This window comes from Syntrophorhabdaceae bacterium (assembly GCA_035541755.1).
Taxonomy (GTDB): Bacteria; Desulfobacterota; Syntrophorhabdia; order Syntrophorhabdales; family Syntrophorhabdaceae; genus PNOF01.
In genome coordinates this window covers 1-42684 of sequence record DATKMQ010000069.1, presented here as the reverse complement: position 1 = coordinate 42684, position 42684 = coordinate 1, and the positions used below count along the sequence as shown (strand labels likewise).

At 52.6% G+C, this 42684-nt stretch carries 39 protein-coding genes; 19 read left to right on the top strand and 20 right to left on the bottom strand.

The features are described 5' to 3' along the window. The 7 genes from VMT62_06685 to VMT62_06655 form a co-directional block, all read right to left on the bottom strand. Nucleotides 1-595 (bottom strand): CaiB/BaiF CoA-transferase family protein (locus VMT62_06685; GenBank protein ID HVN96098.1); only part of this gene is annotated, 595 nt, incomplete at its 3' end. A gap of 150 nt (nt 596-745) precedes the next feature. Then, a complete protein-coding gene (locus VMT62_06680; GenBank protein HVN96097.1) occupies nt 746-1963 on the bottom strand; it encodes a CoA transferase in 1218 nt (405 codons plus the stop codon). Nucleotides 1964-1981: 18 nt separating this feature from the next. Then, nucleotides 1982-3205, bottom strand: a complete 1224-nt coding sequence (locus tag VMT62_06675) for a CoA transferase (GenBank protein HVN96096.1) — start codon at nt 3203-3205, stop codon at nt 1982-1984. Between the two features lie 62 nt (nt 3206-3267). Further along, entirely contained in the window at nt 3268-4569 is a 1302-nt protein-coding gene (locus VMT62_06670; GenBank protein HVN96095.1) for a 2-hydroxyacyl-CoA dehydratase family protein, read from the bottom strand. After that, entirely contained in the window at nt 4566-5723 is a 1158-nt protein-coding gene (locus VMT62_06665) for a 2-hydroxyacyl-CoA dehydratase family protein (protein HVN96094.1), read from the bottom strand. Before VMT62_06665 ends, VMT62_06670 begins: the two co-directional genes overlap by 4 nt. Before the next feature lie 123 nt (nt 5724-5846). Next, nucleotides 5847-7067 carry a CoA transferase gene (locus VMT62_06660; protein ID HVN96093.1) on the bottom strand — a complete coding sequence of 407 codons (1221 nt, stop codon included), beginning with the start codon at nt 7065-7067 and terminating at the stop codon, nt 5847-5849. A 22-nt stretch (nt 7068-7089) separates the two neighbouring features. Then, nucleotides 7090-8316, bottom strand: coding sequence for a CoA transferase (locus tag VMT62_06655; GenBank protein ID HVN96092.1), 1227 nt, complete (start codon nt 8314-8316; stop codon nt 7090-7092). Nucleotides 8317-8590: 274 nt separating this feature from the next. On the opposite strand from VMT62_06655, the gene VMT62_06650 reads away from it, so the two are divergent. The 7 genes from VMT62_06650 to VMT62_06620 all read left to right on the top strand — a co-directional run bounded on the left by VMT62_06650 (nt 8591) and on the right by VMT62_06620 (nt 20103). After that, a complete protein-coding gene (locus VMT62_06650; GenBank protein ID HVN96091.1) occupies nt 8591-9553 on the top strand; it encodes a glycyl-radical enzyme activating protein in 963 nt (320 codons plus the stop codon). 114 nt (nt 9554-9667) lie between these two features. After that, nucleotides 9668-10165 (top strand): TRAP transporter small permease subunit, encoded by a 498-nt coding sequence (locus VMT62_06645; protein HVN96090.1) that lies wholly within the window; start codon nt 9668-9670, stop codon nt 10163-10165. After that, the gene (locus tag VMT62_06640) at nt 10162-11469 is read left to right on the top strand and encodes a TRAP transporter large permease (GenBank protein HVN96089.1); all 1308 of its coding nucleotides are present in this window, start codon (nt 10162-10164) and stop codon (nt 11467-11469) included. Before VMT62_06645 ends, VMT62_06640 begins: the two co-directional genes overlap by 4 nt. Before the next feature lie 424 nt (nt 11470-11893). Then, entirely contained in the window at nt 11894-13141 is a 1248-nt protein-coding gene (locus VMT62_06635; GenBank protein HVN96088.1) for a uroporphyrinogen decarboxylase family protein, read from the top strand. A 459-nt stretch (nt 13142-13600) separates the two neighbouring features. Further along, on the top strand, nt 13601-15046 hold the full coding sequence (locus VMT62_06630; protein ID HVN96087.1) for an MFS transporter: 1446 nt from the start codon (nt 13601-13603) through the stop codon (nt 15044-15046). A 289-nt stretch (nt 15047-15335) separates the two neighbouring features. Then, nucleotides 15336-17738, top strand: a complete 2403-nt coding sequence (locus tag VMT62_06625; GenBank protein HVN96086.1) for a pyruvate formate lyase family protein — start codon at nt 15336-15338, stop codon at nt 17736-17738. 349 nt (nt 17739-18087) lie between these two features. Next, entirely contained in the window at nt 18088-20103 is a 2016-nt protein-coding gene (locus VMT62_06620) for a methyl-accepting chemotaxis protein (protein ID HVN96085.1), read from the top strand. A gap of 138 nt (nt 20104-20241) precedes the next feature. Here VMT62_06620 and VMT62_06615 read toward each other — a convergent pair whose 3' ends face one another. The 8 genes from VMT62_06615 to htpX all read right to left on the bottom strand — a co-directional run bounded on the left by VMT62_06615 (nt 20242) and on the right by htpX (nt 26189). Beyond that, nucleotides 20242-20490, bottom strand: a complete 249-nt coding sequence (locus VMT62_06615) for a hypothetical protein (protein HVN96084.1) — start codon at nt 20488-20490, stop codon at nt 20242-20244. Nucleotides 20491-20699: 209 nt separating this feature from the next. Beyond that, a complete protein-coding gene (locus VMT62_06610; protein ID HVN96083.1) occupies nt 20700-21431 on the bottom strand; it encodes a class I SAM-dependent methyltransferase in 732 nt (243 codons plus the stop codon). A 36-nt stretch (nt 21432-21467) separates the two neighbouring features. Next, nucleotides 21468-22019 carry a flavodoxin family protein gene (locus VMT62_06605; protein HVN96082.1) on the bottom strand — a complete coding sequence of 184 codons (552 nt, stop codon included), beginning with the start codon at nt 22017-22019 and terminating at the stop codon, nt 21468-21470. A gap of 27 nt (nt 22020-22046) precedes the next feature. Continuing rightward, complete coding sequence (locus tag VMT62_06600) at nt 22047-22700, bottom strand: DUF3786 domain-containing protein (GenBank protein HVN96081.1); 654 nt, start codon at nt 22698-22700, stop codon at nt 22047-22049. A 10-nt stretch (nt 22701-22710) separates the two neighbouring features. Then, on the bottom strand, nt 22711-23373 hold the full coding sequence (gene rpe, locus VMT62_06595; protein HVN96080.1) for a ribulose-phosphate 3-epimerase: 663 nt from the start codon (nt 23371-23373) through the stop codon (nt 22711-22713). A gap of 11 nt (nt 23374-23384) precedes the next feature. After that, the gene (locus VMT62_06590; GenBank protein ID HVN96079.1) at nt 23385-24086 is read right to left on the bottom strand and encodes a PASTA domain-containing protein; all 702 of its coding nucleotides are present in this window, start codon (nt 24084-24086) and stop codon (nt 23385-23387) included. Next, complete coding sequence (locus VMT62_06585; protein ID HVN96078.1) at nt 24083-25348, bottom strand: transcription antitermination factor NusB; 1266 nt, start codon at nt 25346-25348, stop codon at nt 24083-24085. The genes VMT62_06590 and VMT62_06585 overlap by 4 nt, the downstream gene beginning before the upstream one ends. Beyond that, a complete protein-coding gene (gene htpX / locus VMT62_06580) occupies nt 25338-26189 on the bottom strand; it encodes a zinc metalloprotease HtpX (GenBank protein ID HVN96077.1) in 852 nt (283 codons plus the stop codon). The genes VMT62_06585 and htpX overlap by 11 nt, the downstream gene beginning before the upstream one ends. A gap of 185 nt (nt 26190-26374) precedes the next feature. On the opposite strand from htpX, the gene VMT62_06575 reads away from it, so the two are divergent. Beyond that, nucleotides 26375-26890 carry a peptidylprolyl isomerase gene (locus tag VMT62_06575; protein HVN96076.1) on the top strand — a complete coding sequence of 172 codons (516 nt, stop codon included), beginning with the start codon at nt 26375-26377 and terminating at the stop codon, nt 26888-26890. A gap of 9 nt (nt 26891-26899) precedes the next feature. Here VMT62_06575 and VMT62_06570 read toward each other — a convergent pair whose 3' ends face one another. Then, complete coding sequence (locus VMT62_06570; GenBank protein ID HVN96075.1) at nt 26900-28414, bottom strand: 4Fe-4S binding protein; 1515 nt, start codon at nt 28412-28414, stop codon at nt 26900-26902. A 357-nt stretch (nt 28415-28771) separates the two neighbouring features. Here VMT62_06570 and VMT62_06565 point away from each other — a divergent pair, with 357 nt between their 5' ends. Then, nucleotides 28772-29233, top strand: coding sequence for a cache domain-containing protein (locus VMT62_06565; protein HVN96074.1), 462 nt, complete (start codon nt 28772-28774; stop codon nt 29231-29233). A 153-nt stretch (nt 29234-29386) separates the two neighbouring features. Here the strand turns inward: VMT62_06565 and VMT62_06560 are convergent, their stop codons facing one another. After that, complete coding sequence (locus VMT62_06560; protein HVN96073.1) at nt 29387-30265, bottom strand: DUF362 domain-containing protein; 879 nt, start codon at nt 30263-30265, stop codon at nt 29387-29389. Nucleotides 30266-30396: 131 nt separating this feature from the next. Between VMT62_06560 and VMT62_06555 the strand changes: the two genes are divergently transcribed. Both VMT62_06555 and VMT62_06550 read left to right on the top strand, forming a co-directional pair. Continuing rightward, nucleotides 30397-31095, top strand: coding sequence for a molybdopterin-dependent oxidoreductase (locus tag VMT62_06555; GenBank protein ID HVN96072.1), 699 nt, complete (start codon nt 30397-30399; stop codon nt 31093-31095). Between the two features lie 57 nt (nt 31096-31152). Beyond that, nucleotides 31153-31806, top strand: coding sequence for a class I SAM-dependent methyltransferase (locus VMT62_06550; protein ID HVN96071.1), 654 nt, complete (start codon nt 31153-31155; stop codon nt 31804-31806). A 6-nt stretch (nt 31807-31812) separates the two neighbouring features. Here the strand turns inward: VMT62_06550 and VMT62_06545 are convergent, their stop codons facing one another. Together VMT62_06545 and kdsB are read right to left on the bottom strand one after the other, a co-directional pair. Continuing rightward, complete coding sequence (locus VMT62_06545; GenBank protein HVN96070.1) at nt 31813-32313, bottom strand: TIGR00725 family protein; 501 nt, start codon at nt 32311-32313, stop codon at nt 31813-31815. 22 nt (nt 32314-32335) lie between these two features. Then, nucleotides 32336-33061: a 3-deoxy-manno-octulosonate cytidylyltransferase gene (kdsB, locus tag VMT62_06540; protein HVN96069.1), complete on the bottom strand. Its 726-nt coding sequence runs from the start codon at nt 33059-33061 to the stop codon at nt 32336-32338. 248 nt (nt 33062-33309) lie between these two features. Between kdsB and VMT62_06535 the strand changes: the two genes are divergently transcribed. The 8 genes from VMT62_06535 (at nt 33310) to VMT62_06500 (ending at nt 40699) form a co-directional block, all read left to right on the top strand. Beyond that, the gene (locus VMT62_06535; protein ID HVN96068.1) at nt 33310-33639 is read left to right on the top strand and encodes a hypothetical protein; all 330 of its coding nucleotides are present in this window, start codon (nt 33310-33312) and stop codon (nt 33637-33639) included. Between the two features lie 68 nt (nt 33640-33707). Continuing rightward, entirely contained in the window at nt 33708-34049 is a 342-nt protein-coding gene (locus tag VMT62_06530; GenBank protein ID HVN96067.1) for a flagellar basal body rod C-terminal domain-containing protein, read from the top strand. Between the two features lie 233 nt (nt 34050-34282). Then, nucleotides 34283-34699, top strand: a complete 417-nt coding sequence (locus VMT62_06525) for a secondary thiamine-phosphate synthase enzyme YjbQ (GenBank protein ID HVN96066.1) — start codon at nt 34283-34285, stop codon at nt 34697-34699. A gap of 100 nt (nt 34700-34799) precedes the next feature. After that, entirely contained in the window at nt 34800-35732 is a 933-nt protein-coding gene (locus VMT62_06520) for an MBL fold metallo-hydrolase (GenBank protein ID HVN96065.1), read from the top strand. Continuing rightward, a complete protein-coding gene (locus VMT62_06515; protein ID HVN96064.1) occupies nt 35732-36565 on the top strand; it encodes an alpha/beta hydrolase in 834 nt (277 codons plus the stop codon). The genes VMT62_06520 and VMT62_06515 overlap by 1 nt, the downstream gene beginning before the upstream one ends. Nucleotides 36566-37074: 509 nt before the next feature. Further along, nucleotides 37075-38088 carry an MBL fold metallo-hydrolase gene (locus VMT62_06510; GenBank protein HVN96063.1) on the top strand — a complete coding sequence of 338 codons (1014 nt, stop codon included), beginning with the start codon at nt 37075-37077 and terminating at the stop codon, nt 38086-38088. A gap of 109 nt (nt 38089-38197) precedes the next feature. Beyond that, nucleotides 38198-39394 carry an MFS transporter gene (locus VMT62_06505; GenBank protein HVN96062.1) on the top strand — a complete coding sequence of 399 codons (1197 nt, stop codon included), beginning with the start codon at nt 38198-38200 and terminating at the stop codon, nt 39392-39394. Nucleotides 39395-39523: 129 nt separating this feature from the next. Next, nucleotides 39524-40699, top strand: a complete 1176-nt coding sequence (locus tag VMT62_06500) for an FAD/NAD(P)-binding oxidoreductase (GenBank protein HVN96061.1) — start codon at nt 39524-39526, stop codon at nt 40697-40699. A gap of 64 nt (nt 40700-40763) precedes the next feature. Here the strand turns inward: VMT62_06500 and dnaE are convergent. Further along, a partial coding sequence (gene dnaE, locus VMT62_06495; GenBank protein ID HVN96060.1) for a DNA polymerase III subunit alpha occupies nt 40764-42684 on the bottom strand: 1921 nt, incomplete at its 5' end.

Below are 42684 nucleotides of genomic sequence, written 5' to 3'. Positions count from 1 at the left end.
CTCTACCTTCCTTTTCCTTGACGCGGAGTGCCAGCAGGATGCCGATGACCGCGTTGAGACCTGCCGTGGCATCGCCCACAAAGACAGGGTCCGGTATGACCGGCGCGCCCTTCTCATCCTGAATCTGGCCGAGAATCCCCGACAAGGAAAGCGCCACGGGATCATGGCCTGCCCGTCGCCGATAAGGGCCGGTCTGGCCGCAGAGCGACACCGAGCAGTAGATGATACCGGGGTTGATCTTTTTTATGCGCTCATAATCAAATCCGAAGCGTTCCATTGCCCCGGGTCTATAGTCCTCGACAAAAATATCGCTCTTCTCGGCAAGCTTATAGATAACTTCTCGGGAGCCTTCTTTCTTCAAGTCTATAAGAAGGCTCTTCTTGTTGCGGGAGAAGAAATCATACGCCCTCATCTCTCGCCGCACTTTATCGTCTGCAGACTGCACGTTGTGCGCCTTATCACTCTTTGCAATTTCAGAGGGCTGCTCTATGCGTATGACCTCGGCGCCCATGTCAGCGAGCATCCAGGTACAGTATGGTCCGGGAAGCATCCTTGACATGTCCAGAACTTTCACATTTTCCAACGGTAGATCCATAATCAAAACCTCTTTTAGTGCACGGGATTAGCTCTTGCCGATACGAGGGGCTCATCCGCACATTCGCCAGAAGACGAACGAGCTCTATTAATGACCGTGGACTCCTTCGCTCTTCAGCCGCGAGCTATTCTCGGGCCGACGTCGTGAACGTTACTCAAAGACCCCTTCGGCAAGGGCCGCATTGTAATCCTCGTCGGAGAGACCCAGAAATTCTTTGTACACGTATTCATTGTGTTCGCCGAGGCAGGGGGACGTTCTCATGTCAGGCGCACAGTCGGAGAGTTTCAGCGGTTGCGTGGGATGGTTGCATTCACCTGCCACCGGATGAGTGAGCGTAACGAAACTCTGGCGAGCCTTAAGATGGGGGTCATTATCCACAAGATCTGACCCATCCTGCACGGGCCCCGAGGTGACGCGCGCTTTCTCGAGCATGCGGGCGAGCTCGTCCCGGTCATACTGGATGGTCCAGGCGCCGATTGCCGATTCCAGCTCGTCCTCGTGCGCCTTGCGCGCGGCAAGGTTTGCAAATTTGGCATCCCTGCACCAGGCGGGGTTACCCATAAGTGAGCATAAGCTCTGCCACTCCGGTTCGTCGAAGACAGCGATGGCGCACCATCGGTCATCTCCCTTGCAAGGGAATACTCCATGAGGAGATGCGTAAGCCGAGCGGTTGCCCTGTCGCATTTCGATGGCGCCGTTGGCGAAATAGTCGAGCATGGCAGGAGATATAAACTGCACCATAGTCTCTACTTGCGTGCAGTCGATCAATTGCCCCTTGCCGGTCCTCCTTCGGTAGTCGAGGGCGGCTAGTAAGGCAACCATGGTGAACTGGGGCTGCACCACGTCGGCATAGGCTATGCCGGGGGACACGGGTTCTCTGTCGGGCCAGCCCGTGAGCATGTAGTGGCCGGAAATTGCGCTGCCTGAATTCCCGAACCCGCTGAAACTCGTCTTGGGGCCGGTCTGGCCATAGATACTCGAGCTTGCCATGATGATGTCGGGTTTGATTTTTTTGAGTTCGTCGTAGGTGAGCCCTAACCTCGCCATGACCCCTGGCGTAAAATTTTCCATGACGATATCGACCTTGCCCACGAGCTTCTTCGCGATAGCGATCCCCTTGGGGTGCTGGATATTGAGCGTGATGCTGAGCTTGCTCGTGTTGGTGTGGATGAATATGGCGCTCCCATCGGGGTGGCGCACGTTATTTCTGAAAGGAGGCGTCATACGCCCTACGTCGGGACGTTTTTTCGACTCGACCTTGAAAACCTGGGCGCCGAAATCGGCCAGAAATTTGGTCACAAAGGGGCCCGCACCTGCCCAGCTGAAGTCGAGTATATTGATTCCCTTGAGCGCGCCCTCTTTAATCATTCTTCGCCTCCTTGGTTATTAAAGGACCCCTTGTTTCGTGAGCGATGCCATGTCTTGTTCGGAAAGACCCAGTTCCTTACCGTAAATCTCGGCATTATGTTCCCCGATCAGGGGTGCCCGAAAACGGACCTCGTTGGCATCTTCACTCGTGAGGTAGGTAAATCGCGGGTACGCGAAAGAAGTCTTCAGCTCAGGATGGGCCACTTGTTTCCAGAACCCTCGCGCAGTGAGCTGTTCGTCCTGTGCCACCAGATCCACGGAGTTTACCGGTGAAAGCAAAAGGCCTCGCTTCATGGAGCCGGCTGCGAGCTCGCTCGTCGTGTGAGTCGCGATAAACGCGGCTATGGAATCCTGGATCGCCTGTACGTCCTCATCGCTCCAACCAACGAATGAGGTGAGTCCGTCCCAGTTTATATCGGCCCACCTACCCGCCGTGCCCTCCTCCTTCATCCATTCCACCCAGCCACGGACGGGCTTCGGGTTCTCCATCATGATGAGCCACGTGACGTAGCCGTCCTTGGATGGCCAGAGCTGTTTGAAGCCCTTTCCGCCTCTGGCGAAACGGTTACCCATGCGAGGCGTTTTTGCTTTTTCCCACTCCCATCGGAAGGGCTCCCGGTAGTTGGCGCGTACTGCTATTTCATAGATGGAGGCGTCAACGTGCTGTCCTTTGCCGGATGCATATCGGCAGTGAATGGCGAGAAGCGTGCCCGCCGCGGCGTGTGCGCTTGCCAGATAATAGGACTGATCAAGACACATCCGAAGCGGTGGCCTGTCGCTGTCTCCGTTGATGCTTAAGAACCCGCTCATGGCGAGAAGGGTAATATCAGAGGCCTTGCGGTTTTTGTAGGGACCTGATTGTCCGAAGGGGGTAATCGATGTCATGATCACTTTGGGATTACGCGCGTGCAGAGCTTCATAACCTACGCCCAGTTCATCGAGATAGCCGGCACTGAAGGACTCGATGACTACATCCGCGGTGTCGGCAAGCTTCATGAATATCTCTTTCCCCCTGGCGTCTTCAAGATTAAGCGTGATGCCCCGCTTGCTCGCATTGAGGGCAAACCAGTTAAGGCCCCGCTCGGGATCAACCGTATTATGAAAAAAGGGGCCGATCCGCCGGGAATTGTCCCCTCCGGGTTTTTCGATCTTGATCACATCAGCGCCCAGATCGCCCATTATCTTGCCGCACAGGAAACCTTTTTCATCGGTGAGATCTAATACTCTGTACTTACTGAGCATACTGTTACCTCACTTTCCTTGATTTGATGTGGCACGTGACGCAATGTTTTTAACCCACGGTCCTATCTGGCCATGCATCTTTGCTCGATGAACTGAGAGACTTGAGCCTTGATACCCTCGTCATCCCACTCTCTCGCATCGACAACGTCGGCGTAGATGGGTAACACCGGAATGCCTCCCTGTTCGAGGACCATCTTGATAAACATGTTGCCCACGGAATCGATGCAATTGCTGGCAACGATCATTACAGCGCCGTTCACCCCGTATCGTTTGGCCTCGTTTAATTGCCACTGAGGATCGCGCAGCCAGTATCCCATATACAGATGGCGGCTTGCAAGGGCTCTCATCGGATCTGTACGGTAGTCACGTATGTAGCCGTCAGCGGCGATGGAGAGATACATGGAGTTGGTGAAGACCGCGCCATACTTTTCTTCAAAGTACCGGTAGAAAGCCGTATTATGCCAGAGCCCGCGCCCGATCCACATGAGTCTGACTTTCTCGTCCTTGCAGACCGCTTCACCTTTGTCAACTTTTTCTTTCACCTCTTCATAGAAGAGCTTTGCGTGCTCTACGCCCCATTTCGTGCCCCGGTGCCACTGAAGGTTCATGGTAGCAGCGAGCTGATCGGGCAAACCCACCGGGGAGGGGCGGGTTACGGAGAGGAGGTTACGGATTTTCTTAAAGTATTCTTCCTGCTGGTTCTCTAATTCCATGATTTCCACGAAGTTCTTGTAGTTGAATACCCTGCCTGTTGTGACCTCCAGATACCGTATGAGGGCCTTTAACTCTTCCACGCGAAGATCGAGCGCCCGGGTGCCGACTATTTCTTCCCATCTCGTTTCCAGTGTTTCCCACCAGCGGGGATACGACGGGGCAGGCGCCGGATACTCCATGGGGAAGAATTTGCAATTATACTCGCCGGCCAGCCGCTCAAAAATCTTTGTTTGTATGTCACAGGATAGCTGGGCCAGTAGTATGCTGGGGTTAGGGAGACCTCCCCAAGGTGCGCGCTCCGGATTGTGGTCCATGGCGCAGGCAAGGGGTAATGCACAGTAGCGACAGAGGTTCCGAGGATATCCCTTGGCATTCATTTCGTCGAAATAGTAGCCCGCCATCTGCTTGGCGGCGATAATCGCGGACCACCACTGGGTCATGACCACGGGTATGTCGTCCATGGCCAGGAATATCTCATGGGGTGCATCGGCGTTGGCGAGACAGAAAGGCTCTCCTTTAGCCAGTCTCTCCTGGATGGATTTGAACCAGTCCTTCTGGTATTTGGCAGAGATGGCGGCAACCTTGAGTTGTTTTACACTTCCGTAAGCCCCGGCTCTATGCCCTTCGTTTATATTCTTCGGTTCGCTCATTTCAGGCCCTCCTTGCGTCCCTCTCTTAGCGTCTCAATGAATCCTTGTATGCCGGCCTTGATGTTTTTTTGATCCGAGTCGGACAACAGATATTTTTGCGGACCGAATGAGAGCGAGGCAATGCCTTCTGCCTTCAAAGCCTTTATCTGATCGGGCTCATCCCAGGCGGGCGCGGGATCCCATTCCAGGAGATAGAAAATAGCCCCCTGCGCCTTTGCTTCAAGCGCCCTTCGCACTGTGTAGGCGACCTTTTGCGCCGACGATTGGGTTCTCGGTCGGGACGATCGTGCATGGTATCTGTCGGCGAGCGCCTCCATAGGGTCAGCCGTTTCGTCCACCGGGTCCTCGAAATACCTGTTCCCCCAGTTGCTGTCTTCAGCAACGATCACTGCCCCTGAGGACTCGACAAGCTTATAGATCTCGGGATTATCGAGATCGCTGCCTTCCATGAATATTCTTACGCCATCCTTTTCAGGGAGTGTGGAGGCGCCATCGAGGAACTCTTTGAGAAGTTTGTTGTGCTCTTCTTTGAGCATGAAGCCCGCAGATCCGATCATCTGGAGGGCTTCGACCCCTGATACGCGTGGTTGTTCGGCGACACGCAACTCAGCCACCTTTTTGAGAAGGGCCTTATTTTCATTTCCCACTGCTATCGCCCGCGACAGTGCCTTAATGTCGATCTTTCTGCCTGACCATTCCTGAAGCTTACTCTTAAGATTGAGCAGGCTCTCCCGTACATAGAGGGCCGTTGTGAGAAACGGCGTGTGGAGTATGTCAAATACATGAACAGGAGGAAAGTTCACTGCGGGATTCACTTGATGTATCCACCACAGCTGATGGTACAGCTTAAGGACCGCATCGCTGTGATGGGGGATGATGATAAAATCGAGAAAGTCATATTTGCCCGTGAGCAGCATGTTCAGAATGGACCGTACCGAAGGATCATAAAAGGATTCCGAATATTTGTCCACTTCTTCGGTGCCCTCGGCCGGATTTCCGCTCATGCGAAAGGGAAAGAGGCCCGCTGCGAGGATCATCTCATCAGGCGCATCATCGGAGAGGTAGCCTACTACCTTGCCCCCTTGTTTCTTCCATGCCCTTGCTGCGCTGTCACGTTGTGTGTACTGATCTTTCATCTTCTCAAGCGGACCCATGTTTCCTCCTCGTGCTCAAGACGCTCTCTCGTTTACACATGTTCTCAACCACGTATCTTTCCGTATGATAGAGACCCTCGTTTGAGCGGTGGTGCGCGGTTCGGCCCGCCCTGTTTCTTCGGTCTACTCCAGAACTCCGTCATTGAGCAGTTCCACAAATTCCTCATCGGGTATGCCGAGGAGGTCGAGATACACGTATTCGTTGTGCTGACCCAGACAGGGTGATGTTTTGACCTGGGCAGGGCTTTTCGATAGCTTGACCGGTGGGACCGGGTGGTTACACTCCCCGATGACCGGATGCGTGAGTTTTACGAAACTCTCTCTCGCGCGGAGTTGAGGATCTCGGTCCACGAGGTCAGACGCATCCTGTACGGGCCCCGAGGGCACACCAACCTTTTGCAGCATGTCTACCAGTTCCTCGCGGTCATACTGTATGGTCCATTGGCCGATGAGCGTTTCAAGCGCATCTTCGTTTTGTTTTCTCGAGGTAAACGTGGAGAACTTTGCATCCTTTGTCCATGATGGATTGCCCATGAGCCTCACAAGTCCCATCCACTCTGTTTCGTTAAAAACAGCGAGGGCGCACCACCGGTCATCGCCCTTGCAGGGAAAAACAGCGTGGGGGGACGCGTAGCTCGAACGGTTGCCCTGTCGCGTTTCAATGGTGCCGTTGGCGAAGTAGTCGAGTATGGCGGGCGATATGAACTGGACCATGGTTTCAACCTGGGTCGTATCGATGTACTGTCCTTTTCCGGTCCTCTCCCTGAAATCGATGGCGGCCATCAGCGCGGCGGCGGTGAAAAGGGGCTGGACCACGTCGGCGTATGCTATGCCCGGGGTCACGGGGTCCCTGTCAGGCCAACCCGTAAGCATGTAGTGGCCGGAGATGGAAGCGCCCGAGTTTCCGAAGCCGCTGAAACGGTTCTTAGGGCCTGTCTGCCCGTAGATACTTGAGCTCGCCATGATAATATCGGGTTTTATCTTTTTCAATTCCTCGTAACCGAGCCCCAGCTTCTCTATAACGCCCGGGGTAAAGTTCTCCATAACGATGTCGGAGATCTTCACGATCTTCTTTGCAATCTCTACGCCTTTCGGATGTCTGATATTCAGGGTGATGCTCATCTTACTTGTATTTGAATGAAGGAAGAAAGCACTCCGGTCCGGGTGGATGATATTGTCCTTGAAGGGCGCGCTCAAGCGTCCTATGTCGGGGTGCTTTGTAGACTCTATTTTGATGACCTGTGCACCGAAATCCGCAAGATACTTGGTGGCGAGCGGGCCTGCGCCCACCCAGCTGAAATCACATACCCTTATGCCTTCTAAAGCGCCTTTTTGTGCCGTCATGCGAATACCTCTTGTGTGTTACTCAAAGAACGCCGCGTTCTTTGAGGGATGATATGGATTGTTTGGATAGACCCAACTCCTTTTCGTATATCTCCTCATTATGCTCGCCGATCTTTGGTGCCCGCATCTTAACATGAGTATCGGTTTCGCTGGCGAGAAAAGGGAATGCGGGATACCCGATGGTTTGAGTTGTTCCCGCAACAGGGAGCTCTTTCCAGAAGCCGCGGGCAATAGGCTGCGTATCTTTGGTCACATTATCAATCCTATTTACGCGGGCCATAGGGATGCCCCTTTTGATGGACTCCACCTCAAGCTCGTCCATGGTGAAGCCCGTGAAGAATTTTTCAATGACCGCTTCCCACGCGGAGAGTTGCTCCTGCGACACCTCGGAAAGATGCAGCGTGGCCCAGTCAACATCTTTCAGTATATCGGCCCGGTTGAGTTCGGACATCCATGTGATGAGCGCTTTCATCTGCTTCGCGCCCGTGACACCGCCCGTCAATAACCATGTGACGTACCCGTCCTTGCAGCGCCACAGTTGAAGACCTTTTGCTGCAGCCCGGGGAAACCGGTTACCAGCCCTCTTAACCAGGACTTTCAGGAATTCCCATCGTGCCGGTTCCCAGTAATTGCCGCGAACCGCAGCCTCATACATGGAGACGTCCACATATTGTCCCTCTCCTGAGACCCTCCTGTAGTTAATGGCGAGCAGAATCCCTACCACTGCATGTATGCCCCCTAAGCTGTAAGTCTGGTCAAGGCACATCCGAACGGGGGCACGATCAGGGTCTCCGGTAATGCTCATAAGCCCGCTCATGGCGAGAATGGCGAGGTCCGAGGCCTTACGGTCCTTGTAGGGGCCTGTCTGCCCGAAGGGGGTTATGGATGTCATGATCAGTTTCGGATTAGAGGCACTGAGCTCAACATAGCCGAGACCGAGGGACTGCAGGTGGCCCGGGGCAAACGATTCGATGATCACGTCTACCTTGTCTGCGAGCTTCTTGAATATTTCCTGTCCCTCGGGGTTATCGAGGTTGAGCGTGATGCCCCTCTTGCTACTGTTATAGCTAGACCAGTGGAGGCTCTTCTCCGGATCGGGCGTATTCTGCAAAAACGGACCGATCCGCCGCGAGAGATCGCCTCCGGGTCTTTCTATCTTGATCACATCGGCGCCAAGATCGCCCAGGATTTTACCGCAGACAGAACCTTTTTCGTCTGTAAGATCTAACACACGATATCCGTTTAACATGTTTTTTCTCCCGTTCTATAAATCAAAAAACCTTTGCTTATTCTTATGACTCCGCCCAAATTTGTTCCCGGATTGATAGGTTTCTTTGAGATGTTCTTGTCGGCATACAGTTTTGTTTGTGACAGCAGCTAAAAAAAACCACAATATCTGCACCCTTGTCAATAAATTTTATCCGCCTTCGTTCGATCCCCGCCCGGCATAAAAGTCTTGACTACCATGAATCTCGTATAATAGTATACATTAATATCTTATGACCATCAGGCGGTAATACATTATGGATAACAAAGAAAAGGAAATAAAGTCGGTGGCAAGCGAAGATGGCGATATCAAGGGTGTGGTCTTCAACATACAGCGCTACTCAATCCATGATGGCCCGGGCATTCGTACGACCGTTTTTCTCAAAGGGTGTCCTTTATCCTGTGTGTGGTGTCAGAATCCCGAATCTCAAGCGTTAAAACCCGAGCTTTTCTACAACCGTGAGCGCTGTGTGGGCTGCGGCAGATGCATCGCTGTATGTCCTGTCAACGCGATTGAGATGGGTGAAGGCAAGGTGCACACGGACCGGAACCTCTGTACGGCTTGCGGCCACTGTGTGGATGTATGTCCCGAGGAGGCGCGAGAGGTCATGGGAAAAGTCATGACGGCCAAAGAGGTGGTGGGCGAGGTCATGAAGGACGCCATCTTTTATAAAAACTCCGGGGGCGGCGTGACCATCTCGGGTGGTGACCCGTTCGCTCAACCGGCATTTTCAGCTGCCATTCTTAAGTTCTCAAGGGAAGAGGGCATTCATACGGCCATTGAGACATGCGGCCTTGCCCCCTGGATAACGATCGAAAAGATACTCCCCTATGTGGATCTCGTGCTCTACGATATGAAACATATGAACACAGCCGAACACAAAAGGCTGACGGGTGTTTCCAATGAGCTTATCCTCGAGAATGCGAAAAGAATATTCCACGAAAAGCATATTCCGCTCGTCATTAGAGTCCCTGTGGTACCCGGCTATAATGACTCGGCAGACAATATGGATACACTAGCCACCTTCGTGGTCCATGAACTGAGTCCTTTTCTTCAGATTCATCTGCTCCCGTATCACCGGCTCGGGGAATCCAAGATCGAACAATTGGAAAGAGATCAATCTCCGCTTAATTCCGCGCCTCCCGACGAAGAGCGCATGCTTTCCCTGAAGCAGATTATGGAGGAGCGGGGTCTCAAGAAAGTAATTATCGGCGGCTAAAAAAATAGCTGACAAAAGCGCGCTTTTATAGTTAAGTATTGGAAGAAAATACTTGAGAAGGCGGGGAGACGGTTCTATTTAAAGACAGAAGGAAACTTCGCAGGAGGTCGGAACATGGGGCTCATTGAACGATTCGTCAACCGGGTAGGCAACTGGGGATGTGTGCTCGGCATAGTTTTCATCTCAATCGTGACGCTCGTGATCGGGGGAGACGTTTTGGCGCGCCACCTTGGGACGGCACTGCCGGGGACCTATGATATGGTTGAGACCCTTGTTGTCGTGGGCGTTGCATTTACGCTGGTGTACGCGCAAATGGAGGAACGCCACACACGGGCAGAAATCCTGGTGGAGCGCTTGCACGGCAGGACCAAGGCGACCTTCGCGGCTGTCACCACGTTGCTCAGCCTTTTTTACTGGGCCGTACTGGCCTATACAGGATTCGAAACCTTTGTAGAGAAATTTACCGAGGGCGAGAACACGCAAATCCTCAAGATCTCCGTTGTTCCCTTCCGCGGCGTCTGGGTTTTTGCCGCGCTCTTGATGTTTGCCATGCTCCTCATAAAGCTGTTCCATCACGTGAAGGGGATGATAAAAGGAGGGGAACAGAAATGAGTCCAATTCTCATCGGTTTGATCGGCTTTATTGTGCTCTTTGCCCTGCTCGCTGCCGGTATGCCTATCGGGTTCGCCCTGGGCCTTATCGGCTTTGTGGGTATGACTATCCTGTATCCCCTTGCTGCCGCACTGATCAAGATGTCCTCGGTTCCCTTCGAGGTTATGTCGAGCTACTCGCTTGCCGTACTGCCTCTTTTTCTTCTCATGGCTAATCTCATCTTTGTGTCCGGTCTCGGGGCCGAACTCTTTAACCTCGCCTCAAAATGGCTCGGCCATTTCCGGGGAGGGCTCGCCATGGCCGGTATCGGTGGGGCCACGGGCTTCGCCGCCGTCAGCGGATCAAGTCTCGCCACAGCTGCCACCATGGGTCTCGTCGCGTTACCTGAGATGAAAAAATACGGCTACGAACCGAAGTTCGCCGCGGGCTCAATCGCAGCGGGGGGCACCATAGGCAGCCTTTTGCCGCCATCCGCCATGTTTATCATTTACGGAATCATTACGGAGAACTCTATCGGTAAGCTTTTTGTTGCGAGCATCATTCCGGCTTTTCTTACCGCCCTCTCTTACATTGTGACCATATATGTCCTCTGCCTGAGAAACCCCAAACTGGGGCCGCCTGCTGAAAAGGCGACCTGGAAGGAAAGATTCGCCGCTCTAAAGACTTGCTGGACATTACTTCTGCTCGTTATTTTTGTCATCGGCGGCATGATTGTCGGATGGTTTACCGCAACTGAGGCCGGGGCGGTCGGCGCTATCGGCGCTCTGGTGCTTGCGCTCGCCACCCGTCGGCTGACTTTCGCCAAGTTTAAAGAAGCCTTCCTCTCCACCATGCGCACTTCAGGCATGATCTACGGCATTGTCATGGGCGCCTTCATATTCAACTATTTCTGCGCAAAAACAACCCTTCCCCAGGTGACCGGTGAATGGGCGGGAGGACTACCTGTGCCTTCCTGGGTCATCATGAGCGTTATTATCGGTATATACTTTCTCCTCGGCATGGTCATGGAGGCGCCGTCGATCCAGCTTCTCACCCTGCCCGTGTTCTATCCGCTCATTGTCACGACGCTCGGTTACGATCCCATCTGGTTCGGAGTGATACAGGTCCGCATGCTCGAGATCACGCTTATCACCCCTCCACTCGGCATGTGTGCCTACATCGTATCCGGCGTATCGACGGAAAATCTCTCAGTCCAGGACGTGTTTCGCGGTGTTGCCCCGTTTCTTCTCATGGAGCTTATCACCATGCCGCTTTTCATGTTCGTGCATCCTATCACACTCTGGCTTCCGAGCCTGATGAAATAGAGCTATAGAAGGAGAAGCTACGGGGGGCAAGGTCTACGACTTAAAATAATGTGAAGGCGTGGCTCATAAGTCTCATGAGCGCCATCAGCCACCTCGGCAGCTCGTTCTTCATGGTGGTCGCACTCGTGATTGTCACAGAAGCGGTCTTACGTAATTTCTTTGGTTCCCGTCAGATATGGACCGAAGGGACGGATCCTTTTTCACCATCATCGGCGCCTTCTTGAACATATGTGGCTTGAACTCGTTGGGATCAACCAAGAACTAGGGCGACGCACTCGAAGAGGCGCGGGCCATTTTGGGAAGATAGCGAGATCGAAAATACGATATGAGCAAAAGGGGAAGACTCCTTAGCTTTAGCAAAAAATTAAGCGTCGGAACAGGAGGGGAATTCCGTCCGGGTCCGTGAAAAGACAGGAGATTACTTATGAAAGAACATGGTGAAATACTTTACGCGCAAAGAGAAAAACGGGTAACAGACGTCGTCGCGTTGAAAAAACCTGACAGAGTGCCGATTACCGCCTCTTTTTCATTTTTCCCCGCCCGTTATTGCGGTTTTAGCTTTGCAGACATGATGTACGACCCGGATAAGATCTGGGAGGCAAACCTGAAGACCATCCTTGATTTTGAGCCGGACCAGGCCATGAACCCCTTCGGCTCCAGCTTTAAGGGCGCACTTCTCGATATACTCGATTTCAAACAACTCCAGTGGCCGGGGCGTCAGCTCGAGGCGAATGTTCCCTTCCAGTTCGTGGAAGGAGAATATATGAAGGCAGACGAATACGATCATTTCCTTTCCGATATGACCGATTTCATGATCAGGAGGTACTGGCCACGGATGTTCGGCGCCTTGAAGGGCTTTGAAAAACTTTCTCCGCTGCGCAATTTGATCAGCTACTACATGGGGCTTGGCACTTTTGTACCTTTTACCCTTCCTGAAGTGCGAGAGGCCTTCGAGGCCATGAGCAAAGCGGGGGAGGAAATGCAGCGGATCGCGTCGTACAGCCGTCGCTTCTCTGAGAAGTTGAGGCAGGAGGGCTTTCCTGCTCAGGCCGGGGCAGGCACTCAAGCCCCCTTTGATACGCTCGGTGATTTTTTTCGGGGTACTAAGGGGCTTATGCTCGATATGTACCGGAGGCCCGACAAGGTAATAGCGGCCTGCGAAAAACTTCTGCCCATGATGATAGAACTCGCGGTAAACGGGGCGAAGGCGTCGGGCGTCGCACGGGTTGGCATCCCGCTCCATAAGGGTGTTGACGGGTTTATGTCCCTCGAACAATTCAAGAAGTTCTACTGGCCTACGCTCCGCGAGCTTATGATGGCACTCATCAACGAGGGGCTTAATCCCACGCCGTTCTGGGAAGGTGACTGTACCTCCCGCCTCGAGATCATAAAGGACCTTCCCGCAGGTAAGGCCATGTACGCCTTTGAAGCGACCGACCTCGCGAAGGCCAAAGACGTGCTCGGCGGTACGATTTCCATAAAAGGCGGTGTGCCAATTTCTCTCCTTGCTACGGGTACGCCGGACGAGGTTAGGGCCTGCTGCAGGAGGGTGATCGACTATGTGGGCAGAGATGGTGGCTTTCTTCTCAGCCCTTCGACAAACATTGAAGATGCCAGGGTGGAGAACGTCCGAGCCATGTTCGACTTTGTCAAAGAGTATGGCGTATACTGATTTCTTGCCGATCCGGCTCGGGCCGGACACAAATGGGATCGAAGCTTTCGGATCGCTCCCGACCACGTGAGCGTAATACCCGATCGGCCCGCCTGGCCTGGCTTGAATCTTCTTTTGTTGAGTGATCCCTGTGGGAAGGGTCACTATCGGAGCCGCGATCAGTATTCTCCTTGACGACAAATAGTATATTTGTATACAATTATGTTATGTGGCCTCAACAAACAGGATTGGGATGGAAGGGTCTAGTGCATTAATACGCCGTGGGCGATAACAAGGTAGAGACACTGGCGCTAGAAACTCAATCGTTCCGGGGTCACCGTTCTTCGCCGCGCAAATCGCCGAGAGAAAAATCTATCTCTCCCGTCTCTTCCGAGGGCCATTTGCGGTGAGCACGTTTTCGATGTCCGGCAGAGCATGCACGTAGTGTCAGAGGTCTGATAAGGAGGCTTAAATAATCGTTTGTTGAGTACATTAACAAAACCCGATTTTCATGACAGGGACACCTACAAGTGGTGGGTGTTGCTCACCGTTTCGCTGGGGAGCCTCACCGTGGCACTCGACAATAGCATCCTTGCTACCTGCCTTCCGCGATTGGCGAGCGTGTTTCGGACCGACTCTTCGGTCATTGCATGGGTGAACTTGGCCTATTACATTATGAGCCAGAGCCTCATGCTGACGCTCGCGAAGATAGGCGACGCTAAAGGCAGACAGAAGGCTTTTATGGCGGGGCTCGCTTTCTACACGCTTGGCCTCACAGGGTGCGCCCTGTCGCAGAGTGTGGTGCAGTTAATAGCATTCCGTGCTGTCCAGGGGGTTGGGGCAGGGACAGGATACTCGCTCGCCATGGCCATCGCCGTGGCCGTCTTTCCTCCGGAGGAGCGCGGTAAAGCGCTTGGTATTTTGACCGGCGTCAACTCTGTGGGGCTCGTGGCCGGACCGGTTCTGGGAGGGCTCATTCTGGATGCCTTGGGCTGGAGGGCGGTTTTTTACACGAGGATCCCGATGGCCTTGAGCGCGTTCATCATGACCTGGGTGATTGTGAAAGAGCAAAGAAGCGAGGAGAATTTTGATCTTGATATAAAAGGATCTGCGACTCTCTTCGGTTTTCTTGCCCTGTTGTTGCTTTTTCTCAACTTTGGCGGGAAGAGGGGATTTGCAACCGCTCCGGTGATTGCATTGGGGGGTCTCGCAGCGCTCTTTCTCGCCCTCTTTCTTGTTTCGGAAAAGAGGGCCTCACAACCGATCGTGGAACTCGGTTTCTTCAAAATACGTTTGTTCTCCGGGGCTACGTTAAGCGCCTGCATCCAGACCCTGTCCACCTCCTTCGTGATTTTTCTTGTGCCCTTCTACCTGATGGAGGCGTTCGGTTCCTCGGGCTCAATAGTGGGCATGTTCATGGCACTCGTGGCCTTTCCCCTGCTTGCGATCTCTCCCATCACCGGGCGACTGTCCGATCGAATCGGCTCCACGTTCCTTGCCGCGCTCGGCATGTGTGTGCTCTGTGGCTCTCTTTTTCTTTTGAGCCATCCCGGCCCGCATCCGACATACCTTAGTGTGGCCATCGGGGTCGGTATGTGCGGGTTGAGTATGGCAATCTTTCAGCCGCCGAACAACAGCGCGGCGATGAGTGCCGTGCCGAGAAGCGCTTTAGGTACGGCCTCGGCTATTGTCATGGTTGCACGACAGGTGGGCGCCTCGGGCGGCATTGCTTTAGGGGGAGCCCTGTTCAGTACTTATCAGGCGGGGGCTTTGATACGCCTGGTAAACGCAGGGATCGATCCTTCGACGGCAAACAGGATGGCCGCGCTTGCAGGGTTTAAGGGCGCTATGACGGTGAGCCTTGTGATCGCCTCCGTAGGGGTCCTGTCTTCACTCGTTCGAGGACGCCACCAACAGGACCCGTAACAGGGACATTTTGCACGTGGCCCTGGCTTGACTTGTTTTGCCATCAGTTATATAATTATAAATGTATACTTATATGATTTGCATCTTTCCTTATAGAGGAGGGAGGGTGGCGAATCGGGGAATAAGTAGGGGATCTTGAAGCGTGACGAAAGGCCCTATCCCCTTAAAGATTGACCTGATGGAGCCGATAAAGTTGTAACAGGAAGATTGAAAATAGATTCGCTACGCGGACAGGAACAGAAGACTATTTGAGAAGAAACGCATCTTAGCCAAGATTCGGGAGGCAGTAATGAACCAAAGGGTACAGAAATTAAAAGAGCGATTGAAAGTCAAGGAATTTCCCATTTGCACGGAAAAAGTCCGTCTTGTTACCGAGTCAATGCGACAGACGGAAGGCGAACCCATGATCTTGCGAAGGGCAAAGGCAACGGCCCATTTCCTCGATAATAGAACGATTTTTATCGAAGACGATGAGCTGATTGTGGGGAATATCGCGCAGAAACCGATGGGTATGGAGGCAGGCACCACAGGACCCGCCTGGCCGTCTGAAGATATGGAAGAGTTGAGAAAAGCGGGTCTTGCCATTTCCGCGGAAGATGAGAAATTGCTCAGATCTTTTGATGACTTTTTCATGAATAAGGGAAGGACCCTCGACGAGCGACAGGGTATGTTCTACGATGACGAGAGGATGTGGCCCTTCATCAAGTCGGGAATACTCTGCCCCCCCTGGATGAAGAAGAACGAGGGGCGCGGACAGGGAGGCGCCGGTTTCGGCTGGGGTCTGGGCCTCCAGTACACGCTCATCGTGATCGAATTTGAGAAGGTGCTCAATGAAGGGCTCAACAAGATCGTGAAGGATGCCGAGGAGGAGTTGAGAAATCTGAGATTTTTCAGCGCAGATGACATAAAGAAGGGTCATTTTCTCCACTCGGTAATCATTGCTCTGCCCGCTATAGTCCGTATCGCAAAACGTTACGGCGATCTTGCAACAGAACTTGCGAAGAAAGAAAAAGATCCGAAACGAAAAAAAGAGCTGGAGGCCATTGCGGAATCCTGCTACCGCGTGCCCGGCGAGCCGGCGCGCACATTCCGTGAGGCGATGCAGTCCTTCTGGTTTATAAACCTCATGATTCTCGGCGGGGCGTCGCCGCTTGGCCGGCTTGACCAGTTCATGTATCCGTTCTACAAAAAGGACAAAGAGGCGGGCATCCTGAGTGATGAGGATGTCCTGGAACTGCTCGAGTGCCTCCGCATCAAGGTCATGCAATACAACTTTGTCGGTGGCGGAAAGATGCAGCGCGCCAAATGGTCAGGTATGGCCAGATGGAACAACCTGGTCATTGGCGGTGTGGACGAAAACGGAAACGACGCGACAAACGAGTTGAGCTATCTCATCCTGGAGGCGGCGAAAGACTGCCAGACCCCGCATTATACCATAACGGTCAGGGTCCATGAGGGCACACCTGAAAAGCTTATGCTCAAGGCCCTTGAAGTGGTGAAGACGGGTATGGGCATGCCCGCCTTTATCGGCGATCCGTCATATATCGGTTACCTGACCGGCGAGGGTGTGCCACTTAAGGACGCGAGAAATTACACCCTCTCGGGCTGCCTTGACGTGAACCTTCCCGGCAAGTCGAGGACCTCAGCCATCGGCATGTTCATCGTACCCAAGGTCCTTGAGATAGCGATCCACAATGGGTTCGACCCGAGACTCGGCATACAGATCGGACCCAAAACCGGCGAATTCGAGAGCTTCAAGACGTTCGATGAGTTCCTGGATGCTTTTAAAACACAGCTCAAGTATTTTATGGGGCTTGCTGCTGAGGAACATAATATTCTCCTCAGGGCTCACACCGATCTGTTTCCTGACGTGGTTCACTCAGCCCTCATGTATGACGCCATAAAGGTCGGTAAAGACGTGCTTGACCGTGTCATGCCTTTTGAAAATGGCTCGGTACTCAACCTCGTGGGTATGGTCAATGTTGCCGACTCAATCGCCGCAGTCAAGAAGCTCGTTTTCGATGAAAAGAAAGTAACGATGAAGGAATTAAAGGACGCTCTGGACGCAAACTGGGAAGGCAACGGTTATCCGGAGATCAGGAAGATGTGCCTCGCGGCACCAAAGTTTGGCAATGGTGATCCGTATGTGGATTCGATCGCTAAAGACCTGTATAAATTCTGGGCAGCAACAACTAAGACATTTGAGACCCCATGGGGCGGAACCACAAAACCGACCGGAATTTCGATTACGGCACATGCACCCGGCGGGGCGCTCACCGGGGCTACGCCTGACGGAAGGCTTGCCGGTGAAACACTGGCTGACGGCACACTGTCACCGGCACAGGGTAAGGACATAAACGGACCTACCGCGGTTATGCGAAGCGCGATGGCAGTAGACCAGACTCCGTTCCAGGCGACTCTGCTCAATATGAAATTTCATCCTTCGGCGCTTACGTCAGAAGAGGATATGAAGAAACTGGCGTCCCTCATTAAGACATATTTCATGGCCGGCGGAAAGCACGTACAGTTCAACGTCGTCAACAAGATTGTACTACTGGAAAGCCAGAAAGAGCCGGAAAAACACCGCGATCTCATCGTGAGGGTCGCAGGCTACAGTGCTTACTTTGTGGCCCTCGGCAAACCGGTGCAGGACGAAATCATTGCTCGGACCGAACATCAGCAGTCCGCATAGACTATAGCAATTTCGACCGAAAGGCCCGCATCGTATATACGATGCGGGCCTTTCGTCTTTGTCAGAATTGACGAGTGATTTGTTTCGTCTGAGAACCTCATATGAAAAGAAAGAGGGCGGCAAGCGCTATCCCTTGAGCGCAAGCGTGCGCGGTGAATTCCATAAACGGTACCGATCGGCTTGGGCTCGCCAGTCACTATGACCCACGCGTCTGCGTCGGTGAGCGCCGTTCATGGCCGTCGCTTATTCACCACCGCCGCTCAAAAGAGGACTTTAAAAATTTCCAAAATTAGTCGATAATATCATGGGGATCGGATTTATCGAGCCGCTATAGGAGGAGACCTAACTGATGAAACAACTCATGGTGGATATGACGGTATCGAGGAAGATACTGATGATAGCCCTGGTTACGGTTATGTTCCTTCTGTGCGGCTACGGGATTGTTTCGTATGTGGACTACAACGTACAGAAATCGATTGTCGATTCGATTTATACGGGAAGCCTCACCGGATACAGACAAGTCTCTGAGATCACAGACGGCGTGACCGCAGGCCATGCCAAACTCCACGGGGAATTGACGCGGGCAGTTCTCAGTAACGACGTGAAGCTCGCCCAGGCCGCAGCCGAGCAACAGGCGAGGGTTATCGACACAGCGGCAAACGCCATCAATGGTTTTTCGAGAGCGAAGGGGCGTGCCGAAGAGGAGAAGAAACAATTTCAAACCTCGCTTCAGATGCTATCGGCATACGCGAATGCCGTGAGTGAGATGGGGAGCGCAAACGATGCCGCCGGTCTCGGAACAAGAATGCAAGCCTTAGACGGAAGGTTTGCTGAGTTACAGGCGACGTTTCAGGGGCTTCTTGAATTTGAGAGCAGGCTCGGCGCAGAGCAGTATAGCCTATCTTTGCGTAATTTTCAGAAGGCCCTCCTCGTATCACTCGGTATACTGATCGCCGCTATCATCCTGGCATTGTTTATGGCCGCAAAAATGGCCGGCACGATACTACTACCGATCCGGAAAATAGCCGATGCCATTGAGAGCATGTCCGGGGGCGATCTGACCATACGCATAAATATGTTCCGAAAGGATGAGATCGGCGAGATAGCCACCCATTTTAATGCCTTCGCGGAGAAGCTGTGGCATACGTTCATACAGTTCTCAAAAGGCAGCATCGTCGCATCGAGCACAGCAATGCTGCTCGACAACGCCGCCAGGCAAATGACGTCGGGCATAGAGGAGACAGTCGTCCAGGTCAATTCGGTGGCCACAGCCAGCGAAGAGATGTCGACCACCTCTTCAGAGATCGCTCAGAATTGTGTTTCCGCAACGAAAAGTTCAGAGAAGGCGAGTAGCGCCGCGGTTGTCGGTGAAAAGGTCATTACCGAAACAGTGAGCGTGATGGACCGCATCAATGGCATCGTCAAGTCTTCGGCGAAGACCGTGGACAGTCTCGGCGAACGATCTGACCAGATAGGCGAGGTGATCAATCTCATAGACGATATCGCGGACCAGACGAACCTTTTAGCGCTTAACGCGGCCATTGAAGCTGCCCGTGCCGGGGAACAGGGAAGAGGATTCGCCGTTGTGGCAGATGAAGTCCGAAAGCTTGCAGAAAGAACCACGGAGGCCACGAAACAGATCAGTCAAACCATCAAAGCCATGCAAACGGAAACAAAGCAGGCCGTCGTCTCCATGGAAGAGGGCGTAAAAGAGGTGGAAATCGGCACGCAGGACGCGCGAAGATCGGGCGATGCATTGAAGGACATTTTGAAACAGATCAACATGGTTACCTCGGAGATCAGTCAGATTGCCGTCGCTTCAGAACAGCAGACCGCCACAGCCAACGAGATAGCGCAGAACATCCAGCATGTTTCCGGGGCCATGGAGGAGACCGCAAGGAGCGTGAGCGAAAATGCCCAGGCCGCCTCACAGATGGCGGGACTCTCGGCAGAATTGAAGAAATTGATTGGTCAGTTCAAGCTGGCCACTGCTCACGACGCTCAGGAGATGGTGGAGGCGGCTTACGCCTACGCAAAGGCAAACGGTAAGGCAAAGGCTTTGGCCGCGTTCAATAATCCGCGGGGGGAATTTGTCAAGGGCGAACTCTTTATTTTCGCCCAGGACTTTCAAGGAAATATGCTCGCCTACGGCGGAAACGCGGCCATGGTGGGGCAAAACCTCATCGAGGCCAAGGACGTGAACGGAAGGTATCTCGGCAAAGGGATGATCGATCTTGCAAAGATGAAAGGCAGCGGATGGTACGAGTATGACTTCCTAAACCCTCACACGAACACGGTTCAGCCCAAGATTACCTATATCCAGCGGGTCGACGATTACTACGTAGCCTGCGGCGTTTACAAGTAGCCCGCTTAAGCCTTGAGGCACCCGCCGCCTTAATGCGACCGCTTGTTGCATGGGATGGCGCCATGGACTCGTCCATTTATTGTCCGTACGGCCCGTGAAAAAGCGAGCCCCGCACGGCCTCAAGAGGCGGGCAACTCTCTATGTGCTCTTTTTTTCGTCAAAACATATGTCTGCGCCTTCGGGAACCGCGCAGTACGTACCCTCTGGAGATGGCTGCCCGTTCTTTTTTGCAAGCAGGTCTTTGGCCTTGTCCACTCCAGCGAGTATGGCGCCTCGCGCCTTCATGAGCTGGGGGGCAAGTATGAGGGCGATGCCTCCGCCGATAAGCCCGCCCATAAAAAAGGGCAGTAGCAGTGTATGTTTGTGTTTGACAATCGCTTCAGACATAATTTGCCTCCTTTCTTGTTTCTTCTGGAAACTGTAATGTCTGGAAACGGAAAAAGCAATATCCCCTCTGTGCCTGGTGAAAAAGGATTTCATGGTAACCGCAGTTGACGGTCTTTAGTTGAGCTCTTAGCTTGTCGAGAAAGTTCGGCGAGCCCCTGCCTTACGGTCTCAAGCGGGCTAAGATCTCTACAAGCCGGTATTCCTTACATCTACTTCACACCGTAGAAACCGGCCTGCATATAGGAGTACCAGAGTAACTCCACGGTCCGAAAGCCGCAGGTCTTAAGGAGCTTCAGATGTTCTTCCACAGGGATGGGAAAATACTCCGAATCGAAACGGTTCATATGCTTCCCTACCGCCCGAGCGTCCTTGCCTCTCAAGAGCTGAAACTGGGACCAGTAGTTCTTGCCGGCCTCTATTCCCTCATTTGAAGATGGACGCACATTCTCGAAGGTGATGAAGAGGCCTTTGCGTTTGAGCAGGTCATAACAGGTCCTCGTAGCGTGTTCCCTTTCTTCTTTTTTCAGATAGTGGTGAGACTGAATGGCTGTGATCACATCGAACTGAGAGTCCAATTTCAAATCCTGCGTTGCGACTGGTTTGAGAAACTTGATCCTCCCGCTATCTTCGTGGTTCCGCAGTTTCTTTCTTGCTTGCTTTATCATTTCAGCAGAAGGATCGGCAAGCACGAATGTCGTCTTGGTGAACCTGCTCAGGGCACGCTTGACCAGTAATCCCGTTCCGCAACCCGTGTCGAGCCAGAGACGTGGATGCGCGCCGGTTGCCTTGACGAAACGGATAGTCTCTTCGTGAAATTCATCGTAGTAAGGGATGGTATTTCTTACCTGGCCATCGTATTGTTGAGCGAGGTGTGGTGTCGTATTATCAGCCTTCGCTAATTGGTTCTTTCGGCTGCTTACGCCTCGTCTTGGTTTCTGCATCGCGCTATCGTCTGTTTATCATACTTTGTACGGGCGTCAGACCAATCCCTTCCCGAGCTCGTAAGCCTCTCTCATACAATCGGTTTTTTTCGCAATTTCTCCTCTCACAGTCACACCGGGCACAATAAGCCGGCCCACTATGCTCATCTCCAGATAGCCGAGGCTCTTGTTAAAGAACTCAACCAGAGGTAGAGCCGTATCGGGATCGTTTTCTTCGAAAGGAACGGCCAGTACCGCACGCTTGCACCGTATTTTTGTCCTGTTTTCCGGGCAATTGAAATAGACAAATCGATCAATGAAGCCTTTCATGAGTGCTGTGGGTCCGTACCAGTAGACCGGGGTGCCAAAAACAATAACATCGCTCCCTATGATTTTTGGGTAGAGATCGTTCATGTCATCCTTTCTTTTGCAGGTTCCCGTTTTCCAGCACGCATGACAGCCATCGCATTCTTCGATACGCGCCTCGTTGAGAAAGACGGTTTCCGTTTGGGCCCCCGCTTCATGTGCGCCTTCGAGCACGCGGGCAACGAGCACATTCGTATTGCCTTTTTTTCTAGGACTTCCCACAACTCCAAGCACTTTCTTCATGGATACGCTCCTTCGCGCGATATACGATCAGGCTTCATAATCTCCACCTGCATGCTGTCGGTGCGCGGTTTTTAGAATCCGTGATACCGCAAGTTTTGCGATGACCACGATATCTTCGAGGGGCAAATAACCTGTGATGGAAGGATCGAAAAGGGCTTTTGCGGAAGGCGGGAACTCTTCATCGCCTTCCCAGAGAATGAATGTGATGGGGACCCTGGGAAAGGCGAAAAGTGTGAACGAGGCATCGCCATACCCTTCCTCTTTGCCGTTGAGTTCCATGCCCGCTTGGAGAAATGCATACTTATCGTGTCCGAAGGCATTCCGCACGGGGTTCAGAACCCGTTTTTCAAAGACCGGTTCATAGTGCATGCACTGGGGTATGTCGCCATAACCGACTTTTTCGCCGGTGAGCGGGATACCCGAGGCGTTGTTTACGTAATGCAAGAGTAGGATCTTGGTGACAAGCGTAACGTTTGCTTTCTTTGAACTTTCGAAAGTGCATTTCGGAAGACCGAGAGTGATGATTTCGTCGAAGTAGGGGACCAGTATGTATGCGCCCCGCTCTTCTTGCGAACATTTGAGACCCGCGTCCGAGCACTTGCGCATGTAATCCGAAGAAATGAGGGTATTTAAGGCAAACTCGTAAACCGCCTTATACGTCTTTTGTTTTTTCAGTTCCATGTGACGTAGCTTACAGTCCGATCTTCTCGCGTATCTCGCGTATCTTGACAGCGTAATCGGCGCTGTGAAAAATCTCCGTACCCATCACAAGCACATCGGCGCCTGCCTCCACCACCTTATGCACATTTTCGGCTTTGATGCCGCCATCCACCTCGAGAGCGATCTGCCTGCCTGATTTATCGATGAGCTTTCGCGTGTTTCTTATCTTTTCCTCCATGGAAGGGATGTACGCCTGGCCCCCGAACCCGGGGTTGACCGTCATGATCATCACGAGGTCCACCACATGAATCACATGATCCAGGAAACTCAAGGGGGTCGACGGATTGAAAGAGATACCGGCCTTTCCCCCGCTCGACTTGATGAGGTCGATGGTCCTGAAAAGATGCTTATCGGCCTCCACGTGAACCGTTACCATATCCGCGCCCCTGGCTATGAAGTCCGGGACAAATTTGGAAGGGGTCTTTATCATGAGATGGACATCGAGGGGTAGAGAGGCTATCTTCTTGATCGCCTCCACAAACATGGGACCTATGGTAATGTTGGGGACAAATTGACCGTCCATGACGTCCACATGGATCAAATCCGCGCCCGCCTTTTCCACGTCTTTAATCTCCTGTCCCAGTTTGAGAAAATCGCAGGATAAAATCGAAGGGGCTATCTTGATCATGTTCATGCCGTCCTCCCTCAATATAGGTTTATCGTTATTTCATCGGCGCTCGTGAATATCGTCCTCGGAGCAACGGAGATGTCGAAGCCACCCCGTGCGGCCCTATCGTCCCTCACGTAATTCGTCTTGTACTTGATCTTCTTTGCGTCCATCTCGTCCGTGAGATCACCGGGATTCATGTTTCTTGTGTCAGGGAGCAGGTAGTATGCCTTGGGTTCTTCCCCAACGATAAGCGTCACCCCGCTCTGCTCCAGGACTTCCGTCCCTTCAGCCGGTATCTGTGCAAGGACCTTACCCCCTCTTGTGTGAGGCACGCTAATGATTTTCTCCAGGGTGAGCTTCTTCTCCTGAAGCGTCACCTGCGCATCCTCGAGCGATTGACCGACAAAGCCCGGTGTTTTCAAAAGTTCCGGTCCTTCCGACACGATGACATAGACGATCCTACCCTTGCGTGTGTTGATGTTGGCCTCTGGTTTTTGAATCGTGATGTGGTTGTATGGCACATCATTTCGTCTCTCGTATCTTAAGACCGAAAGGGAGAGACCGCTCGTCCTCACCATGACTCTCGCCTCATCGACGGTCCTACCCCGTACATCGGGACAGACAGTAGTCTGCTGGGTTTTGAGCACGAGACTGATGGTGAAATAGGTTGAAAGGATAAATACCAGGACGGGTGTCAGTACATAGAGAAGGAGCCTTATGATTCTTTGAGATTTCATGTTTTTTTCATCTTTGCGATAAAGAACCCGTCCGTCCCTGTTTCATGCGGCAACGACAAGTAATATTCCTTATTAAACAGAAATGGCAGGGGATTTTCAAGGGTAAACTTCCCCGCTTTCTTGAATTTCTCAATGACGTCGAGAGTCTCTTCCGGTTCGAAGGAACAGACGCTGTAAATCATGTGGCCGCCCCGGGCGAGATTCTGCCATAAGTTCGATAACAACGAAAGCTGGTAATTGCCGAAAGAGATAATATCTTCCCTATGCCTGCGCCATTTGATTTCAGGGTGTTTCCTGAGAACGCCGAGCGACGAACACGGTGCGTCGAGCAGTATGGTGTCAAAGACATCCTTCTTAAAAGGACTGCGGGTCGCATCTGCCAGCACCCGTATGCAGTCTGTGCCCGCACGTCCAAGCCTTTTCATCTCATTGTCCATGGAAACAACCAGGACGTGAGGACAGATTTCGCGAATCTGCCGGCTCTTGGTTCCGAGTCCCGCGCAGGCGTCCAGGATACGTGTGCTCGTGGCCTTCGCCGCGGCGAATCCCGCGAGCTGCGACATCTCGTCCTGGACGCTCACGATACCCTCCGCAAAAAGCCTGCTTACGAGCACAGGCGCGAGCTTGTCCACAGAGAGCGCAGATGCCGAAAGCTGTCCCGGTTGCGTTGGTATGCCTTCTTCGAAAAGGCGGGTGGCCGCCTGTTCGAGAGAGAGCCTTGAAAGGTTGACCCTAAGCGTGAAGCGTGGGGTCTCGTTGAGGATTGAAAGCAGCTTTGCGGTATCTGAGTCGCCAAACCTTGACTGCCAGCGTTTGACGAGCCATGCAGGGAACGAGCGGCTGAGCGCCTCTTCTTTGGAGAATGATCCGGAATCTTTCTCGCGGATGAATCTTCGCAGCATCGCATTAACAAAATTTGCGGTTGCCTGTCCTTTTTCTCTCTTCACGTAGTCCACCGTTTCGTTGACTACGTGATAATCGCCCTTCTTCATGAAGGCAATCTGATAGAGACTGATTGAGAGCATGCGCCTTAGGTCTCTCTTGATTTCTTTACGGGCGTACGTGGAGAGCACCCAGTCGAGATAACCCTTCCAGCGTATCACGCCGGAGGTGATCTGGTAAATCAACGCTCTTTCTTTTTCCGAAAGTGGCTGTCTCGAAAAGTAGCCGTCGATAGTTTCGTCGAGAAAGGCGCCCTCTTCGACTTTTCTCAGGATCTTGCTTGAGAGCGCTCTTAAGGTATGTGGGAATCTATCGTCTATAAGCCATATCCTCCAGTCTCTGTATCCTTTCTTCTATTGGAGGATGGGTACTAAAAAGAGCCATCATACCTTTGGCGCTGAAAGGGTTCACGATGAACAGGGGGGCCGTGGAAGGGTTGGCATCTTCCATGGGATGTCGGGCAACTCCTGCGTTGAGCTTTTTGAGAGCGTTGGCGAGAAACAGCGGATTCCCTGAGAGTCTTGCCCCGCCGTCATCTGCAAGGTATTCCCGCGACCGGGATATGGCGAGCTGGATGAGCATGGCGGCAAAAGCGGCGATGATCGAGAAAATGATCACGCTCATTATATTCCCCCCGTTATCGTCATCCCTGCTCCCGCCGCCGAAAAAGGCGGCGAATCGGGCCCAGTTGGCAACCATGGTGATGGCGCCAGCGAGCGTGGCGGCCACACTTTGGATCAGGATATCTCTGTGTCTGATGTGGGAAAGCTCATGCGCAAGGACCCCTTCAAGCTCCTCGCGATTGAGGATACGCGTGATGCCCCTTGTAACCGCCACAACGCCGTGTTCCGGGTCTCTTCCGGTGGCGAAGGCATTCGGACTCTCATCGTTGATCACGTAAACTTTGGGCATGGGTATTGATGCCTTCTGGGCGAGCGAGGCGAGAGTAGCATAGAGCTCAGGCGCCTCGGTCTCCGAAACGGGTTGCGCACCGTACATCTTGAGGACTATCTTGTCGCAAAACCAGTAGCTCACGAAATTCATGACAATGGCAATAAAGAACATAAGGGTACCACCGGACCTTCCGCCGATCAGGCTTCCGAGCCCGACAAGAATCACCGTCAGGGCAATCATAAGGATAAATGTCTTTGCTTGATTCATACCGACCTCGATACGTCTAAATTTATATACAATATTATAAACCTTTTGGCGCTTTTCGCAAGGCCGTTACGCGTTGAGCTCGTGTATATGGTTGACATCACGGCCAGGAATCATTATGCTCTTGACGGCGCCGCCCTCATTGAACCCGGGAGGCCACTGAAATAACTTAAGCGAAAGGTGGAACCATGTCATTCCCGCAACTTACCGCAACAATTACCACTAACAAGGGGACTATCAGGCTCAAACTTTTCCCTGACAAAGCGCCGCTGACGGTGCTCAATTTTGTCAATCTGTCCAAGAGGGGTTTTTATAACGGTCTTACCTTCCACAGGGTCATCTCAGATTTCATGATCCAGGGTGGCTGTCCCTTGGGCACAGGCACCGGAGGTCCCGGATATAAGTTCAAGGACGAGTTCTCGCCGGAGTTAAGGCATGACAAGCAGGGCGTGCTCTCCATGGCGAATGCGGGACCCAACACAAACGGATCCCAATTCTTCATCACCCATGTTCCGACCCCGTGGCTCGACATGAAGCATACCGTTTTCGGCGAGGTGATCGACGCAGGCGATCAGAAGGTTGTCGACAGCATTGCGGTGGGAGACGAAATCACCTCCATCGCCATCGACGGAGACGATTCCCAGCTTGTGAGCGATTATAAAGACGAGTTTGACCGGTGGAACAGCGCGCTGGCAAGGCAGTGATCCGGGCGACTACGACCTGTTCTTTTTTGCGAAGACCTCGATAGCCGGCTTTCCTTCGAGCGGGCATTTGTTCTCGCAGATACCGCAGCCGATGCAGAGCTCGTCTACGATGTAGGGCCTCTTCAGATCGATCTTATTGCCCTGGTAATCCCTGTCCTGTACCACTTCAGTCCTGATTGCCTTTTCCGGTATCGGACAATGTTCTTCGCAGACAATGCAGTTCATCTTCTTCGCGTACGGAAGACAATGGTTCTTGTCGATCACGGCGAGGCCGACGACGCTCTTTTTCTTTCTGTCCGGGGGAAGGTTAGGTATGGCCCCGGTAGGGCACACCTGGCCGCAGAGATTGCAGTTATACTCGCAGTATCCGAGACGCGGGACCATGACGGGCATAAAGAGCCCGTATAACCCTGCCCTGAAGTAATCGGGATAAAGCGCGCTTCTTAAGCACACCTTCATGCACTCACCGCAACGCACGCATCTTTTTTGAAAATCACCTTCGTTAAGAACGCCCGGAGGTCTTAACAGTCTTTCTGACTGGGTGGCGGACTGGAAGGCAAATATGCGGGAGAGAAAAAATCCTGAGAGAAGTCCGCCGATGAAGACCCTGCGTTCGAGGACCGGTAGCTTTTCATTCTTTTGAGCGCCGCCTTCGTGTCTTATCCGTCCGAATTTGAATCGGACCCGTCTCAAATTACACTTCAACTGGCACTCCATACAGAGAATACAGTCGCTCTTTTGCAGGACTTCTCTGTCAAAGCCCGTGGGACAGATATTCTTGCATTCTCCGCAATCCGCGCAGAGCCTGCCGGGTACGCGTCGCGCCGGGGAAAAGCGAGTGAGGATTCCGAGAAGTGCACCCAGCGGACAGAGGTTCTTACACCAGTTCCGTTCTTCAAAACGTTCAAGGAACAGGACGAAAAGGAAGAGGAGAAATGAGACAAGGGCCAGAGGATAAAAGGTTTCCCTGAAGGGAAGAATGTAAGCCTTAAGAAAATTGTAGAACGGCTCGATGCTGTCGCGTCTGTCGCCCAAAAGTGCGTACAGGCCCACCCAGCCGCTCCGCACGGTATATCCAAAAAGAGGGTAGAGAAAGAAGGTGAGTGCCCTAACAAGGATTGCCATGGGGTCGAGAATACCCGAAAGGTTGATGTTAAAGAGGGCAGTAAAAAGCAGGGTGACGAGCAGGTAGTACTTCAAGGAAGTCTTGAGAAACTTGAGGGGCACGGTTTTCTTTATCAGATGTGTCACAAGGTCAATGATGGCACCCAAAGGACAGACCCATCCACAGAAGAACCTGCCGAGCGCTATAGAAAAAAGAAACATCAAGGCGCCCGGTATGAGTAAGTACGTGAAGGACTTTGTTGCGATAAGATAGCTCAATGCAACGAGCGGGTCAGCCCGGAAGAAGCTGTTTACGGCCACTGAAATCTCGTCTTTACCACGGTAGTCAGTGAAAATGAAGAGACCGCAAAATACGGTGAGGAAGAGAAGCTGAGAGATGCGGGCGCTCGTGAGTTTCATAATCTGCCCATGTATTGTACAAAATCCCATACGCCTTTACAAATCCTCGAACATAAACTCACGCGGCGGAATTCACGCCAGGCAACGATTAAAGTCGGTGCATGCGGATACTCCGGTTACGCGAGTTCGCGCAGGCTTGAACCAGCTGTGCAGCAACATACCCAAGGACCGGCTTGCCTTACGAACACTTCAGTCTCTTACGAAAGACGGGTTACTTAAGCAGAGCTTGGACTCTCCGATAATATTGTGTTGTCACTAGTGAGCGGACACGTTGATCGCTTAATATGGAGAGTCCCCAGTAAAGCAGGGAACCTGTCCAGCGCGTAGTGCATACTAAAACTAAAAGAGGAGGTTGTAATGAAAAGAAGTTTGGCAAGTTTCATTCTCTTAGCATTAATCATGGCGTTCAGCACGCTCCACGCCGCACAAGCCTTTACACAGGATGACGCCAAGGGTCTCGTTGGCAAGGTGGCTGAGTTCTGGAAGGCAAACGGCAAGGATAAGGCCCTTGCAGAAGTGAGTAATCCCAAAGGACAGTTCGTGAAAGGTGACCTCTACGCTTTCTGTAACGATTTGAATGGGGTTGTGCTGGCAAATGGCGGGAACCCCGGTCTGGTAGGACAGAACCACGCTAAATTGAAGGACCCCGAGGGAAAGCTCTTTAATGAGGAGATGATTGAGATCGTGAAGACGAAAGGCAGCGGCTGGACGGATTATTCATGGGTCAATCCCGTCACGAAAAAAGTACAACCCAAGACCGTGTGGGTGGAGAGAATAAAAGGCACGGACGTATTTTGCGGAGCCGGAATCTGGAAATAGCTGTTATCCCGGCCGTAGACCGGAGTGATTTCATACGGTCTACGGCCGGGTGTAATTCATCACATAATTCGCAATCAGATCAAAACCAAAATGAGTGCGGAAGCTGGGGAGAAGGCCTTAACGTACGTTGCAGAGTAGACCTTCCCGAAGACCTTATACCTTTACTATTCTTACTTTGCTGAGATTCATGTCGCCCAGGCCTCTCTTGTAGGCCGCGACGGTGGTCGAGATGTCTTCGGGCTTAAGATCGAAGAGCGTTGTGGCATATGCATCGGCTGCTACGATGTCCGTGGAGGCGATGACAGTGTTCGCGACGCGCACATCGCGCAGAGAACCTCCCTGCGGGCCGTGGTGTAGCAAAATTCGGGTCGCATCCACGATGGTAAGGTGGCTTTTCACGACACTGCTCACATCAGAGAGGGCCTGGTCTATGCCCCTGTGAAGGTAGCCACGGTCCTCAGCGAGAATCCCCATCATGTTCTTGAGGCCGAGTGTGAGCCGCGTTAAGTCGTGGTGTTTGGCGATGGGTACATTGATGAAGACCTTTGCCGAGAGGGCCTCGTCATAGATGTCCCATTCCTTGAGGAAGACCCCATTGAGCTTCGTCTTCTTATACCGTTCGCGGTCCATCTGCTTGACTTCCACGTCGTTCATGCCTTTCAAGGCATCCAGGATGCCGCTATTCTCATAACATCTGCGGGGATCGTTGCAGGGATTGTCGAATATCTTTACCTTGTGAGCGCCGGCCTTGAGACATTCCTCCACGATGGTTTTGACCACGATGGGATGAGTCGTAGCTGCGAATTCGGGTTTCCTATCCCAACCCATGTTCGGTTTTACCACAACCATGTCTCCCTTTTTCACAAAAAGCGGCATGCCGCCCACGGCTGCAATCACCTTACGTGTGATAGCGGCATAGTCCTGTCCCTCGGATACGGCTACAAGGGATGGATCTTTGGCAAACAATTTCTTGGGTATCTGGCTTACGACAAATGACGATAGTGCAAGTTTCAAAAAGTCTCTTCTTTCCATAGTCTGTCCTCGCTCGTGCGGTGGCTGTTCTTTTTTACCCCAGGGCGCGCTTGCCCACGTGAGGTTATTTTGTGCCTTTAACTTGCGGTGAGTCAAAGACCATCATTATAGTGTATACTATAAGGCGGGTTATGGACAACATAAAGACAGTAAGCAGACGGGATTTCATATGGTTCGTCAGCGTTTTTGTGGTATCATTCCTCATGCCCCACTCTTCACAAGGCAAAGAGATGGAGCGTCTTTTAGACAGCGAAGACAGGGAAGGTCTGAATGTCCGTTTTATCAAGCCGTTCAAGGCCCTCGATAAAGCCAAATGGGTTTTGAAAATAGACGGATTGTGCGAGAAACCCGTTCAGCTTAACCTCGCGGCGCTCAGGAAATTGCCCAGGGTGACTCAGGTTTCGCGGATGACGTGCGTGGAAGGCTGGTCGGGCAAAGCTAAATGGGGAGGCGTTCTTCCCCGGACCCTCTTCGATGCAGTGAGGCCACACAAGGAGGCCAGATTTCTCCATTTTTACTCGGCCGACGACTACTACGAACATATCTCGCTGGAAGAACTCTTGAAGACCCGCGTCATCTTTGCCTACGAGATGAATGATGCGCCCCTGCCCGACATCTACGGCGGGCCGTTGAGACTTTTGATGCCGTCCAAGTACGGGTATAAGAGCGTCAAGACGATTATGAGGCTTGAGTTTGTTAAAGAAGATGGACTCGGATACTGGTCAAATTACGGGTACTCCCGGGATGGAACAATTGAGCCGGGCGCCGACCACGCGCTTGATCTCAAGGCTTATAGAACTATTACAAAACCCGGAGAACCCGATTATTAGACGGATATCTTCGAGTCCGGAATCTTATCCGGAATCCTGAAAACCTTACACGTACTCATGAAAAAGGACGTCCTCGATAAGCAGTGCGGTCATTGGAACGAGCGGTTCTCCACTTATCTCGAGATGTTCGGAAGCACCGAAAGCGAGACCGCGAGGATTGCCCGCGACATCTTTGTGAGGCAGGGGGTGGATAGACTCCTCGAACTTGGCGGAGGCCAGGGGCGCGACACGATATATTTTGCCTGCAACGGTTTTTCCGTGGATGTCCTTGAATACGCGGAAAGCGCCTTGAACGCGATCATCCAGAGCGCCGGCAAACACGCGCTGACAGACCGCATTGCGGCCAGGCGTTATGATTTGAGAGATGGACTTCCATTCCTGGACGGATCTTTTGATGCATGTTATGCCCATCAGGTGCTCTGTATGGCTCTTACCGAGGGAGAGCTCGAGTTTCTTGTGAACGAGGTGCGCCGGGTCTTAAAGAAGGGGGGCATCTTTCTCTACACTGTCCGAAATACGGAGGATCCGCACTACGGGCAGGGCATCCACCGGGGAGAGGATCTATACGAAACAGGCGGCTTCATCGTCCATTTCTTTAGCAGAGAGAAGGTTGAGAAGCTGGCCCATGGTTTCGAGATTATTAAGATGGAACGCGCGGAGAAGAGCCGCCTGCCACGGCGACTCTTTCGGGTGACGCTCAGGAAGACCTGATCTTTCTCATGGCAGTGTGTTGTCGATGACCTTACGTGCAAGTGAAATTGCGTGCTCGGCCGAGTCGGCGAAAGAAATCAGGCCATGAGCCAGTTCTTCAAAGAACTTCCGGGCAGACGCCGATGCGAGAACAAGGATTACTTTTTTGCGGGCCTTGATCGCGAGGGCGATCTCAGAGACGGTCCCCGGCCCCACGCCGCAGGCAATGATCACGTCGCTTGTTAATACATTAATATTATTACGCGCATTACCCATGTCCGTGATAATGGGGATATCCACATAGGGTGAGATCATCTCGCGCTTACTCGTGGGCAGCACCCCGACCGTTGTCCCTCCCCGGGCTTTTGCTCCCCGATTTGCGGCCTCCATCACGCCAGAGTTACGGCCTCCCGAGAGCGTTACCCATCCTAAGTCCGCGATACGTCTTCCCAACTCTTCGGCAGCTTCGATGTCAGCCTTACGGGCTTTCTCACCGGGGCCTATAACACCTACTATCGGCTTTCTCATAGAGGTCTCTTGGAAGCGAGCGTCAAGGCGTCCTGGCGAGCTTCATCCGGGCACGCTCAAGGTCTTCTTCGGTGTCGATGCCGAAACCTTCATATTGCGTTGTGAGCACCTTGATACGGTAACCGTTTTCGAGCACGCGAAGCTGTTCCAACGATTCCGTTTCTTCAAGGCGGCTCTTGCCGAGCGACACGAACTGTTCAAGGAAAGACCTTTCAAACCCGTAGATGCCGATGTGCTTGTAGACCGGCGCCCTTTTCTTTTCGCGGATGTGGGGGATAGGTGAGCGTGAGAAATAGAGTGCGAACCCATCCTTATCGAGAACCACTTTGACCGTGTTCGGGTCGGTATGTTCGGTTTCGTCCCTGAGGGGAGAACAGAGGGTGGCCATGTTGAGATTCTCTTTTTCTATGGCCGAAAAAAGCGTGTCCACCATGTCGGCACGGATAAAGGGCTCGTCCCCCTGAAGGTTGACCACAATATGACCCTCCCGACCCTTCATGGCCTCATATACCCTGTCAGTCCCACTCCTCAACTCAGGACTCGTCATGACTGCATCGGCGCCAAAGCCACGAGCTGCCTCAAGAATTCTTTGATCATCGGTGGCGATGAGAATCGCATCTTTGAGTTTCGATTCTCGGGCCCTGTCGTACACCCATTGAATCAGGGGTTTTCCGTTGATTTCCCGAAGGGGTTTGCCCGGCAATCTTATCGATGCGTACCGGGCGGGTATGACGATGACCTTTTTCATGGCTCCCGTGCAGAAACGTAACGTTCCCTATATTCTAAATGGATTTTGTGGATTACACAATCAAAATGACGTTGAACGGCCTTTGATGATGCACACTACACAGTCGTATTGATATAATTTCCTTTGTTTGTCTCTGCGCCCGTGCCCTTGGTAGTTTCTTTGGGTGAGTATGTGGTGGTTGTCGTGCCGCCCGACACGTAGAGGCGCCCTCATTCAGGGCATGGGGCCATGTTGATTGAGACCGTGGAGTGGGCAACCATGCCTTTCCTGGCGGCCCGTTCCGCGTTGTGCGCCACATGCTCCGCTTCATGACCTGCGACGGCAGCGGCCGCCATATCCGGCGAGATGTGCATGGCAGTTTGAAACGAGACGGAAGGATCATCGGACCGATCCTGATATTTGCGGCTCTTTCAGGTCTTGCACTCGTGAGGCGTAAAGTCCTTGTTATTTACATCCCCGTTTGCCGGTGCGCCATCGGGACCCGTGACTGCACCCGCGGTCCCGGGGCTTTGAGACGGGGCGTAGAAGACCCTTGCACCCGTGTCGATGCTATTGACCATACCCGTTTATCGGCATGAACGAAAAAAACTTAAAATATTTTTGTTTTTTTCCTTAAGTTATCTCTATTTTGTCCGACAATGTATTCATGATATCCGGAATCAGTGCATCGATTTCAGGTCTTACTGCATTCGGGGACACGCTTTCCAACGCCGCCCACAACATCGCGAACAGTAACACCGACGGCTACAAAGCCAAAATCGCAACCATCACGGATGATGAGAAGGAGCTGCCCAAGGTGAACCTCATGACGTCAAATACGTCCGGGGCCTTGATTGAGCAGTACGGTGTTACCCGGGAGACTTCCAATGTGGATCTTGCAGTGGAGTTCCCTCAGATGATGATCGCGCAACGTGGGTACGAGGCCAACATTCAGGCCTTGAAGACGCAGAACGAGGTGTTGAAGTCTATCCTCGACATAGTGATCTGAGAGATTGAGCACCTGACAACCTGTTGACCGTGTACGGTGGGTGCGAAGGCGGCGCGCGGAATTTTTGCGCCCGGCTAAAGCCTCGCCTACCGGGTAAGTTCACGCGGGCAGCCTACGCCGCCAAGGATCTTATCCAAAACAACTGACGCGCCGGGTTTTTCCTTGAATTCCGACCCATGTTGCGTGAGAATAGATTCATGAACGCCAATCACGCATGTATGGAGAAGGATTAGATGAGAAGCTACCGCAAGGAACTCTGGTTCAACACGCCGACAAGAAGAGCTTTTATCAATATTACCCATGAGGTCGAGGAGTGTCTCAATGAGAGCGGCATCAAAGAGGGTCTCGTCCTCTGTAACGCTATGCACATTACGAGCTCGGTCTTCATTAATGATGACGAATCGGGTCTGCATCACGATTTCGATGTATGGCTTGAGAAACTCGCACCACACGATCCGGTCTCGCAGTATCGCCATAATACCGGCGAGGACAACGCGGACGGTCATCTGAAAAGACAGATCATGGGCAGGGAAGTCGTGGTTGCTATCACGAAAGGAGAGCTCGATTTCGGCCCCTGGGAACAAATCTTCTACGGTGAGTTCGACGGCCGGCGCAAGAAAAGAGTCCTCGTCAAAATCATCGGAGAATAGCACACTATACTGCGACCTGCTCACCGATTTGCATCGTTAGCCTCCATTATATATATTATGTCTTGGCCCTGAAATTATTTGAAAGATGGGAGATGTCTATTTGATCATACATACAGCCGGTCTCATAAAAAATTCCTTTTACGTCTGTGGACTCAGTGTCTATCCCGTAGAACTCTTTGACGGGGTGACGCCCGTGCTTTTCGACGGCGGCATCACATGTGCCGGTCGTCTCTATGCCGATACGATCCGTTCCGTGCTCGGTAAGAAAGAACCGCAGATCGCATTCATCTCGCACGTCCACTGGGACCATTGTGGCGCGGTTTCCTATTTGAAAGATGCGTTTCCATCCATGAGGCTTGCCACATCCCCCGACTCAAAGACGATCCTGCAAAGGCCGAACGCCGTGCAACAGATTCAAAGTCTCAATGAAGAGGTCCAATCCATCGTGGCAGCCTTTCCGGAGGTTGACGCCTCTCGTCTGATAGACAGGAAGTTTCAGCCCTTCGCCATAGACATGGAGCTGAAGGACGGCGAGATCATAGATCTGGGCGGGGGTGTAACCGTTGAAGCACTTGCCACTCCTGGACACACAAGGGACCATATGAGCTTCTACATCCCCGAGAAGAAGGCCCTCATTGCCTCCGAGGCCTGCGGATGTCTGGATGGCACCGATGCGGTGGTGGTACAGTTTCTCACCGACTATGACCTCTACCTCTCGTCCCTCAAGAGGCTCGCGGAACTTCCTGCTGAGATACTCTGTCAGGGCCATCGTCTTGTTTTCGTTGGGCGAGATGAAGTCCGGACCTTTTTCGACCGGTCCATCAAGGCAACTATTGAGTTCAAGGATCGGGTGGATGAGCTGCTGGAGCAGGAAGATAGATCCTTAGAGAAAGTGGTAATGCAGATCAAGGCCGAGCAGTACGATACAAACACAGGAATCAAACAACCCGAAGTCCCGTATCTGCTCAACCTGAGGGCCCAGGTGAAACATCTGGCCGTAAGAGCCGGCTCTCCCGGATTGAAGGAGATGTGATGTCTCGCGCATTCGCGAACGGTATCTATATCGAATATGAAACATACGGAAATTCTTCCCACCGGCCTCTCCTGCTCGTTGGAGGACTGAGCGATCAGTTGATCTATTGGGAAGACGACCTCTGGAAGGATCTTGCCGCAGAGGGCAACTACATCATACGTTTCGATAACAGAGATGCCGGTCTCTCTACGAAATGCGAGGATGGGAGAGCCTACACCCTTGACGATATGGCAGACGATGCGGCGGGCCTCCTTGACGCCTTAAAGATCGAGAGAGCCCATATCTGCGGCACCTCCATGGGAGGGATGATCGCCCAGACCATTGCGATTAGACACCCTTCACGGCTCTTAAGCCTCATCTCAATTTACTCCACCACCGGTAATCCCGATCTTCCGTCAGGAGATCCCCGAGTGATGAAACTTCTCTTTGCCCCGGCCCCACGGGAACGAGAAGCCCATATAGACCACATGGTGTCACTCTTCAAAGCATTCGCAGGGCCCGGATTTGCCTTCGATGAGGCATGGACAAGGATGCTCGTTGGAAAAGCATTTGACCGCTCTTTTTATCCTGAAGGGACTGCGCGACAGGTCCTGGCTGTCGGCTCTCAGCCCGACAGGAGAAAAGCTCTTGCGTCTGTAACCGTACCAACCCTCGTGGTACACGGTACGGACGACCCGCTTTTGCCGGTGGAGGGCGGGATAGATACCGTTCAGGCAATACCCAACGCACGACTACTGCTTATCGAAGGCATGGGCCACGATCTTCCTCATGGAGGGGCATGGCCTGAGGTCGTCGAGGCCATTGCCGCGCACATATCGAAGCTCACCCTGTAGGCACCTGCGCGTAGTGGTAATTCTCGAAACATCATTGCAATGAAATCTTTCGGTCGTGCATGCGGGGGAGCAGGGCTTAACTCCTGAACGGGGCAGCATTGACCTCATCCCCCCGATAGAGCGGTTAAGACCCTGGCTAAATGTGGCATCTTTTGAGCGCAAACAAGGCTACAAAAAGGATCACGATAACAAATCCCCACCAGGTGCTGTGCCATCCATTCTTGCGAGGCTCATGTCGTTTGCGAAGCTGTCTGGAACGGGCTCTCGTCATATTCGGTTACCAATCACCATTTTACCAGCACGGCACATAAAGTCAATGTTACTCTCGCGTGGAACTACCTCATCGCTCCTGTCTCAAGCCCGCTTTTATCCTGGATGTGGGGAGTGCCGTTGATTTATAATAACTGGCAGGACGTAAGGCGTCAAATATCGCACAATCCTTTCGACCGCTCTTTAAGCGGTCAGCGCCACGTCGAACGTGAAAAGAGATAATTCTTAAAGGGTAGAAAATGCAGACGAAGAAGAACGGTGAACATGTGATTGAGGAAGTTGCAGCGGACTTTTACCGGGCGGAAATCCCTCTTCCTGACAGCGTCCTGAAAGTAGTTAACTCGTATGTTATCAGAGACGGGGAGCGTAATCTCATTATCGACACGGGCATGTACAACGAGAGATGTTTTGATGCCATGCAGCGAGCAGTGAAAAAGCTTGACGTTGATCTTGAGAAAACAGATTTCTTTGTGACCCATTCTCATGGCGACCACATCGGCCTTGTTTACCAACTGGTTCATCCAGGATCGGTCGTACACATCAGCGAGCCGGAAATTCAAATCATTTCCGGATTACAAGGCAAGACCCGTCTCCTTGATATTGAGGCGTTTCTCCACATGAGCGCCTTCCCGAACAAGGATCCTGAAAAGATTTTCCCCCCGTATGCCGGACGTCAGCACAAATCCGGGGTTACGCTTGCCTTCCGGATCGTCAACGATGGGGACGTGTTCGAGAGGGGGGGATACCGGTTCAGGTGCGTACACACGCCTGGCCACAGCAAGGGGCATATGTGCCTGTATGAGCCGGACAAAAAAATACTCATCGCCGGTGACCATATACTGAAGGATATCACCCCCGGCATTCAGGGAAAGTCCGCTTTCGAGGACCCTCTGGCGGACTATCTCGCAAGCCTCGATAAGATCTACGCCCTGGATATCGATACGGTACTGCCGGGACACAGGCACCCTTTTGTGAACCCCCGAAGCAGAATCACCGCCATCAAAGAACACCATCGCCAACGCAATAATGAGGTGCTTGCCATCTTGCGGGAAGGGAGCCGTAACGTCTATGATCTCGCCTCCAGGATGACCTGGAATGTCGATGCCGACTCATGGGACTCCTTTCCTGTTACGCAGTCGTTCTTTGCCACCGGGGAAGCCTTTGCCCACCTGAGATATCTTGAGGAAAGAGGTGAGGTGATAAAGAAGATGGAAGGGCAGGTTGCCATCTATTCGTTGAATCAGCCTCGCTAGAAACTCTTCTTCCAGTATCAGACCAACTGTCTGTAAATAATGAACCAGACGATGGCCACCGGTCAAACTCATTGACAGTTCCTTCTTCCGAATGTGATACTAAGGTGCCATGGACAACGAGGAAAGGATTTCTCATCATACCGGCAGAAGCTTATTCACCCATAATTTCGTTCTCGGGTTTATTGTAGTCTTTGTTTTTCAACTTGCCTTTCAGTCCATCTACCCCGCCATTCCAATCTATTTTGCAAAGCTAGGCTCAACCGAAAGGGAGGTAGGTCTATTAGTCGGCATCATGGGGATAGCGGCGGTTGTCTCCCGGTTTTTTGCCGGAGCAGTTCTCACGAGGTACTCTGAGAAAAGAGTCATACTGTGTGGCACCGTGCTTTTTGCTTTTACCTATGTTGCCTTCATACTGTTTCGTCCCTTTTGGCCCCTTTTCGCGGTGAGATTCTCCCAGGGGGTTGCTTTCGCCTGCTGTCATACGGCCGCCCTCGCATACATTGTCAACATCACGCCTCCGGCACAGCGGGGTCAGGGTCTCTCCTATTTTATGCTGTCGAGCAATTTTGCCATGGCAATTGCTGCCCCCACCGGCATGTTTCTCATCAACCGATACGGTTTCACGACTTTCTTTCTGAGCTGCGCGGGCCTTTCCCTGTGTTCCTTCTTGCTGGCGGGGAGAATGAAGGGGCACAAGAATCCAAGCACGCTTGAGAGGACCAGTCTTGCCGCGAGCGCCTTTCTTCCTGAGATGAAGATTATTGTTCCCTCCATCGCAGGTTTCCTGCATATGTTTGTGTACGGGGCCCTCACGGCTTTCGTGCCCCTCTATGCGCTTCACCGCGGAGTCACAAACCCGGGCCTTTTCTTTGCCGCAACTGCTGTAGCAATGATGGCTGGCCGGGCGTTCGGAGGGAGAGTCCTCGATACCTACGACAAGGAAAAACTCATTTTGATCCTGATTATCGTATGCATGGTGGCCATGATCATACTCTCCTTTTCAAAGACGGTTTCTATGTTTATTTTTGTTGGACTACTCTGGGGCACGGGCGCCTCATTTTTCGTTCCCGCGTCCATGGCCTATGCCCTCGAGTATTCGGGTTCATCGAGTGGCAGGGCACTCGGGTCCTTCAACGCATTCTTAGATCTGGGAATGGCCCTGGGACCCGCAGTGACGGGGCTCATCGTCCCTGTCACAGGCTACCCGGCAATGTTTCTCTTCCTCGCCCTCATTTGCCTCATGCTCTTTTGCTATTTTCAGTTCTATGTGAGAACAAGAGGCAGTGAAGCGCAAGCAGTCTCTTAAGTCCTCCGCTAATCGATGGTCGTCCGGTCGCCCCACAATACGATTACCTTTTAAAAGCTGCCGCAGCATATCCCTCCCGTACTTGTCACATCGCAAAAAGGGTGTTAGATTGGGATGGGAGATAAAATAATGGGTAACCAACGGAAAAAGGTCGTTGTTCTTGGGGCTGGGGCTGCAGGCATTATGGCTGCGAACAGGCTGCGGAAGAGTTTTCGCGCTGATGACGTCGGGATCACGGTCATTGACCGTGAGGATAAGCATTACTATCAGCCGGGATATTTAACGCTGGCATTTCACATGGACACACCTGAAAGCCTGGTGAGGGACACACGAAAACTCCTCGTCAATGACATCACGTTTCGCCAGGATGAGGCCACGGGTATCGATGTTGATAGTAGGGCCGTACAACTGCGAAACGGAGATCTCCCGTATGATTACCTTATCATTGCTACGGGCCTCACCTATGCGGATGAGGCGCCCGAAGGATTGAGATCGGGGCTCGAATTAAAGAAAAAAGTCTTTAACTTCTACACGCTTCAAGGCGCCCTTGCCCTGCGAGACGCCCTCGATGATTTTAACGGCGGCACCATCGTCTCTTCGATCACCGAGATGCCGATCCGGTGTCCCGCCGCCCCTACGGAGTTTATTCTCCTCTGTGCAGACACGCTACGCCGCCGTGGCCTTCTTAAGAAAACGAGGCTCGTGGTCACGGTGCCCGCGCCGTTTGTGCCCCCGCAGATGGAACCCTTTAAGAGCTATGTGAGAAAAAGGCTCGACGATAACGGGATAGAAGTACTTACCGAGTTTAAACCCATAAGGATCGATGGCGCAGCAGGCACCTATGAGGATAGTGCGGGACGAAAACTCACCTTCGATCTTATGGCCGTTGTACCGCCAAATCGCGGGGAGCCTGTGGTGAAAGGTGTGGATGGGCTCACCGATCAGGCTGGATGGGTTATCGCAAATAAGGAGACCCTTCAGGTCGAGCGTGCGCGCAATATCTTTGTGATCGGCGATGCCTCGAATTTCCCCAACCCCAAGACCGCTGCCGCATCGCGTAAAGAGGCGCAGGTGCTTCGCGCGCGGCTTACGGCAACACTCCAAAGCAAAGAACCATCGGCGCTCTATGACGGGGAAACGATCTGTCCTGTGCTCACCGATTTTGGCCACGCCTTCTTTGTCCATTTCAACTACACGCGTGCCCTGAGGCAGGTCAAAGAAGACAGGGCGACCTACTATCTGCACGTCTATCTGCTCAAATACTTTTACTGGGATTACATCCTCAAAGGCAACTTATTCAAATAGCACGTGAGGCCATGACGAATGCAGGGACCGCAGGGCCGTTTCGAAGAGGGCGCGTGTGGCTCCGCTACTTTTTCAGCGTCTGGAAATGGATCGCCTTTACATTGATCAACCCGTCTTTTTTTTCAAGGGTGCCTTGAACAAGCAAAAGCGGATCGAGTCGAATGAGCGCCCTGTGTGCCCGGTAAACGTCGGGCGCCACGACAATATTGATGAGGCCCTCTTCATCTTCCATGGTAAGAAATGCAAACCCTTTGGCCGTGGGGGGCATCTGGAGACAGACGATATATCCCCCGACAAGCACAGTGGCCCCTGACCGGAAACGGGCAAGCTCCGCACTTTTTACAGCCTTCAAGCCGTTCAGCCTCTCCCGGCAGAGCTCCATAATATGATGCGCCGCAGAAAACCCCTGATACGCATAATCTGTAATGGTTTCTTCCCCTCTCGTCATCTCGGGGATAGGAAGCTCTTCCTCTTGAATAACCCCCATGCTGAGTAACCCCCCGGCCATCTTGATGGCCTCGGCTTGCCAGAGAAGCTGTCTTCTGGAGCGCCGCAGGGTCTCGAAAGCGCCCACGGCAATGAGGTTTTGCAGAGACAGGCTGTCGAGATTTGTCCGGTCGATAAAATCCTGCAGCGATACAAAGAGACCTTGTTCCCGCGGCTTGAGAATGGAAGCCGCCTTTTCCTCGCCGATGCCTTTCACGTAAATAAATCCGGTCCTCACCGCGTGAGCCTCAATGGAACACTTCCACATGCTCCTGTTGATGTCCACAGGGAGCACCTTGATGGCGTGCCTTCTTGCGTCTCCCGTGATGACCTCAGGATCATAGAACCCCATGGGCTGGTTATTGAGCAGGGCGCAGTAAAACTCCGCCGGATAATACCGCTTGAGATACGCCGAACGATAACAGAGGATCGCGAAGCTCGCCGCGTGGCTCTTGCAAAAACCGAATTCTGCGAAATTGCTGATATGCTCAAATATTTTAATCGCAAGCTGTCTTTCTATTCCCTGTTTCAGCGCCCCTTGTATAAACCGCTCGCGCCAGTTCATGAGCTCTTCGCGCGCGTTCTTGCGTCCCATTGTCTTTCTCAGCTTGTTTGCCTCACCTGCGGAGAAACCGGCAATTTCCATTGCCACCTGCAGGATCTGTTCCTGGAAAAGGATAACGCCCAATGTCTCCCCCAGGATCGGGGCGAGCTTGGGATGGAGGTGGATAACGGGCTCTTTGCCCTGTCTTCTCCGTATGAACGGATGTACCATGTTACCCTGCAGAGGGCCTGGCCTCACGATGGCAACTTCGACCGTGATGTCCTCGATAGAGCGCGGTTGGACTTTCGGTACGGTCTGCATCTGGGCACGGCTCTCCACCTGGAAAACCCCCACCGTGTCAGCATCGCAGATAAGCTGATAAACGCAAGAGTCGTCGAAATCCATATTGTCAAAATCAATGGGGACGCCCCGGTGTTGCCGTACCAGCTCTCTGGCTTCATCGATCAGGGAAAGCATTCTCAAGCCCAGAAGATCGAATTTAATAAGCCCTGCATCATCGACCGCATCCTTGTCCCATTGGCAGACGATCCTTCCTTCGGCCCTCGCGTGTTCCTGAGGCACGATTTCCGCAATGGGCCGGGGGGTTATGATCATGCCCCCGACATGGATGGAAAGGTGTCTCGGAAAGTCTGCTATGGCCGTACAGAGTGTGGAAAAGTATGTCCACGCCCGGGAATTGAGATAAGACCTGAACTCGGGCACCTCCTTCAAGGATTCAACGGCCCCTGCCCCGCCGTAGGAAGAAACGGTCTTTGCCATTTTATCGAGCAGGTGCGCGGGGAGCCCCAGGGCTTTTCCTACTTCTCTGATCGCGTTTCTCCCCTGAAAAGTAACATAGGTACAGACCATGGCGGCATTTTCCCTTCCGTAGGTATCATAGGCGTACCGGATGACCTCTTCTCTCCTGTGTGTTGCGATGTCGATATCGATATCG

What these genes read in the sequence shown, in the direction of transcription:
- VMT62_06680 (HVN96097.1), bottom strand. Translation starts at nt 1,963, where the DNA reads ATGATTAAAGAGGGCGCGCTCAAGGGAATCAATATACTCGACTTCAGC.
- VMT62_06675 (HVN96096.1), bottom strand. Translation starts at nt 3,205, where the DNA reads ATGCTCAGTAAGTACAGAGTATTAGATCTCACCGATGAAAAAGGTTTC.
- VMT62_06670 (HVN96095.1), bottom strand. Translation starts at nt 4,569, where the DNA reads ATGAGCGAACCGAAGAATATAAACGAAGGGCATAGAGCCGGGGCTTAC.
- VMT62_06665 (HVN96094.1), bottom strand. Translation starts at nt 5,723, where the DNA reads ATGGGTCCGCTTGAGAAGATGAAAGATCAGTACACACAACGTGACAGC.
- VMT62_06660 (HVN96093.1), bottom strand. Translation starts at nt 7,067, where the DNA reads ATGACGGCACAAAAAGGCGCTTTAGAAGGCATAAGGGTATGTGATTTC.
- VMT62_06655 (HVN96092.1), bottom strand. Translation starts at nt 8,316, where the DNA reads ATGTTAAACGGATATCGTGTGTTAGATCTTACAGACGAAAAAGGTTCT.
- VMT62_06650 (HVN96091.1), top strand. Translation starts at nt 8,591, where the DNA reads ATGGATAACAAAGAAAAGGAAATAAAGTCGGTGGCAAGCGAAGATGGC.
- VMT62_06645 (HVN96090.1), top strand. Translation starts at nt 9,668, where the DNA reads ATGGGGCTCATTGAACGATTCGTCAACCGGGTAGGCAACTGGGGATGT.
- VMT62_06640 (HVN96089.1), top strand. Translation starts at nt 10,162, where the DNA reads ATGAGTCCAATTCTCATCGGTTTGATCGGCTTTATTGTGCTCTTTGCC.
- VMT62_06635 (HVN96088.1), top strand. Translation starts at nt 11,894, where the DNA reads ATGAAAGAACATGGTGAAATACTTTACGCGCAAAGAGAAAAACGGGTA.
- VMT62_06625 (HVN96086.1), top strand. Translation starts at nt 15,336, where the DNA reads ATGAACCAAAGGGTACAGAAATTAAAAGAGCGATTGAAAGTCAAGGAA.
- VMT62_06620 (HVN96085.1), top strand. Translation starts at nt 18,088, where the DNA reads ATGAAACAACTCATGGTGGATATGACGGTATCGAGGAAGATACTGATG.
- VMT62_06615 (HVN96084.1), bottom strand. Translation starts at nt 20,490, where the DNA reads ATGTCTGAAGCGATTGTCAAACACAAACATACACTGCTACTGCCCTTT.
- VMT62_06610 (HVN96083.1), bottom strand. Translation starts at nt 21,431, where the DNA reads ATGCAGAAACCAAGACGAGGCGTAAGCAGCCGAAAGAACCAATTAGCG.
- VMT62_06605 (HVN96082.1), bottom strand. Translation starts at nt 22,019, where the DNA reads ATGAAGAAAGTGCTTGGAGTTGTGGGAAGTCCTAGAAAAAAAGGCAAT.
- VMT62_06600 (HVN96081.1), bottom strand. Translation starts at nt 22,700, where the DNA reads ATGGAACTGAAAAAACAAAAGACGTATAAGGCGGTTTACGAGTTTGCC.
- rpe (HVN96080.1), bottom strand. Translation starts at nt 23,373, where the DNA reads ATGAACATGATCAAGATAGCCCCTTCGATTTTATCCTGCGATTTTCTC.
- VMT62_06590 (HVN96079.1), bottom strand. Translation starts at nt 24,086, where the DNA reads ATGAAATCTCAAAGAATCATAAGGCTCCTTCTCTATGTACTGACACCC.
- htpX (HVN96077.1), bottom strand. Translation starts at nt 26,189, where the DNA reads ATGAATCAAGCAAAGACATTTATCCTTATGATTGCCCTGACGGTGATT.
- VMT62_06575 (HVN96076.1), top strand. Translation starts at nt 26,375, where the DNA reads ATGTCATTCCCGCAACTTACCGCAACAATTACCACTAACAAGGGGACT.
- VMT62_06570 (HVN96075.1), bottom strand. Translation starts at nt 28,414, where the DNA reads ATGAAACTCACGAGCGCCCGCATCTCTCAGCTTCTCTTCCTCACCGTA.
- VMT62_06565 (HVN96074.1), top strand. Translation starts at nt 28,772, where the DNA reads ATGAAAAGAAGTTTGGCAAGTTTCATTCTCTTAGCATTAATCATGGCG.
- VMT62_06560 (HVN96073.1), bottom strand. Translation starts at nt 30,265, where the DNA reads ATGGAAAGAAGAGACTTTTTGAAACTTGCACTATCGTCATTTGTCGTA.
- VMT62_06555 (HVN96072.1), top strand. Translation starts at nt 30,397, where the DNA reads ATGGACAACATAAAGACAGTAAGCAGACGGGATTTCATATGGTTCGTC.
- VMT62_06550 (HVN96071.1), top strand. Translation starts at nt 31,153, where the DNA reads ATGAAAAAGGACGTCCTCGATAAGCAGTGCGGTCATTGGAACGAGCGG.
- VMT62_06545 (HVN96070.1), bottom strand. Translation starts at nt 32,313, where the DNA reads ATGAGAAAGCCGATAGTAGGTGTTATAGGCCCCGGTGAGAAAGCCCGT.
- kdsB (HVN96069.1), bottom strand. Translation starts at nt 33,061, where the DNA reads ATGAAAAAGGTCATCGTCATACCCGCCCGGTACGCATCGATAAGATTG.
- VMT62_06530 (HVN96067.1), top strand. Translation starts at nt 33,708, where the DNA reads ATGATATCCGGAATCAGTGCATCGATTTCAGGTCTTACTGCATTCGGG.
- VMT62_06525 (HVN96066.1), top strand. Translation starts at nt 34,283, where the DNA reads ATGAGAAGCTACCGCAAGGAACTCTGGTTCAACACGCCGACAAGAAGA.
- VMT62_06515 (HVN96064.1), top strand. Translation starts at nt 35,732, where the DNA reads ATGTCTCGCGCATTCGCGAACGGTATCTATATCGAATATGAAACATAC.
- VMT62_06510 (HVN96063.1), top strand. Translation starts at nt 37,075, where the DNA reads ATGCAGACGAAGAAGAACGGTGAACATGTGATTGAGGAAGTTGCAGCG.
- VMT62_06505 (HVN96062.1), top strand. Translation starts at nt 38,198, where the DNA reads ATGGACAACGAGGAAAGGATTTCTCATCATACCGGCAGAAGCTTATTC.
- VMT62_06500 (HVN96061.1), top strand. Translation starts at nt 39,524, where the DNA reads ATGGGTAACCAACGGAAAAAGGTCGTTGTTCTTGGGGCTGGGGCTGCA.